Annotated in this window: 55 protein-coding genes and 4 tRNA genes (1 of these 59 running past the window's edge); 22 read left to right on the top strand and 37 right to left on the bottom strand. The window is 50.8% G+C overall.

Annotated elements, in window-relative coordinates:
- The 13 genes from rnr to nnr all read right to left on the bottom strand — a co-directional run.
- Nucleotides 1–1,069, bottom strand: partial view of a ribonuclease R gene (rnr, locus tag MES37_RS03630; RefSeq protein WP_133522963.1) — the 5' end (the start) only. Its footprint begins 1,400 nt before the window's first position; only the first 1,069 of its 2,469 coding nucleotides appear in the window; its start codon is at nucleotides 1,067–1,069; its stop codon lies off the left edge, out of view.
- Nucleotides 1,070–1,108: 39 nt separating this feature from the next.
- On the bottom strand, nucleotides 1,109–1,534 hold the full coding sequence (nsrR, locus tag MES37_RS03625; RefSeq protein ID WP_034492795.1) for a nitric oxide-sensing transcriptional repressor NsrR: 426 nt from the start codon (nucleotides 1,532–1,534) through the stop codon (nucleotides 1,109–1,111).
- A 162-nt stretch (nucleotides 1,535–1,696) separates the two neighbouring features.
- Nucleotides 1,697–2,995 (bottom strand): adenylosuccinate synthase, encoded by a 1,299-nt coding sequence (locus MES37_RS03620; protein WP_064540740.1) that lies wholly within the window; start codon nucleotides 2,993–2,995, stop codon nucleotides 1,697–1,699.
- A 102-nt stretch (nucleotides 2,996–3,097) separates the two neighbouring features.
- Nucleotides 3,098–3,295 (bottom strand): DUF2065 domain-containing protein, encoded by a 198-nt coding sequence (locus MES37_RS03615; protein ID WP_064540742.1) that lies wholly within the window; start codon nucleotides 3,293–3,295, stop codon nucleotides 3,098–3,100.
- Nucleotides 3,296–3,358: 63 nt separating this feature from the next.
- Nucleotides 3,359–4,363 carry a protease modulator HflC gene (gene hflC, locus MES37_RS03610; protein WP_064540746.1) on the bottom strand — a complete coding sequence of 335 codons (1,005 nt, stop codon included), beginning with the start codon at nucleotides 4,361–4,363 and terminating at the stop codon, nucleotides 3,359–3,361.
- Between the two features lie 2 nt (nucleotides 4,364–4,365).
- Entirely contained in the window at nucleotides 4,366–5,631 is a 1,266-nt protein-coding gene (gene hflK, locus MES37_RS03605; RefSeq protein ID WP_064540749.1) for an FtsH protease activity modulator HflK, read from the bottom strand.
- Between the two features lie 74 nt (nucleotides 5,632–5,705).
- On the bottom strand, nucleotides 5,706–6,986 hold the full coding sequence (hflX, locus tag MES37_RS03600) for a ribosome rescue GTPase HflX (RefSeq protein ID WP_064540752.1): 1,281 nt from the start codon (nucleotides 6,984–6,986) through the stop codon (nucleotides 5,706–5,708).
- Nucleotides 6,987–7,062: 76 nt separating this feature from the next.
- The gene (gene hfq / locus MES37_RS03595) at nucleotides 7,063–7,371 is read right to left on the bottom strand and encodes an RNA chaperone Hfq (RefSeq protein WP_034461169.1); all 309 of its coding nucleotides are present in this window, start codon (nucleotides 7,369–7,371) and stop codon (nucleotides 7,063–7,065) included.
- Between the two features lie 102 nt (nucleotides 7,372–7,473).
- Nucleotides 7,474–8,421 (bottom strand): tRNA (adenosine(37)-N6)-dimethylallyltransferase MiaA, encoded by a 948-nt coding sequence (gene miaA, locus MES37_RS03590; RefSeq protein ID WP_064540755.1) that lies wholly within the window; start codon nucleotides 8,419–8,421, stop codon nucleotides 7,474–7,476.
- Complete coding sequence (gene mutL / locus MES37_RS03585; RefSeq protein ID WP_237930081.1) at nucleotides 8,414–10,309, bottom strand: DNA mismatch repair endonuclease MutL; 1,896 nt, start codon at nucleotides 10,307–10,309, stop codon at nucleotides 8,414–8,416. Before mutL ends, miaA begins: the two co-directional genes overlap by 8 nt.
- A gap of 9 nt (nucleotides 10,310–10,318) precedes the next feature.
- Nucleotides 10,319–11,650 carry an N-acetylmuramoyl-L-alanine amidase AmiB gene (amiB, locus tag MES37_RS03580; RefSeq protein WP_232887170.1) on the bottom strand — a complete coding sequence of 444 codons (1,332 nt, stop codon included), beginning with the start codon at nucleotides 11,648–11,650 and terminating at the stop codon, nucleotides 10,319–10,321.
- Between the two features lie 13 nt (nucleotides 11,651–11,663).
- Nucleotides 11,664–12,125 carry a tRNA (adenosine(37)-N6)-threonylcarbamoyltransferase complex ATPase subunit type 1 TsaE gene (gene tsaE / locus MES37_RS03575; RefSeq protein WP_064540762.1) on the bottom strand — a complete coding sequence of 154 codons (462 nt, stop codon included), beginning with the start codon at nucleotides 12,123–12,125 and terminating at the stop codon, nucleotides 11,664–11,666.
- Nucleotides 12,118–13,644 carry a bifunctional ADP-dependent NAD(P)H-hydrate dehydratase/NAD(P)H-hydrate epimerase gene (gene nnr, locus MES37_RS03570; protein ID WP_133522960.1) on the bottom strand — a complete coding sequence of 509 codons (1,527 nt, stop codon included), beginning with the start codon at nucleotides 13,642–13,644 and terminating at the stop codon, nucleotides 12,118–12,120. Before nnr ends, tsaE begins: the two co-directional genes overlap by 8 nt.
- On the opposite strand from nnr, the gene queG reads away from it, so the two are divergent.
- The gene (queG, locus tag MES37_RS03565; protein ID WP_121814470.1) at nucleotides 13,643–14,782 is read left to right on the top strand and encodes a tRNA epoxyqueuosine(34) reductase QueG; all 1,140 of its coding nucleotides are present in this window, start codon (nucleotides 13,643–13,645) and stop codon (nucleotides 14,780–14,782) included. The two genes, nnr and queG, sit on opposite strands and share 2 nt — an antisense overlap.
- Nucleotides 14,783–15,052: 270 nt before the next feature.
- On the opposite strand, the gene MES37_RS03560 is transcribed toward queG, so the two are convergent.
- From MES37_RS03560 to orn, 4 genes are all read right to left on the bottom strand, one after another.
- A tRNA-Gly gene (locus MES37_RS03560) sits at nucleotides 15,053–15,128 on the bottom strand.
- Nucleotides 15,129–15,164: 36 nt separating this feature from the next.
- Nucleotides 15,165–15,240: transfer RNA gene (locus tag MES37_RS03555), tRNA-Gly, on the bottom strand.
- 36 nt (nucleotides 15,241–15,276) lie between these two features.
- Nucleotides 15,277–15,352, bottom strand: a tRNA-Gly gene (locus tag MES37_RS03550).
- Nucleotides 15,353–15,526: 174 nt separating this feature from the next.
- Nucleotides 15,527–16,072: an oligoribonuclease gene (gene orn / locus MES37_RS03545; RefSeq protein ID WP_237930080.1), complete on the bottom strand. Its 546-nt coding sequence runs from the start codon at nucleotides 16,070–16,072 to the stop codon at nucleotides 15,527–15,529.
- Between the two features lie 113 nt (nucleotides 16,073–16,185).
- Here orn and rsgA point away from each other — a divergent pair, with 113 nt between their 5' ends.
- The 3 genes from rsgA (at nucleotide 16,186) to mscM (ending at nucleotide 21,673) form a co-directional block, all read left to right on the top strand.
- The gene (gene rsgA, locus MES37_RS03540) at nucleotides 16,186–17,241 is read left to right on the top strand and encodes a small ribosomal subunit biogenesis GTPase RsgA (RefSeq protein WP_064540777.1); all 1,056 of its coding nucleotides are present in this window, start codon (nucleotides 16,186–16,188) and stop codon (nucleotides 17,239–17,241) included.
- A gap of 79 nt (nucleotides 17,242–17,320) precedes the next feature.
- The gene (asd, locus tag MES37_RS03535; protein WP_121814471.1) at nucleotides 17,321–18,277 is read left to right on the top strand and encodes an archaetidylserine decarboxylase; all 957 of its coding nucleotides are present in this window, start codon (nucleotides 17,321–17,323) and stop codon (nucleotides 18,275–18,277) included.
- A gap of 57 nt (nucleotides 18,278–18,334) precedes the next feature.
- Complete coding sequence (mscM, locus tag MES37_RS03530; protein ID WP_064540784.1) at nucleotides 18,335–21,673, top strand: miniconductance mechanosensitive channel MscM; 3,339 nt, start codon at nucleotides 18,335–18,337, stop codon at nucleotides 21,671–21,673.
- 121 nt (nucleotides 21,674–21,794) lie between these two features.
- Here mscM and epmA read toward each other — a convergent pair whose 3' ends face one another.
- Nucleotides 21,795–22,772, bottom strand: coding sequence for an elongation factor P--(R)-beta-lysine ligase (epmA, locus tag MES37_RS03525; protein ID WP_064540787.1), 978 nt, complete (start codon nucleotides 22,770–22,772; stop codon nucleotides 21,795–21,797).
- Between the two features lie 328 nt (nucleotides 22,773–23,100).
- Between epmA and frdA the strand changes: the two genes are divergently transcribed.
- From frdA to MES37_RS03495, 6 genes are all read left to right on the top strand, one after another.
- Complete coding sequence (frdA, locus tag MES37_RS03520) at nucleotides 23,101–24,894, top strand: fumarate reductase (quinol) flavoprotein subunit (RefSeq protein ID WP_237930079.1); 1,794 nt, start codon at nucleotides 23,101–23,103, stop codon at nucleotides 24,892–24,894.
- Complete coding sequence (locus MES37_RS03515; RefSeq protein ID WP_064540792.1) at nucleotides 24,887–25,624, top strand: succinate dehydrogenase/fumarate reductase iron-sulfur subunit; 738 nt, start codon at nucleotides 24,887–24,889, stop codon at nucleotides 25,622–25,624. The genes frdA and MES37_RS03515 overlap by 8 nt, the downstream gene beginning before the upstream one ends.
- A gap of 10 nt (nucleotides 25,625–25,634) precedes the next feature.
- Nucleotides 25,635–26,030 (top strand): fumarate reductase subunit FrdC, encoded by a 396-nt coding sequence (gene frdC, locus MES37_RS03510; RefSeq protein WP_064540794.1) that lies wholly within the window; start codon nucleotides 25,635–25,637, stop codon nucleotides 26,028–26,030.
- A 9-nt stretch (nucleotides 26,031–26,039) separates the two neighbouring features.
- Nucleotides 26,040–26,399 carry a fumarate reductase subunit FrdD gene (gene frdD, locus MES37_RS03505; protein ID WP_064540797.1) on the top strand — a complete coding sequence of 120 codons (360 nt, stop codon included), beginning with the start codon at nucleotides 26,040–26,042 and terminating at the stop codon, nucleotides 26,397–26,399.
- A 90-nt stretch (nucleotides 26,400–26,489) separates the two neighbouring features.
- Complete coding sequence (gene ampC, locus MES37_RS03500; protein ID WP_237930078.1) at nucleotides 26,490–27,641, top strand: CMY2/MIR/ACT/EC family class C beta-lactamase; 1,152 nt, start codon at nucleotides 26,490–26,492, stop codon at nucleotides 27,639–27,641.
- A 101-nt stretch (nucleotides 27,642–27,742) separates the two neighbouring features.
- A complete protein-coding gene (locus MES37_RS03495; protein WP_064540802.1) occupies nucleotides 27,743–28,276 on the top strand; it encodes a lipocalin family protein in 534 nt (177 codons plus the stop codon).
- Here the strand turns inward: MES37_RS03495 and sugE are convergent.
- Nucleotides 28,273–28,590, bottom strand: a complete 318-nt coding sequence (sugE, locus tag MES37_RS03490) for a quaternary ammonium compound efflux SMR transporter SugE (protein WP_064540805.1) — start codon at nucleotides 28,588–28,590, stop codon at nucleotides 28,273–28,275. The two genes, MES37_RS03495 and sugE, sit on opposite strands and share 4 nt — an antisense overlap.
- A 372-nt stretch (nucleotides 28,591–28,962) precedes the next feature.
- Between sugE and MES37_RS03485 the strand changes: the two genes are divergently transcribed.
- On the top strand, nucleotides 28,963–29,475 hold the full coding sequence (locus MES37_RS03485) for a response regulator transcription factor (protein ID WP_232887174.1): 513 nt from the start codon (nucleotides 28,963–28,965) through the stop codon (nucleotides 29,473–29,475).
- A gap of 49 nt (nucleotides 29,476–29,524) precedes the next feature.
- On the opposite strand, the gene ecnB is transcribed toward MES37_RS03485, so the two are convergent.
- The 3 genes from ecnB to efp all read right to left on the bottom strand — a co-directional run bounded on the left by ecnB (nucleotide 29,525) and on the right by efp (nucleotide 30,536).
- On the bottom strand, nucleotides 29,525–29,671 hold the full coding sequence (gene ecnB, locus MES37_RS03480) for a lipoprotein toxin entericidin B (RefSeq protein ID WP_034492730.1): 147 nt from the start codon (nucleotides 29,669–29,671) through the stop codon (nucleotides 29,525–29,527).
- A gap of 102 nt (nucleotides 29,672–29,773) precedes the next feature.
- On the bottom strand, nucleotides 29,774–29,908 hold the full coding sequence (locus MES37_RS03475; RefSeq protein WP_064540811.1) for an entericidin A/B family lipoprotein: 135 nt from the start codon (nucleotides 29,906–29,908) through the stop codon (nucleotides 29,774–29,776).
- A gap of 61 nt (nucleotides 29,909–29,969) precedes the next feature.
- Complete coding sequence (efp, locus tag MES37_RS03470; protein ID WP_064540813.1) at nucleotides 29,970–30,536, bottom strand: elongation factor P; 567 nt, start codon at nucleotides 30,534–30,536, stop codon at nucleotides 29,970–29,972.
- 40 nt (nucleotides 30,537–30,576) lie between these two features.
- On the opposite strand from efp, the gene epmB reads away from it, so the two are divergent.
- Nucleotides 30,577–31,605 carry an EF-P beta-lysylation protein EpmB gene (epmB, locus tag MES37_RS03465; protein WP_237930077.1) on the top strand — a complete coding sequence of 343 codons (1,029 nt, stop codon included), beginning with the start codon at nucleotides 30,577–30,579 and terminating at the stop codon, nucleotides 31,603–31,605.
- A 116-nt stretch (nucleotides 31,606–31,721) separates the two neighbouring features.
- Here the strand turns inward: epmB and MES37_RS03460 are convergent, their stop codons facing one another.
- The 4 genes from MES37_RS03460 to MES37_RS03445 form a co-directional block, all read right to left on the bottom strand.
- On the bottom strand, nucleotides 31,722–32,093 hold the full coding sequence (locus MES37_RS03460) for a DUF4156 domain-containing protein (RefSeq protein WP_269811616.1): 372 nt from the start codon (nucleotides 32,091–32,093) through the stop codon (nucleotides 31,722–31,724).
- A 139-nt stretch (nucleotides 32,094–32,232) separates the two neighbouring features.
- Nucleotides 32,233–33,876 (bottom strand): chaperonin GroEL, encoded by a 1,644-nt coding sequence (gene groL / locus MES37_RS03455; RefSeq protein ID WP_064540821.1) that lies wholly within the window; start codon nucleotides 33,874–33,876, stop codon nucleotides 32,233–32,235.
- Nucleotides 33,877–33,924: 48 nt separating this feature from the next.
- The gene (locus MES37_RS03450) at nucleotides 33,925–34,218 is read right to left on the bottom strand and encodes a co-chaperone GroES (RefSeq protein ID WP_034461121.1); all 294 of its coding nucleotides are present in this window, start codon (nucleotides 34,216–34,218) and stop codon (nucleotides 33,925–33,927) included.
- Between the two features lie 137 nt (nucleotides 34,219–34,355).
- Entirely contained in the window at nucleotides 34,356–34,841 is a 486-nt protein-coding gene (locus MES37_RS03445) for an FxsA family protein (RefSeq protein ID WP_064540825.1), read from the bottom strand.
- A 352-nt stretch (nucleotides 34,842–35,193) separates the two neighbouring features.
- Between MES37_RS03445 and aspA the strand changes: the two genes are divergently transcribed.
- From aspA to MES37_RS03410, 7 genes are all read left to right on the top strand, one after another.
- A complete protein-coding gene (gene aspA / locus MES37_RS03440; RefSeq protein WP_064540828.1) occupies nucleotides 35,194–36,630 on the top strand; it encodes an aspartate ammonia-lyase in 1,437 nt (478 codons plus the stop codon).
- A gap of 112 nt (nucleotides 36,631–36,742) precedes the next feature.
- Nucleotides 36,743–38,044: an anaerobic C4-dicarboxylate transporter gene (locus MES37_RS03435; protein WP_064540830.1), complete on the top strand. Its 1,302-nt coding sequence runs from the start codon at nucleotides 36,743–36,745 to the stop codon at nucleotides 38,042–38,044.
- 99 nt (nucleotides 38,045–38,143) lie between these two features.
- Nucleotides 38,144–38,467, top strand: a complete 324-nt coding sequence (gene cutA, locus MES37_RS03430) for a divalent cation tolerance protein CutA (RefSeq protein WP_121814475.1) — start codon at nucleotides 38,144–38,146, stop codon at nucleotides 38,465–38,467.
- A complete protein-coding gene (locus MES37_RS03425; protein ID WP_237930076.1) occupies nucleotides 38,443–40,254 on the top strand; it encodes a protein-disulfide reductase DsbD in 1,812 nt (603 codons plus the stop codon). Before cutA ends, MES37_RS03425 begins: the two co-directional genes overlap by 25 nt.
- A 56-nt stretch (nucleotides 40,255–40,310) precedes the next feature.
- Nucleotides 40,311–40,886, top strand: a complete 576-nt coding sequence (locus MES37_RS03420) for a transcriptional regulator (protein ID WP_133522954.1) — start codon at nucleotides 40,311–40,313, stop codon at nucleotides 40,884–40,886.
- A gap of 68 nt (nucleotides 40,887–40,954) precedes the next feature.
- Nucleotides 40,955–42,943 (top strand): DUF1176 domain-containing protein, encoded by a 1,989-nt coding sequence (locus tag MES37_RS03415; RefSeq protein WP_237930075.1) that lies wholly within the window; start codon nucleotides 40,955–40,957, stop codon nucleotides 42,941–42,943.
- A gap of 115 nt (nucleotides 42,944–43,058) precedes the next feature.
- Nucleotides 43,059–43,134 (top strand) — tRNA-Phe (locus MES37_RS03410).
- A gap of 156 nt (nucleotides 43,135–43,290) precedes the next feature.
- Here the strand turns inward: MES37_RS03410 and yahO are convergent.
- The 6 genes from yahO to MES37_RS03380 form a co-directional block, all read right to left on the bottom strand.
- Nucleotides 43,291–43,560 (bottom strand): DUF1471 family periplasmic protein YahO, encoded by a 270-nt coding sequence (yahO, locus tag MES37_RS03405; RefSeq protein WP_064540898.1) that lies wholly within the window; start codon nucleotides 43,558–43,560, stop codon nucleotides 43,291–43,293.
- A 385-nt stretch (nucleotides 43,561–43,945) separates the two neighbouring features.
- Nucleotides 43,946–44,404, bottom strand: coding sequence for a GNAT family N-acetyltransferase (locus MES37_RS03400; RefSeq protein ID WP_232887178.1), 459 nt, complete (start codon nucleotides 44,402–44,404; stop codon nucleotides 43,946–43,948).
- Nucleotides 44,405–44,488: 84 nt separating this feature from the next.
- Nucleotides 44,489–45,610: a DUF4056 domain-containing protein gene (locus MES37_RS03395; RefSeq protein ID WP_237930074.1), complete on the bottom strand. Its 1,122-nt coding sequence runs from the start codon at nucleotides 45,608–45,610 to the stop codon at nucleotides 44,489–44,491.
- Complete coding sequence (locus MES37_RS03390) at nucleotides 45,610–46,743, bottom strand: BamA/TamA family outer membrane protein (RefSeq protein WP_064540916.1); 1,134 nt, start codon at nucleotides 46,741–46,743, stop codon at nucleotides 45,610–45,612. The genes MES37_RS03395 and MES37_RS03390 overlap by 1 nt, the downstream gene beginning before the upstream one ends.
- Nucleotides 46,743–47,720, bottom strand: coding sequence for a hypothetical protein (locus MES37_RS03385; RefSeq protein ID WP_064540919.1), 978 nt, complete (start codon nucleotides 47,718–47,720; stop codon nucleotides 46,743–46,745). The genes MES37_RS03390 and MES37_RS03385 overlap by 1 nt, the downstream gene beginning before the upstream one ends.
- 47 nt (nucleotides 47,721–47,767) lie before the next feature.
- Nucleotides 47,768–48,919 (bottom strand): BamA/TamA family outer membrane protein, encoded by a 1,152-nt coding sequence (locus tag MES37_RS03380; RefSeq protein ID WP_237930073.1) that lies wholly within the window; start codon nucleotides 48,917–48,919, stop codon nucleotides 47,768–47,770.
- A gap of 302 nt (nucleotides 48,920–49,221) precedes the next feature.
- Here MES37_RS03380 and MES37_RS03375 point away from each other — a divergent pair, with 302 nt between their 5' ends.
- Nucleotides 49,222–50,316, top strand: a complete 1,095-nt coding sequence (locus tag MES37_RS03375; protein ID WP_133522948.1) for a GGDEF domain-containing protein — start codon at nucleotides 49,222–49,224, stop codon at nucleotides 50,314–50,316.
- An 86-nt stretch (nucleotides 50,317–50,402) separates the two neighbouring features.
- On the opposite strand, the gene cspE is transcribed toward MES37_RS03375, so the two are convergent.
- The 4 genes from cspE to MES37_RS03355 form a co-directional block, all read right to left on the bottom strand.
- Entirely contained in the window at nucleotides 50,403–50,615 is a 213-nt protein-coding gene (cspE, locus tag MES37_RS03370; RefSeq protein WP_064540929.1) for a transcription antiterminator/RNA stability regulator CspE, read from the bottom strand.
- A gap of 285 nt (nucleotides 50,616–50,900) precedes the next feature.
- Nucleotides 50,901–51,737 (bottom strand): shikimate dehydrogenase family protein, encoded by an 837-nt coding sequence (locus MES37_RS03365; RefSeq protein ID WP_237930072.1) that lies wholly within the window; start codon nucleotides 51,735–51,737, stop codon nucleotides 50,901–50,903.
- Between the two features lie 2 nt (nucleotides 51,738–51,739).
- On the bottom strand, nucleotides 51,740–53,056 hold the full coding sequence (locus MES37_RS03360; protein ID WP_237930071.1) for an MFS transporter: 1,317 nt from the start codon (nucleotides 53,054–53,056) through the stop codon (nucleotides 51,740–51,742).
- 67 nt (nucleotides 53,057–53,123) lie between these two features.
- Complete coding sequence (locus MES37_RS03355) at nucleotides 53,124–54,998, bottom strand: bifunctional sugar phosphate isomerase/epimerase/4-hydroxyphenylpyruvate dioxygenase family protein (RefSeq protein WP_237930070.1); 1,875 nt, start codon at nucleotides 54,996–54,998, stop codon at nucleotides 53,124–53,126.
- A gap of 193 nt (nucleotides 54,999–55,191) precedes the next feature.
- Between MES37_RS03355 and yghU the strand changes: the two genes are divergently transcribed.
- Together yghU and MES37_RS03345 are read left to right on the top strand one after the other, a co-directional pair.
- On the top strand, nucleotides 55,192–56,058 hold the full coding sequence (yghU, locus tag MES37_RS03350) for a glutathione-dependent disulfide-bond oxidoreductase (protein WP_064540941.1): 867 nt from the start codon (nucleotides 55,192–55,194) through the stop codon (nucleotides 56,056–56,058).
- Nucleotides 56,059–56,194: 136 nt separating this feature from the next.
- A complete protein-coding gene (locus MES37_RS03345) occupies nucleotides 56,195–56,590 on the top strand; it encodes a hypothetical protein (RefSeq protein ID WP_064540944.1) in 396 nt (131 codons plus the stop codon).
- Nucleotides 56,591–57,201: 611 nt separating this feature from the next.
- Here the strand turns inward: MES37_RS03345 and MES37_RS03340 are convergent.
- Nucleotides 57,202–57,603: a Spy/CpxP family protein refolding chaperone gene (locus tag MES37_RS03340; RefSeq protein ID WP_064540951.1), complete on the bottom strand. Its 402-nt coding sequence runs from the start codon at nucleotides 57,601–57,603 to the stop codon at nucleotides 57,202–57,204.
- Between the last annotated feature and the right edge of the window lie 68 nt (nucleotides 57,604–57,671).

Raw genomic sequence — 57,671 nt, 5'->3', positions numbered from 1 at the left:
TTTCACAGACCATACACAGACGGTCAACCTGTGGATTGAGCGAGCACAAGCCGTTGGACAGCACTTCCGGCAGCATCGGGATAACCTGCGATGGGAAGTAAACTGACGTGCCACGGTTACGAGCTTCTTTATCCAGCGCGGTTGGCGGGCGAACGTAATAGCTTACGTCGGCAATAGCGACATATAAACGCCAGCCGCCGCCACGTTTCTTCTCACAGAACACGGCATCATCGAAGTCACGCGCATCTTCACCATCGATGGTGACAAGCGGCAGGTCACGCAAATCCACGCGGCCAATTTTGGCTTCTTCCGGCACCTGTTCTTTAAGTGAAGCGACTTGTGCTTCGACTTCTGGCGGCCAGACGTATGGGATTTCATGGGTGCGCAGCGCCATATCGACAGCCATGCCGGTGCCCATGTTGTCGCCAAGAATCTCAACAATTTTACCTACAGCTTTGGTGCGGCGAGTTGGACGCTGAGTCAGTTCAACCACTACCACAAAGCCCATGCGTGCGCCCATTACCCCTTCTGGTGGGATAAGGATATCGAAGCTCAGGCGGCTGTCGTCTGGCACCACAAAACTAATACCGGCATCGGTAAAGTAGCGGCCAACGATTTGCCCGGTTCTTGGCTCAAGTACGCGCACAATACGCGCTTCGCGACGGCCTTTACGGTCGGCACCCAGCGGCTGCGCCAGCACGATGTCGCCATGCATGCACATTTTCATCTGCTCAGATGAAAGGTAGAGATCGTCTTTACGACCTTCTACGCGCAGGAAACCAAAACCATCGCGATGGCCAATGACTTTGCCTTTTAGCAAATCGAGACGTTCTGGCAGGGCGTAACACTGGCGGCGGGTAAAGACCAACTGTCCATCGCGTTCCATGGCTCGCAAACGGCGACGCAGCGCTTCAAGTTGTTCTTCACCGGTAATATTCAGTTCTTCAGCCAGTTCGTCACGATTGGCTGGTTTTTCACGTTTGGAGAGATGAGCGAGAATAAACTCCCGGCTTGGGATCGGGTTTTCGTATTTTTCGGCTTCTCGTTCCTGAAAAGGATCTTTTGACATTGCGGTTCCTCCGTTGTCATTTGCTGAGGAAATCGTGATTTATTCCACCAGCAATAATTTGTAGAGCGGTTGGTTTTGGTCCACCAAATCGGCCAGGGTGTGCTTATCCAGCTCTGTAAGAAAGCTTTGCACCGCCTGGGCCAGTGCCTGTTTCAGGCGACATGCGGGGGTAATATGACAAAACTCACTGCTACAGTTCACCAAAGAAAGCGGTTCCAGCTCGCGCACCACATCACCGACACGGATAGATACCGCCGGCTTGCCGAGGCGAATGCCACCGTTTTTGCCGCGCACTGCCGTCACATAGCCTGCGCGACTGAGTTGATTGATGATTTTCACCATATGATTACGTGATACACCATACACTTCTGTGACTTCAGAAATGCTCGTCATCTTGCCTTCAGGCAAAGACGCCATGTAAATCAAAGCACGTAAACCGTAATCAGTAAAACTCGTTAACTGCACATCAACCTCTAGGGTGGGAGGGGAAACGCTTTTCGCCATCAGGGCGATATATTGATGATAAACCAGCCATATGGTTGCCAGCTAATTTATTTAACGGGGAAGGTAGATAAAACGGCAGGATAAAGCAGTTGGGGCGTGCTATGCGCACACCCCATCACATCATTATGCGTCGAACGGATCGCGCAGAATCATGGTTTCAGAACGGTCCGGACCGGTAGAAATAATATCCACTGGTACTTCGGTCAGCTCTTCAATGCGTTTGATGTAGTTCAGTGCTGCCTGAGGCAAACCGCTACGCTCTTTCACGCCAAAGGTGGTTTCTGACCAGCCTGGCATGGTTTCGTAGATTGGCTCGATACCTTCCCAGTCGTCAGCAGCCATTGGAGTGGTAGTCACTTCACGGCCATCTGGCATACGGTAGCCTACGCACAGTTTAACTTCTTTCAAGCCGTCCAGTACGTCGAGCTTGGTCAGGCAGAAACCTGACAGGGAGTTAATCTGCACTGCGCGACGCACAGCAACGATGTCCAGCCAACCGGTACGACGACGACGGCCAGTGGTAGCACCATACTCGTTACCTTGTTTGCACAGGAACTCGCCGATGTCATCAAACAACTCAGTTGGGAACGGACCTGCGCCAACGCGAGTAGAGTACGCTTTGATAATACCCAGAACGTAATCAACATAACGTGGACCAATGCCGGAACCTGTTGCCACGCCACCCGCGGTGGTGTTGGAAGAGGTCACGTACGGATAGGTACCGTGGTCGATGTCCAGCAGTGTGCCTTGAGCACCTTCGAACATGATGAAGTCGCCGCGTTTACGTGCGCCGTCCAGCAGGTCGGACACATCAACTACCATGCTGGTCAGAATGTCAGCAACTGCCATGACATCGTCCAGAACTTTCTGGTAATCAACCGCTTCAACTTTATAGAAGTTAACCAGCTGGAAGTTATGGTATTCCAGAACTTCTTTCAGTTTGTCTGCAAAGGTGGCTTTGTCGAACAAGTCGCCAACGCGCAGGCCACGACGGGCCACTTTGTCTTCATATGCAGGACCGATACCACGACCGGTAGTACCGATAGCTTTCGCACCACGAGCTTTCTCACGAGCCACATCCAGCGCAACGTGATAATCAAGGATCAGTGGACATGCTTCAGATAACAGCAGGCGCTCACGTACCGGAATCCCACGGTCTTCCAGCTCTTTCATCTCTTTCATCAGTGCAGCAGGAGACAGCACAACGCCATTACCGATGATGCTGGTAACGTTATCACGCAGAATACCTGATGGAATAAGATGAAGAACGGTTTTTTCACCGTTGATTACGAGAGTATGGCCTGCGTTGTGACCGCCCTGGTAGCGCACAACATATTTAGCCCGTTCAGTCAGAAGATCTACGATCTTTCCTTTACCTTCGTCACCCCATTGGGTGCCCAGTACGACGACGTTGTTACCCATTTTTCAAAATCACCGTTTGCTTAAAAAAGGATTCTACCATCGGTTTCTTCGATGATCAGCCCTTTTAGTATGCAAAATGGTAATCATCGCCCTCAATGTGACTCAACCACCGCTTCGACTCAACATGTAGTAGATAACAATACCTGCAACCACTAGACCACCACCAAAACGGCGCAGCGTATTGTCGGGAAGCTGAGTTAAAGCGGCAATCATTCGGCGCCACATACGCGGGTAAAGCATTGGCCCGAGTCCTTCGAGCACTAAAACTAACGCTAATGCCATCCAGATAGTCGAATTCATATTTCCCTCAAACACCAATAAAAAAAGAGCCGGTCAGACCGGCTCTTGTATAACTCGCGAAAATTAACGTGAACTGTTCGCTGGCGTTTTCATGTAGCGGAAGAAATCATTCTCCGGACTTAGCACCATCACGTCCTGACCAGAATTGAAGCTGGCCTCGTAAGCACGCAGGCTACGAATAAAGGCATAGAAGTCTGGATCCTGGCTAAATGCGTCTGCAAACAGTTTGGCAGCTTCAGCATCACCTTCACCACGGCTAATACGGCCCTGACGCTCAGCTTCTGCCAGAGTACGAGTGACTTCGTAGTCGGCGGTAGCACGCAGCTTCTCAGCTTCTTCCTGGCCTTGTGAACGGTGACGACGAGCAACGGCTTCACGCTCTGCACGCATACGGTTGTAGATTGCTTCAGAAACCTCTGCTGGCAGGTTGATCTGCTTGATACGCACATCGACCACTTCAATACCCAGAGCCGCCATACTGTTCGTGTTAACCACAGGCACTTTGCCATTGGTTTCTTGAGTCACACGCGCCGCCGCCGATGCAATCGCATCATCCGCAGCAGGCGTTGACACTTCATCGTCAGCACCCGCAGAACCTGAGTTCAACGCATCACGAACATCCAGAGTCAGGCGACCACGGGAATCGGTCACGATGTCTTTCACATCAAGACGACCAATTTCAGAACGCAGACGGTCACTGAATTTACGTTTTAACAGCACTTCAGCTTGAGAAACATCACCACCACCGGTTGCCAGATAGTAGCGACTGAAATCACTGATACGCCATTTGATATAAGAATCAACGATCAGGTCTTTCTTCTCTTTGGTTACAAAGCGGTCGGCCTGGTTATCCATGGTCTGAATACGCGCATCAAGAGTTTTAACTGACTCGATAAACGGTACTTTGAAATGCAGACCTGGCTCGTAGACCACCGGCTTATTTTCATCATCACGCAACACCTTACCAAAGCGTAACGTAATCCCGCGCTCACCTTCTTGTACCACGAAGACCGAGGTAAACAGCACCACCAGCACGATGATAATTAAAGCAATGACTGACTTACGCATCGTTATTCACTCCCTACGCGCTGGTTATCAGTGCGCTGCGCGTTCACGCGGCGCTGATCCATGATATCGCCCTGACTAGTTGAGGACGGTGTGCTGGCGCTACCGCTGCTAGAGCCGGATGCAGGTGGCAAACGCAACAGATTATTCGCGCCACTGCTGTCACTCTTTGCTGCAGGCTGAGAGCCACCTTTCAGCATCTGATCCAGAGGCAGAACCATCAAGTTGCCGCCTTTGTCGTTAACCAGAACTTTACGAGTATGGCTAAGCACTTTTTCCATGGTTTCGATATACAGACGCTCACGGGTGATTTCCGGTGCGGCTTTGTACTCTGGCAACAGCTTCGCAAAGCGTGCAACTTCACCCTGCGCTTCTAACACTGTCTGTGTTTTATAAGCGCGAGCTTCTTCGAGAATACGCTGCGCCTGGCCGTTAGCACGCGGCTGAACTTCGTTGGTATAAGCTTCAGCTTCACGGATGTATTGCTGTTCGTTTTCACGCGCAGAAATCGCGTCATCAAACGCAGCTTTTACTTCTTCCGGTGGACGAGCTGTCTGGAAGTTAACGTCCAGTAAGGTGATACCCATGTTGTACGGACGAATGGTTTCTTCCAGTTCACGCTGAGTATCATTACGAATAATGGTACGACCCTCGGTGAGGATCTTATCCATGGTGTATTTACCAATAACACCACGCAGTGCGCTGTCGGTTGCCTGACGCAAGCTGTCGTCTGCACTGGTTACGCTATACAGATAGCGACGCGGATCGGTCACGCGATACTGGACGTTCATTTCGACGCGAACCACGTTCTCGTCAGAGGTCAGCATCACACCAGAAGCCGCCAATTCGCGAACTGCTTCAACGTTTACCGCAGTGACTTTATCAATAAATGTTGGTTTCCAGTTCAGACCTGGCTCAACCAAATGGCTGAATTGACCAAAACGAGTCACCACACCACGTTCAGCTTCTTTGATGGTATAGAACCCAGTAGCAGCCCAAATAACCACGGCTACGGCAGCAACAATGCCGACCATACGACCACCGATGTGTGGACGCGGAAGCTGTGAAGAACCGCCGCCGGTACCGCCACCACCACCGCTTTTACCGCCACCAAGGCCGCCGAGTTTTTTGCTTAATTTCCGGAAGATATCATCAAGATCAGGAGGCCCCTGATCCCGCCCTCCTTTATTACCCCCAGAGTCGCCGCCTGGTTTGCTGCTTCCCCACGGGTCGCGGTCCTGTCCGTTATTACCGGGCTGATTCCACGCCATGTTTATGCTCCATATTTGTTGTGCGGTGATATCCCCCTAAGGGGAAAAAGTCTTCAGGACAGTCCCTTGACTTGCTAAACGATGTAGTCAACGAGTGCCGGTTCTTGTTTACAGAGGCGACGCCAGTCAACAATAGGCATACGAATTTGTAAGCCAACACTGCCGTCCTCCTCCATCCACTCTTTTTCGATTGCCTGAAGCTGATAAAAACGGCTTCGCAGTCGCCCAGCCTGGGGGGGCAAGCACAACGTATGCTGTGCAATTTCACCAGATAAACGCTCAGTCAAAGCCTGGAAAAGCAGTGGAACGCCATCACCGGTCTGGGCAGAAAGCCAGACCCGTATCGGCATATTTTCATCATCTCTGTCGATACGAGGAACAAAGTCGTCCAACATATCTATCTTATTCATCACCATTAGCGCAGGAATTTCATTAGCCTCAATCTCTTCGAGAACGGTATCAACCGCGGCAATGTTTTCCTCGATCCTGAGATCACTTGCGTCAATCACATGTAATAACAATGTCGCCTGACGAGTTTCCTGCAGGGTTGCTTTAAATGCTGCCACTAAGTCATGTGGCAGGTGACGAATAAATCCTACTGTATCCGCCAGGATCGTTTCACCCACATCGGCGACGTTAATACGACGCAATGTTGGATCCAGCGTAGCAAACAACTGATCTGCGGCATAAACATCTGCCGCTGTTATTTGGTTAAACAGGGTGGATTTGCCGGCGTTGGTGTAGCCCACCAGAGAAACGGTTGGGACATCAGCCTTGGCACGCGATCTTCGCCCTTGCTCACGCTGTTTTTCGACTCGTTCTAAGCGACCAAGGATCTGCATAATCCGATTGCGCAGTAAACGGCGGTCGGTTTCGAGCTGAGTTTCCCCAGGGCCTCGTGAACCTATCCCCCCTCCCTGACGCTCAAGGTGGGTCCAGCCGCGCACAAGGCGAGTTGCCATGTGACGTAACTGAGCCAGCTCAACCTGCAATTTACCTTCATGGGTACGCGCACGTTGAGCAAAAATATCTAAAATCAGGCCGGTTCTGTCGACGACACGACATTCACACAGCGCTTCGAGGTTACGCTCCTGAGCAGGAGACAACGCATGATCAAATAAAATGACCGATGCCCCAGTGGCTTTCACTGCATCGGCAATTTCAATTGCCTTACCTTCACCAACAAAATACTTCGGGTGAGGAGCTTTACGGCTACCAGTAACCACCTGTAACGCTTCGACACCAGCTGAAGAGACCAGAGATTCAAACTCATCCAGATCTTCTTTGTTTTTGTCTTGCGTAAAATAGATGTGTACCAGCACCGCCTGCTCACCGGCATCATAACGGTCAAACAAGCGTATAACCTCTCAAAAAGACCAGCGGGGAACCCAGCATCCCTGGTTCCCCGGCTTGGAAAAACAACGTTATGCCTTATTCAGCGTCTTCGTTGTCTTGTTGTGGCGCAGAACCTTGCGCACTTCCACCATGGTGGTAGCTGCCAGAACCGCTAGTACCGGTGTTATTGCTGTGATGAGATACCGGACGAGACGGAACAACAGTTGAAATCGCGTGCTTATAGACCATCTGGCTAACCGTGTTTTTCAACAGGATCACAAACTGATCAAAAGACTCAATCTGACCTTGCAGCTTAATACCATTCACCAAATAAATAGAAACTGGAACACGTTCGCGACGCAGTGCGTTCAAGAACGGATCTTGTAATGATTGCCCCTTAGCCATTCTATCTTTTCCTTATATGCTTGTTGTTTGTAACTCAAGAGCCCTGAGGCTCTGAAAAACTGCGTAAGATACTGCGCACCATAACGATTCAATTGTACACATTCATTGATGCTTCGCACTAACTACCTGTACTACATCGTTGTAAGACTGGGACGGATTATCACTGTCTAACCAGTGAACACCTTCCCAACCTCTCAACCAGGTCATTTGACGCTTAGCCAATTGTCTCGTCGCGCAAATACCACGATAAACCATTTCATCATGAGGAATTTCACCCGCCAGATAAGACCACATCTGCCGGTAACCCACACAACGAATGGAAGGCATGTCCGTATGCAAATCACCACGGGCAAAAAGAGCCCGTACTTCAGCTTCAAATCCCGAAGCTAACATCTGATGAAAACGCTGCTCAATTCTTTGATGGAGCAGTTCACGGCTCGCCGGGGCGATGGCGAACTGATGCACCTGGTAAGGCAGAGCTTCTCCTGACGTTTGTGTCAGTTCCGTTAAAGTTTTACCCGAAATGAAAAAAACTTCCAGTGCCCGGGAAAGCCTTTGTGGATCATTTGGATGAATACGAGCAGCGGCAACCGGATCAACCAGTGCTAATTCACGGTGCAACGCATCCCATCCTTGCTCTGCTGCCTGTTTTTCTATCCGTTCCCGAACTTCAGGAGAGGCGGATGGCAACGGCGATAAACCTTCTAACAATGCCTTGAAGTAGAGCATCGTTCCCCCTACTAATAAGGGGATACGTCCTGCAGCGGTAATTTCCGCCATTTCAGCCAGTGCATCACGCCGGAAATCTGCGGCGGAATAAGCCTGTGCCGGGTCGAGAATATCAAGTAACCGATGCGGAGCCTGGGCGAGTTCTTCTGCCGTTGGCTTCGCGGTACCGATGTCCATCCCTTGATAGATAAGGGCCGAATCGACGCTTATCAACTCTACCGGCAACGTTTTACGCAAATTAATGGCTAACGCTGTCTTACCTGAGGCCGTCGGCCCCATCAAAAAAATTGCCTGTGGCAGGTTTTGCTTAACTTCAGTCATGTTTCAGGGCGTTCATCGCCAATTGTAAATCAACAGGTTGTAACAAACCGCCAGGTGGTGATTTCACCAGTTGCGGACAAAGACGCTCTACGTCAGCCAGCAGGGCAATTGCCTGTGACTGGTTCCATTGTTCATGAAAGCCGTCCATTTGACGAGCAAACCATTGAGCAATCTGTGTTGCGCTAACCTCTGTCTGTTGCGCCAGGTATCCTGGCAGTTCGTGAATCAAGATTTGTAAATTTTGTTTACGCAAAGGTAAAGGTACCGTGCGAATTGTTATCTGACGCGACTCCGCAACAAATTCGATGCCCATTTCCAGCAACAGTGATTGATTTTTCAGCAAAACATCCTGTTCTTCTTTGGCCACCTTCAACCGAACGGGTATCAACAACGGTTGGGCTCGAGCGCCTTCACTACCCGGCACGAGCTGCGCCATTCTCAACCAGCGCTCAGCTACGCTTAGTGAAAGCAGCATCAATTTGCCTTCGCGTTCCAGCAACGCCAGGTCCGGAGGAAGAACCGTCAGTACGCGGCCAAAACTTTGCGCATGTGCATCTAACGCCTCGAAAACTTCAGGCTCAGCAACACGATTCTCCACCGCAGATGCGGGTGTATTCAGTAACTCGCGGTACAACGCACCTTCTTTCTTCTGAAAACCGGGTGCAGCATGGGGCCACAATGGTGCGACTTTATTCACGCCCCCACCGCTATGCCCAGGGATATTTTCCCCAGAACTACGTGGTGCAACGTCACGATATGCCGCTTCGCGATGTGTCGTTGCCGGAGCAGGGGTCGCAAACTGATTCCGCCCCGATGCAACGCGGTTTTCAGGCTGCCAGCGCGGTTGTGGATCTTCCGCAGTCTCTTCCAACGGTAGACGATTTTCGCTCTGCTGTTGCAAAACGCTTAACACGCCCTGGTAGATAAAATCATGTACCAGGCGCGACTGATGAAAACGGACTTCATGCTTAGCGGGATGCACATTCACATCCACCTGATGCGGATCAATTTCAAGATATAGCACAAATGCGGGTTGTTGCTCGGCCCCAAGCTTATCTTCACAGGCCTGGCGGATCGCATGGTTGATCAGGCGATCGCGCATCATGCGTCCATTCACATAACAGTATTGAATCTCAGCAAGCGCTGACGTGGTGGCAGACGGTTCAGCCACCCAGCCACGCAACGCCAAATCACCATGTTGCCATTCGATGGCCAACGCTTGTTCGAGGAATGCAGTACCGCAGATTGCCCCAAGGCGGCGTTCACGTGGTGCGCCTTCCGCTACAGCACGGTACTGACGTATCACTTTACCGTTATGGGTGAGATTAATTGACACATCGAAGCGCGCCAGCGCAATACGTCTGACTATTTCATCAATGTGGTTGAATTCAGTTTTTTCGGTGCGCATAAATTTGCGCCGGGCAGGCGTGTTGTAGAACAGATCCAACACCTCGAGCGTGGTTCCAACAGGATGTGCGGCAGGTTTAACCGTCACATCTTGTTCGCGTCCTTCGGCATAAGCCTGCCACGCCTCGCTTTGTTCAGCAGTACGCGACGTTAACGTCAGCCGCGCAACTGAACTAATACTCGCCAGCGCTTCACCACGAAAACCAAGGCTAATAATGGCTTCAAGGTCATCAAGTGTAGCGATTTTACTGGTGGCATGACGAGCCAGCGCCAGCGCCAGCTCATCTTTTTTAATCCCGCAGCCATTGTCGCGAATGCGAATGAGCTTGGCACCACCACGTTCGATATCAATATCAATCCGCGTAGCACCCGCATCAAGGCTGTTCTCAACCAGTTCTTTCACCACCGACGCGGGGCGCTCTACCACTTCGCCAGCCGCAATCTGGTTGGCAAGTTGCGGCGGCAAAACCTGAATCGGCATGAAATATCCTTATTGAGTAATCGCGACCTGATCGACACCTGAGCCTGAGCGTGCGGTCTGAGAAGAGTCAGGTGCTGATTGTAGCGGATGCGTCAGGAAATAATCCTTTAACCCTTGATAAATAGCCTGGGCAATTTTTTGCTGATAATCATCGCTATCCAGCAGACGCTCTTCCGAATGGTTACTGATAAACCCGGTTTCCACCAACACAGAAGGAATATCCGGGGAACGTAACACCCCAAGGCTCGCATGCTCCGGACGGCGTTTATGTAACGCGCCTACCCGCTGCATCTGCGCCAGAACTTTGGTTGCCACATCATACCCGACGCGCTGAGAATGGCCGAATTGCAAATCCAGCACCGCCTGGCTGAGATAAGGATCCGCCTGGCTGTTGGCCAGCACATCGCCCGCGCCGCCAAGTAACTCGGATTGTTTTTCGTGTTGCTCAAGCCAGCCTGCCATTTCGCTATTCGCCCGGCGATTTGACAACACCCAGACAGAAGCCCCTGTGGCATCGCGATTTGGTGCGGCATCAGCATGAATCGACACCAGAATATTGGCGTTCTGCTTACGGGCGACATCTGAACGCCCCATCACTGAAATAAAATAGTCGCCATCGCGAGTGAGCACACCTTTAAACATGGAGTCGTCATTAAGCAACTCACGAAGTTTACGGGCGATAGAAATAGTGACGTTTTTCTCTTTGGTACCACCGGGGCCAATCGCGCCAGGATCTTGCCCACCGTGACCGGCATCAATGGCGACGACGATAGTATCGGATTGAGTGGTGGTGCGTTTCGCTCGTGCCGGATGCGTGACGGTATTCGAACTCATGGCACCGGTTACGGTTTGAGAACTAAAAGGATTTTTTGCCGGTTCAGCGGGACGTGTTACTGGCAACACTTCAACACGTTTCGCCACTACTGGTGGCGGTGGAGGTGGCGGCGGCGGTGCATCGGCATTAATGGTAAATACCACCGTATAATTAGCGCCGTGCTGCTGTTTCACCGCTCGTGTTTTACCTGGCTGGGTGAGGTCCACCACCAGACGTAAAGAACCGCTATCTTTAGGTTGCCCGGATCGAATGCTTTTCACCAGATTATTGCCACTGAATAGCAGCGGCAAACCTCTAATAACACCGGTTTGCTTGATATCCAGAGCAACGCTTTTTTTATCATCCTGAGAAAAAGCATATTCAGGGTCGCCAATAAAACTGAAGGTGATCCGCGCCTGCGAATCACCATTTGATACCTGAATATCTGCTAAATTTGCGGCGTTGACCTGTACAGTCAGTACCAGTAAACACACCGCCATCAACCAACTTTTTACGCGAGAGATCATCCCGTCATCCTTGTTATTTGGCCAACCGCGCCAGTAACGACTCACCAGATGAGGAAACTGCTTTCAGACACGCTTCGCGCCCGCAAGCCTGGTAACTTAGGTGGATTTCGACATCCGGTTCTGGAAGCACACCCTGACCTTGTTGCGGCCACTCCACCAGACTGATTGCATCATTGGTGAAATAGTCACGGATTCCCATAAACTCGAGTTCTTCTGGATCGGCAAGACGGTAAAGATCGAAGTGATACACCATCAAATCGCCGAGGGTGTACGGCTCCACCAACGTATAGGTTGGGCTTTTAACGTTCCCTTTATGGCCTAGCGCCTGTATAAAACCACGGCTAAATGTCGTTTTCCCTGCGCCCAGGTCACCATACAGATGAATAACGGTGGCACCTTCGCAGGCTTTAGCCAAACGGGCCCCCAACTCTAATGTCGCAGCTTCATCAGGTAATGCGATTACTCGATTAATCATTTTCTTTGCTATTCAAATCCGGGTTAACAAAAGGGTACAACGTCGTTAATAAGTCGCTCGCTAACATGCCACGCGTGCCGTAGCGATGGGCTAACATGTCAGCAGCAGCACCATGAGCAACACAACCAGCGCAAGCAGCATCATACGGGGTTAACTTCTGTGCCAGCAACGCTCCGATAATTCCGGACAGCACATCCCCCATTCCACCACTGCCCATGCCAGCATTACCCACATCAATCATTGCGCACTCACCACTTTGGCTGGCCACAATCGTACCGGCACCTTTTAAGACCACAATTCCACCATAACGTTTTACCAGGCGGTCCGCGGAAAGTAAGCGGTCACTCTCAATTTGAGATACGGTACAATTTAATAGCCTGGCAGCCTCTCCAGGATGCGGCGTAATCACGCGATTCTGACGTTTATCGGGATTGATTGCCAGAAGGTTAAGCGCATCGGCATCCCACAACATCGGTTTCTGACTGTTCTCTGCTTTTTGTAAGGCGCTTTTGCCCCACTCCTGCTGCCCTAAACCTGGGCCAATGACCACCACATCAGCCCACTCAAGAGATTCATCAAGCGTTTGTGCAGTCAGTTCCTGAACCATTAATTCCGGACGAGCAGTGAGCAATGGTACAACGTTCTCGATACGTGTCAGCACTCTGACTAAACCCGCCCCCGCCCGTAATGCGGCTTCACCCGCCATTCTAATCGCTCCGGCAGTACCGTAATCACCACCAATAACCACCAGCCGCCCGTTAGTGCCTTTGTGCGAAGTAGGTTTCCGTGGCGGTAGCCAGCCGGATAATTGTGCGCTATCCACGCGAGAAATTGGCGCTGTCTGGCCTTGCAACCACTCTTCAAGACCAAGCGCATGAAAATGCAGTTTACCGACCACATCCCGAGCCTTTCCCGTTAGTAAGCCAGGTTTGAGAGCAATAAACGTCAGGGTATGGGAGGCATGTATCACTGCACCTGGTGTCGCCCCAGTTTCTGCAAGCAAGCCTGAAGGAATATCCAGCGCAATGACCGGTGCCGAATACTGATTACATTGTTCGATAAGCTGTACTGCAGCCTCACGCGGCACGCTATTCAGACCGGTTCCCAACACACCATCAATCACAAGGTCGATATCATCGGGCCAGACAGTATCCGCTGCATGAATCACACCCGCGGCATTTAGCCAGGCATCGCGCGCTGTAGCAGCTTCTTCCGGTAAGGCTTTATCGCTTTCTAATGCCAGCAATGTCACGCGGATGCCAGCAGCCTGAGCAAGCCGAGCCACCACGTAACCATCACCGCCGTTATTGCCATGCCCGCATGCAATCAACCAGTGGTGAGTTTGCGGGTACAGTTCACGGGCTAAATTAAACGCCGCCGCTCCCGCTCGTTGCATCAATTCATACAGCGTTAACCCTAAGTCATCCGCCGCCTGCTTTTCAGCGGTGCGCAGCCAGTCTGCTGACCAGACTGAATGTGGTATACTTTTAGCGGTTATTTTTAGGCTCAGGTCCGTCATGTCACAGCCCCTCGATCTCAATCAATTAGCGCAAAATATTAAACAGTGGGGGATCGAACTCGGCTTCCAGCAAGTTGGAATTTCCGATACCGATCTCACCGCCAGCGAGCCTGCGCTCCAGATGTGGCTGGATAAACAATACCACGGTGAGATGGACTGGATGGCTCGTCACGGCATGATGCGTGCCCGGCCTCACGAACTGCTCCCCGGCACTTTGCGTGTGATTAGCGTGCGCATGAACTATCTTCCGGCAAACGCAGCCTTCGCTTCAACGCTCAAAAATCCCAAAATTGGTTATATCAGCCGCTACGCGCTTGGACGTGACTACCACAAACTGCTGCGTAATCGGCTCAAAAAACTGGGTGAAATGATCCAGTCCCACTGTTCCACGCTGAATTTTAGACCTTTTGTGGATTCTGCGCCGATTCTTGAACGCCCGTTGGCAGAAAAAGCCGGTCTGGGTTGGACAGGTAAGCACTCACTTATCCTTAATCAGGAAGCCGGTTCATTCTTTTTCCTCGGCGAGCTGTTGGTCGATATCCCTCTTCCTGTTGATAAAGCTATCGAGGAACAATGTGGGCGCTGTGTGGCTTGCATGACTATTTGTCCAACCGGCGCGATTGTGGAGCCATACACCGTGGATGCCAGGCGCTGCATCTCCTACCTCACCATTGAGCTTGAAGGCGCCATTCCCGAAGAGTTCAGACCATTAATCGGTAACCGCATCTATGGATGTGACGACTGCCAACTGATTTGCCCGTGGAATCGTTTTTCGCAACTCACCACAGAAGACGACTTTAGCCCGCGCCGTGCGTTACATGCACCACCGCTGGTTGAGTTATTCGCCTGGAGTGAAGAGTATTTCCTGCGGGTAACCGAAGGTTCGGCAATTCGGCGCATTGGACATTTGCGCTGGCTGCGAAATATTGCGGTAGCGATGGGTAATGCGCCATGGGATGAAGCGATTCTGGAAGCACTACAACAACGAAAAGGTGAGCACCCACTTCTTGACGAACACATCGACTGGGCGATTGCGCAACAATTAACCAGACGAAGCGCGAATGCAACGGAAGTCCAGTTACCGCAAAAACAGCGTCTGGTTCGAGTCATTGAAAAGGGGTTAAAACGTGATGCGTGAAATGTCCACAGGATGTGAATAAAAATTTGAAAGCCTTGCCCCACAAGCGATGTAAAATCTGCAAGCGATCGAGTTAACATTTTTAAACATTATAAAAATGAATTAAATCAATTAGTTAAACTAAAGATGTAAAAATTAATAAATAATTAGCGATCGAAGGGAATAAAACTAAGCTGTGGATAAGTCTGTTCACAATAGTTTTTGAGGAACGTAAAAACCACCACCGACGCGACTTAGCGTTGTGGATAATTTGTACTGGATATTAGAATTTGGAGCGGGAAACGAGACTCGAACTCGCGACCCCGACCTTGGCAAGGTCGTGCTCTACCAACTGAGCTATTCCCGCTTGGGTGGTGCTGGCTGTAAAAGCCAAATCAAATTTTGGAGCGGGAAACGAGACTCGAACTCGCGACCCCGACCTTGGCAAGGTCGTGCTCTACCAACTGAGCTATTCCCGCTTGGGTGGTGCTGGCTGTAAAAAGCCTAATCAAATTTGGAGCGGGAAACGAGACTCGAACTCGCGACCCCGACCTTGGCAAGGTCGTGCTCTACCAACTGAGCTATTCCCGCTCTGTGTAACGCTGCAAATTCTGCATCGGTACGGGAGGCGCATTATACGAGAAATCGTTTTAGTCGCAAGCCCCTCAAAAGGTTTTTTTCACAAAATTAGTTTGAATGGCGATTTAAACGCCAAAATGATTAATATCTCAGCGATGGAGGAGTTTAGCTCCTCCCACACGCCTGTCAAAGCTTAATAAAATTCTCGCGATAGAATGCTAACTCAGCCACTGACTCACGAATATCGTCCATTGCCTGATGAGTGCCCTGCTTTTTGAAATCAGCCAGAATCTCAGGTTTCCAACGGCGCGCCAGCTCTTTGAGCGTACTGACATCCAGATAACGGTAGTGGAAGTAAGCTTCCAGCTCAGGCATATACTTAAACAGGAAACGACGATCCTGGCCGATACTGTTACCACAGATTGGCGAGCTATTCGCTGGCACCCAAAGCTTTAGGAACTCAAGTGTTGCCAGTTCAGCTGCGCGGTCATCCTGGGTACTCGCTTTGACACGCTCAACCAGGCCACTTCCAGTATGAGTACGCACATTCCAGTCATCCATCAGCGCCAGTTGCTCATCAGACTGATGAACAGCAATGGTTGGTCCTTCAGCGAGGATATTCAAATTGGCATCAGTAACCAGAGTGGCGATTTCAATTATGCGATCCCGCTCGGGGTCCAGGCCGGTCATTTCTAAATCAATCCAAATGAGATTGTTTTCAGTTCCACTCATGCTATTTTCCACCCTTCTTGTGCGTAGCCCACCCTTGTCGATGGGTTAACTCGTATAAAATAGTGTGTATCATAGAGGTTTTGCCCACTACGGGCGACCAGGAGCCAGTAAGATTGAGCAAAAATAAACTCTCCAAAGGACAGCAGCGCCGGGTTTCAGCAAACCACCAGCGTCGGCTTAAACAGACTGTGGAGAAAGCCGATCCCGACGACTCTCAGTTTGGTGAACCGCGCGATGGCCGCGTGATAAGCCGTTTCGGCCAACATGCCGATGTTGAATCTCTCGGTGGTGAAATTCACCGCTGCAATATTCGTCGCACCATCCGTTCGCTGGTGACTGGCGACAACGTGGTCTGGCGTCCAGCTAAAGAAGCGGCTGCCGGTGTCACGATTAAAGGCATTGTAGATGCAGTACATGAGCGCACTACCGTCCTGACGCGCCCTGATTTCTACGACGGCGTAAAACCTATTGCCGCTAATATCGACCAAATCATCGTGGTTTCCGCGATCTTGCCGGAGCTGTCACTGAATATTATTGACCGTTATCTGGTGGCGTGCGAAACGCTCGATGTCGAACCATTGCTGGTACTGAACAAAACCGACCTGCTGGACGAAGCAGGCCTGAAGTTCGTCAATGAACAAATGGATATCTACCGCAAGATTGGTTATCGCGTTCTGTTCGTTTCCAGCCACAAAGTTGAAGGTCTGAAAGAGCTTGAAGAAGCGTTGATTGGCCGCGTCAGTATTTTTGCCGGGCAATCAGGTGTGGGCAAATCCAGCCTGCTGAACAACCTTCTCGGCTTTAAAGAAGTCCAGATTTTGGTTAATGACGTTTCGGACAACTCCGGTTTAGGTCAACACACCACCACCGCTTCACGTCTGTATCACTTCCCGGGCGGCGGTGATGTTATCGACTCCCCAGGCGTGCGTGAGTTTGGTTTGTGGCACTTAGAGCCGGATCAGGTCACTCATGGGTTTACTGAATTCCACGACTATTTAGGTCGTTGCAAATACCGTGACTGCAGCCACACCAACGATCCAGGCTGCGCACTGCGCGAAGCTGTTGAACGTGGGGAAATAGCAGAAACGCGTTTCGATAACTACCACCGCATACTGGAAAGTATGTCCGAGGTAAAATCGCGTAAAACCTTTTCCGATACTGACCGCTGACAATTAAGCTGGGCATCGCTAAAATCGCGCTCCTTTTTGTGTATGCCCGCTTACATGTGTACTTAGCCAGGAGGCTATCTTGTTAGACAATTTTAAACTTTCACTCCAGTACATCCTGCCTAAACTTTGGCTGACACGCCTGGCAGGCTGGGGTGCAAGCAAACGAGCAGGCTGGTTAACCAAACTGGTTATCGATCTGTTCGTCAAATACTACAAAGTCGACATGAAGGAAGCACAGAAGCCGGACACCGCCAGCTACCGCACCTTCAACGAATTCTTCGTTCGCCCACTGCGTGACGATGTTCGCCCAGTGAACACCGACCCTAATGTGCTGGTGATGCCAGCAGATGGCGTAGTCAGCCAGTTAGGCCCAATTGAAGAAGACAAAATCTTGCAGGCAAAAGGCCATAATTACAGCCTCGAAGCCCTGCTCGCCGGTAACTACTTAATGGCAGATTTGTTCCGTAACGGCAGCTTCGTTACGACTTATCTGTCACCACGTGACTACCACCGCGTTCACATGCCTTGTAACGGTATTTTGCGTGAGATGATTTACGTGCCGGGCGACTTGTTCTCTGTGAACCATTTAACCGCGCAAAACGTGCCGAATCTGTTTGCCCGTAACGAACGCGTTATCTGCCTGTTTGATACCGAATTTGGCCCGATGGCCCAAATTCTGGTGGGTGCCACCATTGTTGGCAGCATCGAAACAGTCTGGGCTGGCACCATCACACCACCGCGTGAAGGCGTTATCAAACGCTGGACATGGCCTGCGGGCGAAAGCGAAGGTTCTGTGGCGCTGTTAAAAGGCCAGGAAATGGGTCGCTTTAAACTAGGTTCAACGGTTATTAACTTGTTCGCACCGGGTAAAGTGAACCTGGTTGAACAGCTGCAAAGCCTGTCTGCGACCAAAATTGGTGAGCCGCTGGCAATCTCGACTGAACCGATGAGTGAACCAGAAATTCCGGTAAGCGAAATTCCCGAACCAGAAGTGGCAGCTGAAGCGGACACACCAGAGAACAAACCAGACATCTAATAACGCTATTATCTCCAGCCCTCACCATGAGGGCTGGTTCATAAATAAGGGACTGACGTGCGCCTGATAATCACATTACTGATCGGTTGCTGCCTCAGCCTCGGTGCCTACGCCGCAACGGCCCCCGACGCCAAACAAATCACCCAAGAACTCGAACAAGCCAAATCAGCGAAGGATAAACCAGGCAGTGCTGAAACTGTGGAAGCTCTACAGGCGGCCCTTAATGCGCTTGATGAACGCAAAGTCTCCCTGGAACGAGCCACACAATATCAACAAGTTATAGATAACTTCCCCAAGCTTTCAGACACCTTGCGTCGACAAATCAATAATCAGCACGATGAACCACAAAAAGTGCCTGATGGCCTGTCGACCGATGCGTTAAATCAGGAAATCCTGCAAGTCAGTAGTCAGTTGCTGGATAAAAGCCGTCTTGCGCAGCAAGAGCAGGAACGCACCCGAGAAATCACCGACTCACTCAGCCAGCTCCCGCAGCAGCAAACTGATGCTCGCCGCCAGTTAAACGACGTTGAGCGTCGGATGGGAACCTTGCCAGCTACCAGCACACCATTAACTCAGGCGCAAAACATCGCTTTGCAGGCTGAAGCTTCACGTCTGAAAGCGTTAGTCGATGAACTGGAACTGGCACAATTGTCAGCCAGTAATCGCCAGGAACTCGCTCGCCTGCGGGCCGAGCTGGCCCAAAAACAGAGCGCACAGCTGGATGCTTATCTTCAGGCATTGCGTAACCAACTGAATAACCAGCGCCAGCGTGAAGCAGAACAAGCGCTGGAAAGCACCGAACTGTTGGCCGAAAGCAGCGCCAACCTGCCGCCAGAGATCGTTGCCCAGTTTAATAATAACCGCCAACTATCTCAGGCATTGAACCAACAAGCTCAGCGTATGGATTTAGTGGCCTCGCAGCAACGCCAGGCCTCCAGCCAGACGGTGCAAGTGCGCCAGGCACTCAATACGCTGCGCGAGCAATCACAATGGCTGGGTGTTTCAAACGTCCTCGGCGAAGCGCTGCGTGCTCAAGTAGCCCGTTTGCCTGAAATGCCAAAACCTCAGCAAGTGGATACCGAACTCGGCCAGTTGCGTGTCCAGCGTTTGCATTACGAAGACCTGCTGAGTAAACAACAACAGCTTATGCAAACTCGCCAAACCAATGGTCAGCCGCTCACCAGCGAGCAAAATCGTATTCTTGAAGCGCAACTACGTACCCAGCGCGAACTGCTCAATTCTTTGCTGCAAGGTGGCGATAACCTCATCCTTGAACTGACCAAGCTGAAAGTGGCGAACAGCCAACTGGAAGATGCGCTCAAAGAGGTCAACGTAGCCACACACCGTTACCTGTTCTGGACCTCGGACGTTAGTCCAATAGGATTCGCCTGGCCGGTTGAGTTAGTGCAGGATTTACGCCGTCTGGTTTCGATGGATACCTTCAGCCAACTCGGCAGCGCTACCATGATGATGCTGACCAGCAAGGAAACGCTGTTGCCGCTGTTTGGTGCCTTGATCCTCGTCGGTTTCAGTATTAGTTCGCGCCGCCATTTCACCGCCTTCCTGGACCGCTCAAGCGCCAAAGTCGGTAAAGTGACGCAGGATCATTTCAGCTTAACCTTGCGCACCGTGTTCTGGTCGATTCTGGTGGCGCTCCCGCTGCCGGTGCTATGGGCAACGCTCGGTTTCGGGCTTCAGGCTGCGTGGCCGTATCCCCTCGCAGTGGCAATTGGTGATGGTGTAACCGCCACCGTTCCCTTGCTGTGGGCCGTGATGATTTGTGCCACGTTTGCGCGCCCTAACGGTTTGTTCATCGTGCATTTTGGCTGGCCGCAACAACGTGTGGCCCGCGCGATGCGTTACTACCTGATGAGTATCGGCCTGATCGTGCCACTGATTATGGCATTGATTATGTTTGATAATCTTAGCGATCGTGAATTCTCAGGCTCACTTGGGCGGCTGTGCTTTATTTTGATTTGTGGTGCGTTAGCGCTGGTGACCTTAAGCCTGAAACGTGCGGGTATACCGCTGTATCTGGATAAACAAGGCAATAGCGAAAACATCGCGAACACCGTGCTGTGGAACCTGCTGCTTGCCGCTCCATTAGTGGCAATTCTGGCGGCCGTGGTCGGTTACCTCGCGACCGCACAGGCCTTGCTTGCCAGGCTGGAAACCTCAGTCGCTATCTGGTTCCTGCTGCTGGTGGTCTACCATATCATCCGCCGCTGGATGCTGATTCAGCGTCGCCGCCTGGCGTTTGATCGTGCAAAACATCGCCGTGCTGAAATCCTCGCCCAGCGTGCGCGTGGCGAAGAAGAAACCACTCATAGCCTCAGCGCAGAAAGTTCTGCTGAAACCATCGAAGAACAGGAAATCGATCTGGATACCATCAGTGTGCAGTCACTGCGCCTGGTGCGGTCGATTCTGATGCTGATTGCACTGTTGTCGGTCATTGTATTGTGGTCAGAAATCCATTCCGCCTTTGGCTTCCTTGAGAACATCACCTTGTGGGATGTGACCTCAACCGTACAAGGCGTGGAAAGCCTTGAGCCGATAACGCTTGGTGCGGTGTTGATTGCGATTCTGGTGCTGATTATTACCATGCAGTTGGTGCGTAATTTTCCCGCACTGCTTGAACTCGCGCTGCTACAGCATCTGGATTTAGCCCCTGGTACTGGTTATGCGATTACCACCGTCACCAAATATCTGCTGTTACTGGTGGGGACGTTGGTCGGTTTCTCGATGATTGGTATCGAATGGTCGAAATTGCAGTGGCTGGTCGCCGCCCTCGGTGTGGGTTTAGGTTTTGGTTTACAGGAAATTTTTGCCAACTTTATCTCTGGCCTGATTATCTTGTTCGAAAAGCCGATTCGTATTGGCGATACCGTGACGATCCGCGATCTCACCGGTAGCGTCACCAAGATCAATACCCGTGCCACAACGATCAGCGACTGGGATCGTAAAGAGATCATCGTACCGAACAAGGCGTTTATCACCGAGCAGTTCATCAACTGGTCGCTGTCGGATTCGGTAACGCGTGTGGTGTTAACCGTTCCAGCCCCGTCGGATGCGAACAGCGAAGAAGTGACGAGGGTGCTGTTACAGGCAGCTGAGCGTTGTTCACTGGTGATTGATAACCCAGCGCCAGAAGCATTCCTGGTGGATTTACAGGCGGGTATTCAGATTTTTGAGCTGCGTATTTATGCCGCTGAGATGAACCACCGTATGCCACTACGTCACGAGATTCATCAGTTGATTCTGCAAGGGTTCCGCGAACACGGAATCGAGCTACCGTTCCCACCATTCCAGATGCGTCTGGATACTTTAGGCGGGCAACGTAGCAGTAAAACGCTGACATCTTCGGGGAAAGCAGGCAGGACGCCGGGGAGTTTGTAAGCAAGGTCGCCCTCATCCGAGCCTTCTCCCCCAGGAGAAGGAGAAAACCGGTACCGCCCTGAGGGGGGAGAACACCAGACTATCCCCTCTCCCTCAGGGAGAGGGCCAGGGTGAGGGTGGTTTAAGCGCGATCTACCGGAAACGCCAGCACATCGGCCAGGCTTTCAGCCTTCAGAGCCAACATAATCAAACGATCCACACCTAACGCCACGCCTGAGCAATCTGGCAAACCTGCCTTCAACGCTTCCAACAAATTCACATCAATTGGTTGCTGCGGCAAACCACGAGCGGCACGTTTACGGTTATCCTGTTCGAAGCGCTGTTGCTGTTCGCGCGCATCGGTCAATTCGTGGAAACCATTCGCCAGCTCAATACCTCGGAAGTAAACCTCAAAGCGCTCAGCTACTCGATGGTCTTCGGTGCTGATCTGTGCAAGAGCGGCCTGGCTTGCCGGGAAGTGGTACACAAACGTCGGTTTATCTTTACCAATATGCGGCTCTACACCCATGCTAAAAAGCAGTTGCAGTAAGGTGTCGCGGTCTTCTTCCTGGTCGGCAATGTTGCTTAAATCGAGTTTTCTCGCCACTTCGCGCAGCTGGGTTTTGTCCGCAGAAAGCGGGTCAATTTCCAGGTGGCGTTGGAAAGCCTGCTGATAAGAGAGCGTTTCTGCCGCATCAGTTTCCAGAACCTGTTGCAGTAAATCATCCACTTCATTCATCAGACGATACATATCGTAGCAAGGGCGGTACCACTCCAGCATGGTGAATTCTGGATTATGGTGGCGACCCATTTCTTCGTTACGGAAACTGCGGCACAACTGGAATACCGGGCCAATGCCCGCCGCCAGCAGGCGTTTCATGTGATATTCCGGGCTGGTCATCAGGTACAAATTGACGCCCTGAGCGTGGCCTGGGCCAACAAAACGGGTTTCAAACGGGAACAGGTTAATATCTGTAACCGTTGCCTGGCTCATGCAGGGTGTTTCCACCTCCAGTACACCGCGATCGGCAAAAAAACGCCGAATAACCGCCATGATCGCGGCGCGTTTCAACAGGTTGGGGATGGATGCGCTCGGCTGCCAAGTGGCCGTTTCGCTCATGGTGGAATCTCCGTATACAAACAAGGCGGAGAAGTCTACTCGCAACACTCCAGGGAGACAAATTTTGCCTGGTAAATTTTCATCAGCCTACGAACCGATTTGGCAGTAAAAATTTGAATTTCGTGACCTGACTCATCATCAAAATTAATTAATTACCGATCTGAACAGCAAAAAAATCGAACACGTCAAATTTCCTTAATATGCCTACGGCTATAATCCGCTACCTACAAAGGAGCAGGGATAACCCTTTCGCGTAGCTAGCGCCGTATTGGTGAACTACCTTTGGTTACATTAGCTATACGAAATCACTAAAATCTGGAGGAATGTCGTGCAAACCTTTCAAGCCGATCTCGCCATAATAGGCGCTGGCGGAGCGGGCTTACGAGCAGCCATTGCGGCAGCACAAGCCAATCCACAAGCCAAAATCGCTCTGATCTCCAAAGTCTACCCAATGCGTAGCCACACCGTGGCCGCTGAAGGGGGTTCTGCCGCCGTTGCGCAGGATCACGACAGTTTCGAATACCATTTTAATGACACCGTAGCCGGTGGTGACTGGTTGTGCGAGCAAGATGTGGTCGACTACTTCGTCCATCAATGCCCAACCGAAATGACACAGCTGGAGCAATGGGGTTGCCCATGGAGCCGCCGTCCGGACGGTTCCGTAAACGTGCGTCGCTTCGGTGGCATGAAGATTGAGCGTACCTGGTTTGCCGCGGATAAAACCGGCTTCCATATGCTCCACACCCTGTTCCAGACCTCATTACAGTTCCCGCAGATCCAGCGTTTTGACGAGCATTTCGTGCTCGATATTCTGGTGGACGACGGCGCAGCACGTGGCCTGGTCGCCATGAATATGATGGAAGGCACGCTGGTGCAAATCCGCGCGAATGCCGTGGTAATGGCAACCGGCGGTGCAGGTCGTGTTTACCGCTACAACACCAACGGCGGCATCGTGACCGGTGATGGTATGGGCATGGCGTTAAGCCACGGTGTACCGCTACGCGATATGGAATTCGTGCAATATCACCCAACTGGTCTGCCAGGCTCCGGCATTCTGATGACAGAAGGCTGCCGTGGTGAAGGCGGTATTCTGGTCAACAAAGATGGCTATCGCTATCTGCAAGATTACGGCATGGGACCAGAAACTCCGCTTGGCGAACCACGTAACAAGTACATGGAACTTGGCCCACGCGACAAAGTTTCTCAAGCCTTCTGGCACGAATGGCGCGCAGGCCGCACCGTTCCGACGCCACGTGGCGATGTGGTCTATCTCGACCTGCGTCATCTGGGCGAGAAAAAACTCCTCGAACGCCTGCCGTTTATCTGCGAATTGTCCAAAGCGTATGTTGGCGTCGATCCGGTGAAAGAGCCGATTCCAGTTCGCCCTACCGCGCACTACACCATGGGCGGTATCGAAACGGATAGCCAATGCGAAAGCCGTATCAAAGGGCTGTTTGCCGTCGGCGAATGTTCTTCCGTTGGTCTACATGGTGCAAACCGTCTGGGTTCTAACTCTCTTGCTGAGCTGGTGGTGTTTGGCCGTATGGCGGGCGAAAGTGCCATGAAGCGCGCGAACGAAGCGCAGCCTGCGAATGATGCCGCGCTGAATGCGCAAGCCGCTGATGTCGAAACGCGTCTGAAGAAACTGGTTAATCAGGAAGGCAATGAAAACTGGTCGAAAATCCGCGATGAAATGGGCCTGTCGATGGAAGAAGGCTGCGGTATTTATCGCACCCCAGAGCTGATGCAGAAAACCATCGATAAACTGTCTGAGCTGCAAAAACGCTTCAAACGCGTACGCATCACCGATACCTCCAGCGTGTTTAATACCGATTTGCTCTACACCATCGAGCTGGGCCACGGCCTGAACGTTGCGGAATGTATGGCGCACTCGGCGATGGCGCGTAAAGAGTCTCGCGGTGCACACCAGCGTTTAGACGAAGGTTGTACCGAGCGTGATGACGTTAACTTCCTGAAGCACACTCTCGCTTTCCGTGACGCAGATGGAACCACTCGTCTGGAATACAGTGATGTGAAAATCACCACTTTGCCACCGGCTAAACGCGTCTACGGTGCGGAATCCGAAGCAGCCGACAAGAAGAAGGAGACGTCGAATGGCTGATGTGATGAAGACTCTGAAGATTGAAGTGATGCGCTACAACCCGGAAACGGACAGCGAGCCACACAGTGCTATCTACGAAGTGCCTTATGATGAACAAACCTCGCTGCTTGATGCGCTGGGTTACATCAAAGACAATTTGGCACCAGACCTGACCTACCGCTGGTCGTGCCGTATGGCTATCTGCGGCTCTTGCGGCATGATGGTCAACCGTGTACCGAAACTGGCTTGTAAAACCTTCCTGCGTGAATACACGCAAGGTATGAAGGTTGAAGCGCTGGGGAACTTCCCTATCGAGCGCGATTTAGTCGTCGACATGACTCACTTTATCGAAAGCCTGGAAGCGATTAAGCCTTACATCATCGGCAACACGCGTACGCCAGATCAGGGGCCAAACACCCAAACCCCGGCACAGATGGCGAAATACCATCAGTTCTCCGGCTGCATCAACTGTGGGCTGTGCTATGCAGCTTGCCCACAGTTTGGTTTGAATCCTGAGTTCATTGGCCCGGCGGCCATTACACTTGCTCATCGTTACAACCTGGATAACCGCGACCATGGCAAGAAAGAGCGTATGGCGCAGCTCAACGGCCAGAACGGCGTCTGGAGTTGCACTTTCGTGGGCTACTGCTCCGAAGTGTGCCCGAAACACGTCGATCCGGCAGCTGCCATCCAGCAGGGTAAAGTCGAAAGCTCGAAAGACTTTTTGATTGCCACCCTGAAACCACGCTAAGGAGTGCAAAATGACTACGAAACGTAAGCCATATGTACGGACGATGACTCCGACCTGGTGGCAAAAACTGGGCTTCTACCGTTTCTATATGATTCGCGAAGGAACATCGGTGCCAACCGTGTGGTTCAGTATTCTGCTGATCTGCGGTCTGTTTTCGCTGAAAAGTGGCCCGGAAAGTTGGGCGGGATTTGTCAGTTTTCTGCAAAACCCGATTGTGGTTATCCTCAATCTGATCACCTTAGCGGCGGCTTTACTGCATACCAAAACCTGGTTTGAACTGGCACCGAAGGCCGCCAATATCATCATTAAAGATGAGAAAATGGGGCCAGAGCCGGTGATTAAAGGATTGTGGGCGGTGACCATTGTCGCCACTGTCGTCATTCTGTTTGTTGCACTGTTCTGGTAAGGGGACGTCATGATTAATCCAAATCCAAAACGCTCCGACGAGCCGGTATTCTGGGGTCTGTTTGGCGCAGGCGGCATGTGGGGGGCGATCATCGCTCCGGTAATCGTGTTGCTGGTTGGTATTATGCTGCCGCTGGGTCTGTTCCCGGGCGATGCTTTGGGCTATGAGCGTGTGCTGGCATTTTCGCAAAGCCTGATTGGCCGCCTGTTCATCTTCCTGATGATTGTGCTGCCGTTATGGTGTGGGCTTCACCGTATCCACCACGCGATGCACGACCTGAAAATTCACGTGCCGTCTGGCAAGTGGGTGTTCTACGGTCTTGCTGCCATTCTGACCGTCGTAACCTTTATCGGTGTGATCACTCTCTAATCACATTGATTGTCAACAAGGCCTGCCATTGCGCAGGCCTTTTTATTTGTACCGGCCAGAACTAAAGTGTCGTTTTATGGAGGAATACCAATGATGAACAAAACTCTCAGCTGTGCGCTGCTACTCACGGCCTCTTGCTCGACGTTTGCCGCCCCGAATACGCTGACTGAAAAACAGATTGCCCAGACAGTCGACCGTGTCATCGCACCGCTACTCAAACAGCAGAGTATTCCAGGCATGGCGGTCGCCGTGATTTATCAGGGAAAACCGTATTACTTCACTTATGGCAAAGCTGATATCAGCCAAAATTTACCGGTGACGAAAGAGACATTATTTGAGCTCGGCTCAGTCAGTAAGACCTTTACTGGCGTGCTGGGCGGCGATATCGTCGCGCGCGGTGAAATTAAACTGAGCGATCCGGCAATCAAGTACTGGCCTGAATTAACCGGTAAACAATGGAAAGATATAAACCTGCTGCATCTTGCCACCTATACCGCAGGAGGCTTGCCGTTGCAGGTGCCTGATGACGTCACCAGCCCGGCTTCCCTCCTCCACTTTTACCAGACCTGGCAGCCGCAATGGGCACCGGGGACGACTCGTCTGTATGCCAATTCCAGCATCGGCCTTTTCGGTGCGCTGGCAGTGAAACCGTCAGGATTGAGCTTTGAAGAGGCGATGACCGAACGTGTTTTCCAGCCGTTGAACCTGTCACATACCTGGATAAAAGTGCCCGCCTCTGAAGAAAGAAATTACGCCTGGGGTTACCGTGACGGTAAGGCTGTGCACGTTTCACCAGGCATGCTGGATTCTGAAGCCTATGGTGTGAAATCGACGATTACAGACATGGCGAGCTGGATGCAGGCCAATATGCAGCCTGACCAGGTCGGTGATAAAACACTGCGCCAGGGAATTGAACTCGCGCAATCGCGCTACTGGCGAGTGGGCAACATGTATCAGGGCTTAGGTTGGGAAATGCTCAACTGGCCGGTTGAGGCCAAAACCATCGTTGATGGCAGCGATAACAAAGTGGCGCTCGCCCCACAAAAAGCCGTAGCCATCGACCCGCCAGCACCTGTTGTTAAGGCATCCTGGGTCCACAAAACTGGCTCAACCGGGGGATTTGGTACTTATGTGGCATTTATCCCTGAGCAACAGCTAGGCATTGTGATGCTGGCAAATAAAAGTTATCCCAACCCCGAGCGCGTAAAAGCCGGGTATACCATCCTCGAAGCATTGCAGTAATATATTCAGGCCTGCACCGCAGGCCGATTTATTTCCGTCCACACGCCGCAATTTTTCCCGCCGCAATCTACACTTAGCAAAAAACAAACAAGGATTTTGCTATGCGCATCTGGCCGATTATCACCACCCTTGCAGTTGCGTTTCTTGTTGTCTCCTGTAGTTCCCCTACTCCACCACCAGGCACCACGGTAGTTAATAACTTTGACGCTAAACGGTATCTCGGTAAGTGGTATGAAATTGCCCGCTTCGACCATAAGTTTGAAAGTGGATTGAATCAAGTGACCGCCACTTACAGCACCATGGATGACGGCGGTATTCGGGTGATAAACAGAGGTTTTAACCCAGACAGGCAAATGTGGCAGCAAAGTGTTGGCAAAGCGTATTTTACGGGTGACCCGAGCCGTGCGGCACTGAAAGTCTCGTTCTTTGGGCCGTTTTACGGTGGCTATAACGTGATTGCGATAGATAAAGATTACCGACACGCACTGGTGTGTGGGCCGGATAAAGACTATCTGTGGATATTGTCACGCACGCCAACCATCAGCCCTGAAGTGAAACAGCAAATGCTGAAAATCGCCGCACAACAGGGCTTCCAGGTTGAAAAATTACTGTGGATTAAACAACCCAGTAGTTAATGGGTGCTGAGTTTCAGGCCAATAATCCCGAGAACAATCAACGCCAGGCTCGCGATGCGGGCCAGGCTTGCTGATTCGCCTAACAGTAAAATACCTGTAGTGGCTGCACCCACGGCACCAATTCCCGTCCAGACCGCGTAAGCCGTACCGGTCGGCAGCGTTTTCATTGACCATGACAGCAACGCGACACTTACAACCATTGCCACCACTGTGATAACGCTAGGCCATAAGCGAGTGAACCCGTGGGTATATTTGAGGCCGACAGCCCAGACAACTTCTAATAAACCAGCAATAACAAGAATCAACCAGGCCATAAACAGCTCCAGCAATGGGGCCGTCCCCGGAATCAAGAAGCGCTTATGGGTCGTCCCATAAGGCTGGTGAGGGCGTTATTTTAACAACCCAGCGAGCTTAGAACAGCCAAAAAAACACTTTGTTATCACAAAACCAGTAACGTTTAGTTGCCATGCTGAGTGAGTGCTTGACGCTAAGCCGAGAATTGACTGCTAATTAACCCGCAAATCCGCAATTCATTTCCGATGTTTTCTTCATATTATAATGTTTTCTCGCACATTCAGAAAAGGCTGTAATAGTGAGTCACGCGAACGGTAAGTATGAATAAGATATTGTTAGTGGACCGTTGTCATTATAGTCGACAAGGTTTTAAAAGCTGGCAGAGTCACAATATGGCCTTTTCCATTGCTGAAACGGACAATTTACTTTTAGCTCGTGAAAAAATAATACAGTGGCGACCAAACCTTGTTATTGCTGACTTCACCAGTTTTGCCAGCTCATTACATAATGTCCAGCAACTCTCCTCTATTTATTCAGCTTGCGGCAAGTCAATACGTTTAATGTTGCTGAATAGTATGCGTCACGTGAAAATTGAAGAATATTGCCTGTCGCAAGGCTCACATTCGATATATAGCAAATCTACACCATTACCTGAGCTTTATGCGGCCATTCAAACGCAACTCAGTACCCGGCCACCGTTTCACACTGGGCAGCAGTACACTTCGCCCTTGCTGACACTACGTGAGGAGAGGATATTAAAACTGTGGACCGATGAAGCCAATAATGATTTTATTGCCAGAATGATGGGGATAAGTACCAAGACAGTTTATACCTATAAGCGAAATATCCGCATGAAACTTGGTATTAATAATCGCTTTTCATTGTTTATAGAACAACACCAATAATAAAAATTAACAGCGGTACGGGCTTGATACCGTACCGCCAGCTAATATATTAATTTTGTGCTTTTGTTGCTGCACCAGAAATCGCCTGACCACCATCCTGAATATCTTCACCCATACCTTTAGTCGTATTACACGCAGTCAGTAACGATGAAAGCACTATGAGAGAAAAAAACGCTGCAATAGTTTTCTTAATCATAACCGTATCCTTTTTTGACGATATTGTTTGTGTATAGCAGTTAAAGCATAGTCAAAAAATGGCAGTCTGAGGGAAAAAGCAGGTTTTTAGGAGTGTTGGAAATTACTTGTTTGCTGCACGTTCAATTGAGCCGCCAAGGTGCTTAAGATCTTCACCAAAGCCGCGAGTGGTGTTACAACCGGCGAGAAATGAGGCTAACAACGTGATGAAAAGTAAATGTTTAATCAAACGGTTCATCTTCCCTGCCTTTTGCAAGCAGCGGTGAAGCATGCAATGCCTCACCGCCAACCTTCACGTATTACTTAACGCGAGAAACATATTCGCCAGAGCGAGTGTCAACTTTGATGACTTCGCCAATCTGAACGAACAAAGGTACTTTAACGACAGCACCAGTAGACAGTGTTGCAGGTTTACCGCCGGTACCAGCAGTATCACCTTTCAGACCTGGATCAGTTTCAACGATTTCCAGCTCTACGAAGTTTGGTGGCTGAACAGCGATAGGACGGCCGTTCCACAGGGTCACGATACACTCGGCCTGGTCAAGCATCCATTTAGCGTTATCACCGATAGCCTTCTCATCTGCAGCCAGCTGCTCAAAGGTTTCGTTGTTCATGAAGTGGTAGAACTCACCGTCGTTGTACAGGTAAGTCAGGTTCATATCTACAACGTCTGCGCCTTCAGCGGAGTCGGTAGATTTGAAGGTTTTCTCAACGCGGGTGCCTGTCAGCAGGCGGCGCATTTTAACGCGAGCAAAGGCCTGGCCTTTACCTGGTTTCACGAATTCACTGGATTCGACTGCGTAAGGTTCGCCTTCGAACATGATTTTAAGACCGGCACGAAAATCGTTGCTAGAATAAGTCGCCATAAGGCCCTCTGAAATTGTTAATTGGTAGCTTAGCCAAAAAATGGCACACATTGTAACCCTAAATCCCCCCCGCAGAGAAGATTGGTTAACGCAACTTGCCGATGTTATAACCGATCCTGACGAACTGCTGCATATTTTAGAGCTAGACGCTGACAAAGAGTTGCTGGCGGGACGTGATGCACGTCGACTTTTTGCCTTGCGTGTCCCACGAGCATTTGTCGCTCGCATGGGAAAAGGCAACCCGAACGACCCACTCTTACGCCAGGTGTTAACCGCCAAAGAGGAGTTTATTGCCGCTCCGGGCTTTAGCACCGATCCGCTGGAGGAACAACACAGCGTAGTACCGGGCCTGCTGCACAAATACCGCAACCGTGCGTTGTTGCTGGTAAAAGGCGGTTGTGCGGTCAATTGCCGTTATTGCTTCCGTCGCCATTTCCCCTATTCCGATAACCAGGGAAACAAACGCAACTGGCAGGCGGCTATCGCTTATATCAGCGAGCATCCGGAACTGGACGAGATTATTTTCTCCGGCGGCGACCCGTTGATGGCAAAAGATCACGAGCTGGATTGGTTATTCAGTGAACTGGAAGCAATCCCGCATATTAAGCGCTTACGCATCCACAGCCGCTTGCCGATTGTTATCCCGGCGCGCATCACTGACACGCTGGTCGAACGCATCGCTGGTTCCCGGTTGCAGGTTATTTTGGTTAACCATATCAATCATGCCAATGAGATTGGGGATGAATTTACCGCATCCATGAAGCACCTGTGCCAGGCGGGCGTAACACTGCTTAACCAAAGCGTGCTGTTGCGCGATGTGAACGACAATGCGCAGACACTCGCAGATTTGAGTAATGCGTTGTTCGATTCCGGAGTGATGCCTTATTACCTGCACGTATTGGATAAAGTACAGGGTGCGGCACATTTTATGGTCAGTGACGACCAGGCAAGATTGATTATGCGTGAACTGCTGACGTTGATTTCAGGCTATATGGTGCCGAAACTGGCACGTGAGATTGGCGGTGAGCCGAGCAAAACACCGATAGATTTGCAGTTGCGCCAGAGCTGATCGTTTTCGAGAATTTCGCCCTCACCCTAACCCTCTCCCCGAGGAGAGGGAAATGTACGATTTCTCCCTCGCCCTTTTAGGGAGAGGGTCGGGGTGAGGGTGGTTTCACCCAAAAATCAATTCGGGCACTTATAAACCTGGCCAGTCATGGTGCTGGCAGTCGGAGCGAAGCTCGACAGCAAGTTTTGAGTCGGGCTGCTCACGCCATACAGCACGTTACCGCCCATCGCCGCTGCGTTATTACGCAGAGCATTTGCTGCGCCACGCATAGAACCGCCTTCACCGCCATGCTGCCCGGAAAACCAGTTACTTTGCTCACCGGTTGCGTTTCCTAATAACTGGCATTCGGTGCCTGGCTTATCCTCAACAAAACGGACGCCTTGCCCACCAGCAGAAAGATCGTTGCTAGTGCTACAGCCTGCCAGCAGCAGCGCTGCTACAGCCATTCCTGCTGAAACTTTAATGCGCATGTTGTTCCCCGTTATCAATGCTGTCTTGAAAAGTAGCGGGCCACCATCGCCCGGTGAGATCTTATACCAGACTGTGACCAAAAAGAAAAAACCCTCAGACATTTCTGACTGAGGGTTTTCTTAACACGGTGTTACAAACACATCAGTGTTTGGGCAATTACATCATGCCGCCCATGCCACCCATACCGCCCATACCTGCGCCACCTAAATCAGGGCCGTCAGATTTTGGCATATCGGTAATCATGCACTCAGTGGTAATCATCAGGCCAGCTACAGAGGCTGCGTACTGCAGAGCAGAACGAGTCACTTTAGTTGGATCCAGAATACCCATGTCGATCATGTTGCCGTATTCTTCAGTTGCTGCGTTGTAACCGTAGTTACCGTCACCCGCTTTCACATTGTTAGCAACAACAGATGGCTCTTCGCCGCAGTTCAGAACGATTTGACGCAGTGGGGATTCCATTGCGCGCAGCGCAACTTTGATACCCACGTTCTGGTCTTCGTTCTGGCCACGCAGTTCAGACAGTTTAGACGCTACGCGAATCAGCGCAACACCACCACCGGCAACCACGCCTTCTTCAACCGCAGCACGGGTCGCGTGCAGGGCATCTTCAACGCGTGCTTTCTTCTCTTTCATTTCAACTTCGGTAGCAGCACCGACTTTGATGACTGCAACGCCGCCAGCCAGTTTAGCTACGCGCTCTTGCAGTTTTTCACGGTCGTAATCAGAAGTTGCTTCTTCGATCTGCTGACGAATCTGAGACACACGGCCCTGGATTGCAGCTTCTTCGCCATTACCATCGATGATGGTCGTGGTGTCTTTGTTGATAACGATACGCTTAGCAGTACCCAGATCTTCCAGGGTCGCTTTTTCCAGCTCCATACCGATCTCTTCAGAGATGACGGTACCGCCAGTCAGAGTAGCGATATCTTGCAGCATGGCTTTACGACGGTCGCCGAAACCAGGTGCTTTAACCGCAGCAACTTTCACGATGCCACGCATGGTGTTAACCACCAGAGTCGCCAGCGCTTCGCCTTCAACATCTTCAGCGATGATCAGCAGTGGTTTGCCAGCTTTCGCAACGGCTTCCAGAACTGGCAGCATTTCACGGATGTTGGAGATTTTTTTGTCAGCCAGCAGAATGAACGGGCTTTCCAGTTCGATAGAACCAGTTTCTGGCTTGTTGATGAAGTACGGAGACAGGTAGCCACGGTCGAACTGCATACCTTCTACAACGTCCAGCTCGTCTTGCAGGCCGGTGCCTTCTTCAACGGTGATAACGCCTTCTTTGCCTACTTTCTCCATCGCTTCAGCGATAAGTTGACCCACGGTTTCGTCGGAGTTAGCAGAGATAGTACCAACCTGAGCGATTGCTTTAGAGTCAGAGCAAGGAACAGACAGAGCTTTCAGCTCTTCAACAGCAGCGATAACAGCTTTATCGATACCGCGCTTCAGGTCCATTGGGTTCATGCCTGCAGCAACAGCTTTCAGGCCTTCAGTGATGATGGACTGAGCCAGCACGGTTGCAGTGGTAGTACCGTCGCCTGCCGCGTCGTTCGCTTTAGAGGCAACTTCTTTAACCATCTGTGCACCCATGTTCTCGAACTTGTCTTCCAGTTCGATTTCACGCGCTACAGAAACACCATCTTTAGTGATAGTCGGTGCACCGAAAGATTTATCCAGAACCACGTTACGACCTTTAGGGCCGAGGGTAACTTTCACTGCATCTGCCAGTACGTTAACGCCACGCAGCATTTTCACACGAGCGTCATTACCGAATTTTACGTCTTTAGCTGCCATTCTTAACTTTCCTTAAATTCGTTTATGTTCGTTCAGTTTTTGCGCGGATTACGCTTCAACAATTGCCAGGATGTCGCTTTCTGCCATGATCAACACTTCTTCATTGTCGATCTTCTCAGACTTAACACCGTAGCCATCGTTGAAAATCACGATGTCGCCGACTTTTACGTCCAGCGGTTGCACGTTACCGTTTTCCAGAATGCGGCCTTTACCGACAGCGATGATTTCGCCACGAGTTGATTTACCAGCTGCACTGCCAGTCAGAACGATGCCGCCTGCAGATTTAGATTCAACTTCTTTACGCTTGACGATGACACGGTCATGTAATGGACGAATACTCATGTGATAGCTCTCCTTTGAGAAAGTCTGTATCAGTGTTTGGGTAACGCCGGCCCAAAATGGGTTATCGGCTGGTGACCTGAGAGATGGGGATGCGCCTTCCCCCCTTCAAGGGGGGAAAACAAAAAAATTTTCGATTTTTAACGATTGTGACGATCGTCGTTGTCATGATCGTCGAGCTGTTTTGGTGCATCATCTTTACGTTGATACTCACCATCGAACGTTGAACCACCACCAGCGCCCGCACTAAAACCACCACCTGGAGTGCGTGAGAAACGCAAATGAGGCATCAGCTTCAGCGTGAGGTGTTTCTGTACTGGTGGCAGTAACAGCAATAAACCGAGGAAGTCCGTAAAGAAGCCAGGCAACAGTAACAGCAAACCGGCGATGATCAACGAAACACTTTTAATCATCTCTGCCGCCGGGCTTTCACCCACCGCCATTTTCTGCTGCATCAGCATGAAATTCTTAAAGCCCTGGTTGCGAACCAGTGACATACCTATAACTGAGGTGAATATCACCAGCACCAGTGTCAGGAAAACTCCCATCACATGGGCGACTTGAATAAACAACGAGATCTCTATGTAAACATAGAGGAAAACGGCAATTAACGGTATCCAGCGCACCGTGCACTCCTGTCATTGGGAAAGTCTGTAGCAAGCGCCATCAAGCACTTGCGGGAAATTAGTTGGCTATTTAGCCAGATAAAAGAGATGGCGGCGTCTTAGTCAAAAATCAATCTATCTGCCGTATTATTTTTCTGGAAATTTTCAACAATTGATCGGCATCACATATTAATAATTGTTATGTGAGCTGGTGTTTATTAAGTGATCCAGATTACTGCATTTCTCTATCATCAGCATATCATCACTGCGTGGTGACCGAATATGGACATAATCGTCGGTCTATTCATCGCACGACCAAAGATCCTGTTCGTGCAATGATCAATCAATGGCAGCTTTAATTAAGAAGGTTCACATGTTAAATAACATTCGTATCGAAGAAGATTTGTTGGGTACCAGGGAAGTGCCAGCGGATGCCTATTATGGTGTTCATACTCTGAGAGCGATTGAAAACTTCTACATAAGCAACAGCAAAATCAGTGACATACCTGAATTTGTACGTGGTATGGTAATGGTTAAGAAAGCAGCGGCAATGGCGAACAAGGAGTTGCAAACCATTCCGAAAAGCATCGCGAACACCATTATCCAGGCTTGCGATGAAGTTCTGAATAACGGCAAATGTATGGACCAATTCCCGGTGGACGTTTACCAGGGCGGTGCCGGTACTTCCGTTAACATGAATACCAACGAAGTGCTCGCCAACATTGGGCTTGAGCTGATGGGCCACCAGAAAGGTGAGTACCAGTACCTGAACCCGAACGACCATGTCAACAAATGCCAGTCCACCAACGATGCTTACCCAACCGGTTTCCGCATCGCGGTGTACGCCTCTATTGTGAAACTGATTGATGCAATCAATCAATTAGGCGACGGCTTCCAGAACAAAGCGGTTGAGTTCGAAAACGTCCTGAAAATGGGTCGTACCCAGTTGCAGGATGCCGTGCCGATGACGCTGGGCCAGGAATTCCATGCGTTCAACGTCCTGTTGACTGAAGAAACCCGCAATCTGCTGCGTACTGCAGAATTACTGCTGGAAGTTAACCTTGGTGCGACCGCCATCGGGACTCGTCTGAACACCCCCGAAGGTTACCAGCAACTGGCTGTGCAGAAACTGGCTGAAGTCAGCAACCTGGCCTGTGTTCCGGCTGAAGACTTGATTGAAGCGACGTCTGACTGTGGCGCATACGTGATGGTTCACAGCTCGCTGAAACGCCTGGCAGTGAAATTGTCGAAGATCTGTAATGACCTTCGCCTGCTCTCTTCCGGCCCGCGCTCTGGTCTGAACGAAATCAACCTGCCAGAACTGCAAGCCGGCTCTTCTATTATGCCTGCGAAAGTAAACCCGGTAATTCCAGAAGTGGTTAACCAGGTTTGCTTCAAAGTCATTGGCAACGACATCACCGTCACCATGGCTTCCGAAGCAGGTCAGTTGCAGTTGAACGTGATGGAGCCAGTGATTGGCCAGGCAATGTTCGAATCTATCCACATTCTGACTAACGCTTGCTACAATCTGCTGGAAAAATGCATCAACGGCATTACCGCGAACAAAGAAGTCTGCGAAAGCTACGTCTACAACTCGATTGGTATCGTGACTTATCTGAACCCGTTCATTGGCCACCATAATGGCGATATCGTAGGGAAGATTTGTGCTGAAACTGGCAAGAGCGTGCGTGAAGTCGTGCTGGAGCGCGGGTTACTCACCGAAGCCGAGCTGGATGATATTTTCTCTATTAACAACCTGATGCACCCAGTTTATAAAGCGAAACGTTATACCGATGAAAATGAACAGTAGTCTTAACAGGTGTTAATAAAAGGCACGTCCATTGGACGTGCCTTTTTCATTTGTACGTTCAACAAAAACACAACATATAATTATCAAATAATCAAACACAAGGAAGGCAGTTATGTTTGGAGCAGAACTCGTTATCGTGCTGTTAGCGATATATCTCGGAGCCAGACTCGGCGGCATAGGCATTGGCTTTGCTGGCGGTTTTGGCGTACTGATTTTAACTCTTGTTTTTCAAGTTAAACCTGGTGCGATTCCGTTCGATGTTATCGAAATTATCATGGCAGTTATTGCCGCAATTGCCGCCATGCAGGTGGCCGGGGGAATGGACTATCTGGTCAGCCTTGCAGAAAAACTACTGCGTCGCCATCCTAAATACATCACCTTCCTCGCCCCGTTGGTCACCTGGTTTATGACCATTCTTGCGGGAACAGGCCACACCGCGTTCTCCACGCTGCCGGTGATTACTGAAGTCGCGAAAGAGCAAGGGATTCGCCCATCGCGTCCACTGTCTATCGCGGTTGTCGCTTCGCAAATTGCCATTACCGCCTCGCCGATTTCTGCAGCGGTGGTGTTCTTCTCGGGCATCCTTGAGCCAATGGGCATCAGCTATCTGACACTGCTCGGCATCTGTATTCCTGTGACGCTGGTTGCTGTCATGCTGACAGCGATTGTTTGTAACTTCCTCGGTTGCGAACTGAAAGACGATCCGGTTTACCAGGAACGCCTCGCCAAAGGTGAAGTGAAACTGCGTGGAAGCAGCGTGTTTGTGCTGAAGCCACATGCTAAACGCTCTGTGCTGCTGTTCCTGATCGGCATTGTCGCCGTGATGTTCTACGCCACTGCCATCAGCGATACCGTTGGCCTGATTCAAAACCCAATCCTGCCGCGTAACGAAGCGATTGTGGTGTTCATGCTGACCATCGCCACGCTTATCTGCGTCACCTGTAAAATTGATACTGGCGAAATCCTTAATGCCAGCACCTTCAAATCGGGTATGAGTGCCTGTATCTGTGTGCTGGGTGTGGCATGGCTGGGTGATACCTTCGTCAAAAACCATATTCAGGATATTCAGGCCGTTGCAGGCGACTTACTACAAAGCTATCCGTGGTTGTTAGCGGTAGTGCTGTTCTTCGCCGCCACATTGCTCTACTCCCAGGCGGCGACCACCAAAGCATTGATGCCAGCGGCGCTGATGCTCGGCGTGAGCCCACTGACCGCTATCGCTTCGTTCGCTGCGGTATCTGCGTTGTTCGTCTTGCCGACCTACCCAACCTTGTTGGCGGCGGTGGAAATGGACGACACCGGCTCAACACGAATTGGTAAGTACGTGTTTAACCACGCGTTCCTGGTTCCTGGCGTTATCGCCATTACGTTGTGCGTCATCCTCGGCTTTATCGTCGGTGGTTTGGTTCTGTAAATCTTTCAAAACACGGGTCGTACAGCGGCCCGTTTAACACCTCCCCCCGCTTCACCGTGCTATAGTCAACCGCTGTTTCCCCCGGATACGAGGTTAGCTATGCCGAACACTCAGGCTGTTGTCATCCTTTGTACTGCCCCAGACGAAGCCACCGCTCAGGAACTCGCAGCCCTAATGCTGGCTGAAAAACTAGCGGCCTGCGTCACAATATTGCCCGGTGCCACTTCGTTGTATTACTGGGAGGGAAAAATGGAACAGGAGTATGAGGTGCAGATGTTGCTCAAAAGCGATATCGACCATCAAGAAGCCTTGATCGCGTGTCTCAAATCGCATCACCCATACCAAACCCCTGAATTACTGGTTCTGCCAGTTACCCACGGAGATAGTGATTACCTCTCATGGCTCTACGCATCTTTGCGCTAATCTTTGCGCTATTCAGCACTCACGCTTTTGCAGGTCTGTTCGATAACCAGAGCAAATCCCAATTTGTTCCTGTCGATCAGGCTTTTGCGTTCGATTTTCAGCAGTCTGGAAACCAGCTCAACCTCAACTGGCAGATAAAACCGGGCTACTACCTTTATCGCCAGCAAATTAAACTCAATCCGGCGCAGGCCGAACTCGCCCCGCTGGAGCTGCCAAAAGGCAGCTGGCATGAGGACGAGTTCTACGGTAAGACCGAGATTTACACCCAACAGCTCAATCTGCCCGTTACCGTTCAATCTGCGGCCAAAGGCGCGACTATCAGCGTGACTTATCAGGGCTGTGCCGAAGCGGGCTTTTGTTACCCGCCGGAGACACGTGTGGTGCCGCTGAGTGAAGTGGTTGTATCGGCTGAGGGACGCCCTCACCCTAACCCTCTCCCCCAGGAGAGGGGACAAACCAGTGCCGATTCAGAACCGTCTTCCTCCCTCTCCCCTGCGCCTACCGCGGAACCGCCTTCCTCCCTCTCCCCTGGGGAGAGGGCCGGGGTGAGGGGTACAGACAACACGGACCCCTCCCAACTGCCCTTCTCCGCACTGTGGGCATTCTTAATCGGCATCGGCATCGCCTTCACGCCTTGCGTGCTGCCGATGTACCCGCTGATTTCCGGCATCGTGCTCGGCGGTAAACAGCGTTTATCCACCACCCGCGCGCTGCTGTTGACCTTTGTCTATGTACAAGGAATGGCGCTGACCTACACCGCATTGGGTCTGGTGGTCGCCGCTGCCGGGCTGCAATTCCAGGCCGCACTTCAACATCCTTATGTGCTGATCGGCCTGTCTGCACTGTTTGTGTTGCTCGCCGCGTCGATGTTCGGGTTATTCACCCTGCAACTGCCGTCCTCGCTGCAAACCCGCCTGACGCTAATGAGTAATCGCCAACAAGGGGGTTCCGCAGGTGGCGTATTTGCGATGGGCGCATTAGCCGGATTAATTTGCTCTCCCTGCACCACCGCGCCGCTGAGCGCCATTCTGCTGTACATCGCCCAAAGCGGGAACCTGTGGCTGGGCGGCGGCACGCTGTATCTCTATGCGCTGGGCATGGGCCTGCCGCTGATGCTGATCACTGTTTTTGGCAACCGCCTGCTGCCAAAAAGCGGCCCGTGGATGGAAACAGTCAAAACGGCTTTTGGTTTTGTGATCCTCGCACTACCAGTATTCCTGCTGGAACGCATACTGGGAGAGACATGGGGGATTCGTTTGTGGGGATTACTCGGCGTAGCGTTCTTTAGCTGGGCGTTTATCACCAGCCTGCAAGCCAGCAAATCATGGATGCGTATCGTGCAGATAATCCTGCTCGGTGCGGCGCTGGTCTGTGCTCGCCCGCTGCAAGACTGGGCATTTGGCACCTCCGTCGCAGCAAACCAGGCACATATCAATTTCACAAAGATTACCAACGTTGAACAGCTCGACGCAGCACTCGCCAATGCCAAAGGCCAACCGGTGATGCTCGATTTGTACGCCGACTGGTGTGTGGCCTGCAAAGAATTTGAGAAATACACTTTTAGCGATCCGAAAGTGCAAAAACACCTGGCAAATACTGTTTTATTGCAGGCTGATGTCACTGCCAATAACGCGCAAGATGTCGCCCTGTTAAAGCATTTACAGGTTTTAGGACTGCCAACGATTTTGTTCTTTGATGGACAAGGCCATGAGCAGACTGGCGCACGCGTTACCGGTTTTATGGATGCAGACACCTTTAGTACGCATTTGCAGAATCTGGCGCCGTAAATAACACTACTTATGGGACAAACCGTTGAATGAACGACGGAGGGGAGGAAAATACCGTGCAACGCGAAACAGTATTAGAGCATGCCCTGGGCGTTCTTGAACGTGAGGGGATTGCCAGCACCACACTTGAGATGGTCGCCAATGAAGCAGACTATCCGATAAAAGAAATCAGTAAATTCTGGCCTGACAGTGAAGCGTTGCTCTATGACGCGCTGCGTTATTTGAGCCAGCAAGTTGATGTCTGGCGACGCCAGCTCACGCTTAACGATGAGCTGTCGCTTGAACAAAAATTGCTGAAGCGCTACGAAGCGTTGACTGAATGTGTCAACAAACAGCGCTATCCAGGCTGCCTGTTTATCGCGGCCTGCACCTTCTATCCAGACGCCTCACACCCGATTCACCAGTTAGCGGATCAGCAGAAAAAAGCGGCCTGGGAATTCAGCCATCAACTGCTTACGCAGCTGGAAGTGGATGACCCAACGATGGTAGCTCATCAAATGGAGCTGGTGCTGGAAGGTTGCCTGAGCCGTTTACTGGTGAAACGCAGCCAGGCAGACATCGAAACCGCTCGCCGTCTTGCTGAAGATATTCTGCGCTTTGCGCAATGCCGACAAGGTGGAGCGTTGACCTGATTTAGATATCCTAATCGTCCACTAAACGCATATAATTTCGGCAACATTCACATGTTAAAGGGAATTATATGCGTCATCTGATCTGGCTGGCCTGCGCTGGCCTGTTTTCAACTCAGCTTTTTGCCGCACCGTTAACCGGATTATCTTTCGAACATAAAGACTGGCAAGTTTCCTGCGACAATACCGGCACCTGTCGGGCGGCAGGATACAGCCGCGATTTGGTAAGCGTCTTATTAACGCGGGTTGCCGGTCGCGAAACCAGCGCAAAAGTTGAAGTCACCTTCGCACAACCCACGGCATCATCCGCCACGCTTTTTAAAGATGGTGAACAGAAAGGCGAGTTAACCCCTCTTTCAGACGGAAGTTTTTCCATCCAATTTACCGCCCGGGACGCGTTTTTGACCGCGTTGAGCCAGGACAACACCATAGAATTCGAATCTGGCGGAAAGCGCATCCCGCTCTCATCAGCAGGTTCCAATGCCGTGTTGTTGAAAATGGATGAATTCCAAAAAACCACCAATACTTCCAATGCCATGCTTCATCCCGGCAATGAAAATACCGACAATGTATTACTGGCTAAACCTGCCCCGCTTATCATCAGCCAACCCGTTATCCCGGCTCCAGACGCAGTACCTTTGACTACCACGCAATTACAAAAAATAGCGCCTCAGCTAAAACTCACCCCTGAGATGCAATGCCGTGAAATTGCGGATGAACAAACGCGAACGTATTACCGCATTCCTGTCGATAAGAATCATGCACTGATTAAAACCGAATGCTTTGATAGTTCCCGCTTTGCCTTGTGGCTGACCGACAATACCCTTACCGCTCGCCCAGAATTGATCACCCACGATGCCAGTAAATATGAAAATGGCGAAATAGCCCGGCTCAGTGGTCCAATACAAATATGGGTCTGGAACGGTAAGCAGTTTCTTCTGCGGGATCAATACCGTAGCAGTGGCCACAACGGCGCCTGGACTCTACCTACGTTCGTCAGCAGAGTACGTACCCAACACGACGTAGATACCGACAAAGCCGCGTTACAGCAGCTTTACCAGGCGGTGACCGACCTGAAAAAAACCGATCCTGAATTAACCCTCACTAAACTTGCCAATCAATTCACATTAACCGGCGAAGTCACCAAATTTGAACTTTCCACTGTTGAAGATGCTACACCGTCAAAAACCAAACCCTCAGCAGAGATAAGTGACGACGAATGGCAGGCATTTTTACGCAGCCCCGTCATGGTGGAGTCGGAAGATGGCAGTATTAGCTTCACGCTGCTTGATATGGATGGCGATGGCAAACGAGATCTCATTATCAACAGCTACGTGGGCGGTACGGGATTATATAGTTACACCGGAGTTTTAAAGCGCGGTGAGAATTCGTTCTACAACCCTCGAGCTGACCGTTCAAGTCACGACGGTTTTGGACCCTTTTTCTCAGAAAACGGGCGCGGAGCGAACCAGTGGAGCGAATGGGTGCGCATCAACGGCCAGGTTTACGCTCTCTGGTTCAACGGGCAGTTTGGTGAAGACAATCTTTACTTGTTGCGCCCGTTTAGCGTTGATGACAAAACCCCTGCTGTCACCATCCGCTATCGCTACACACTGGATACCATCAGCTCATCCGAAGAAAATCAACCGAAGACACCTGCGCTAAGTGACAAAGACAAGGCCAGATTATTAAAGTCGCTTGATACCATGCAGGACCATCTTCTGAAGGATATGGCTGCTGACCAGAAAGTCCCACCAATTTGCCCTATTCCACCCGGCACATCAGCTAAAGAAGCGGAAAGTTACCACCGGGGAGTCCCCCTGCACTACGCTTTTGAGAGCGTCGCCTACATCCCAGTCTGGCTGAATGAAAAATGCTATATCGGCACCGTAGCCAGCCATCACGGTAGCTACAATAAAGGCGTCGATGCTGAGATCGCGATCAGTTCCCCAAGAGAAGGTGAAGAGAGCGTTAACGGATATTATATTTCAGGTTTACGCCATGTCACTTCAGTGAAAAGCGGCTGGAAGGCACGAGCAGGCGACAACGGCGTGCTGTGATTTTAAGCAAAAAAATGCCCAAAAAGCAGAGTTTGCCGCAAAGTTAAGCAACCGAACGGTAAAATGTGAAATTTGGTTGACGGGGTATGCAGATTACGGTTTAATGCGCCCCGTTGCCCGGATAGCTCAGTCGGTAGAGCAGGGGATTGAAAATCCCCGTGTCCTTGGTTCGATTCCGAGTCCGGGCACCACTATTCAGAAGAACCCGCCTATGGCGGGTTTTTTGCTTTCTGTGGATTAACCACTGCAAGCGCTGTTCAAAAACCTTGCCAACGTTTTTATCCGATCCCATGACACTACAAAAAAAAACAGCATCAACCATAAACGGCTGATGCTGTGCTGAAACGTTATTTCTTCTTATAGACCACTGCATTTCCATGTATTTTATTATTGGTATTCCCTGATGTCAGCACATAAATATCACCGCCTTTCTCATCAGCCTTTTTTGACAACTCAGCTTTCGCATCAGCAGTACTGGTTTCACCCGAAGTAGAGATATTTCCAACTTCGACATACTGATCTTTCACCTTCTCAAAATCTTTTTGCGACATCATTTCTGCAGCAAATGAACTGAACGTGAATGTACAAGCAACCATGCCTAAAATGATTCTTTTCATCTTTATTTCCTTTGAGTATGTCACTGATAGTCATGAGTAAAAATAATAAAAACAACCAAATTTCTATAAACACATATAGTTTGCATGGATAACTTTATCATGATTCATCACTCACAAGATTGATACATCATTATCGTTTAATGATTATGGGATCTCCGTCATAGCCAGTGAAGATTAGGAAGTTTCATGATTATTTGCCTATTTAAAGAATAGCGATGCCACACCCCCGCTAATCAGGCGCCAATACGTAATATGTACGGTGGATATAAAAGAGGAATTGATTAACAGATGAATTATTTTATAAGGAGTAAATAACTGAGGGTAAATGCTATGTGGAATTATCCTGCCAGTCTTTCCATCACCGGCAGGCTCAGGGTGCATCCACTCACAACACCAATGTCATAAAGCGGCTATTCGGGTCGAGCTGGTAATCGGCAAAGGGTTGGCAATCGACAAAGCCATGCTTGAGATAGAGTTGGTAGCAGGCGGCAAATCCTGGCTGGGTGCCCGTTTCTAAGCTGATACGTTGCAAGCCCCTTTCGCGCGCGACTTGCAAAATATGTACTAAAAACTGATTCGCCACGCCACGCCGCAAAAACTCAGTCGCAGTGCGCATTGATTTCAGCTCACCGTGGCTGCCATCGAGCATTTTCAACGCGCCAATGCCGGCTAGTTGCTCCCCTTCCCACGCCGACCAGAATGTCACGGCGGGGTCACGGAGTTTTTGCACATCCAGCGCATGGCTGCTTTCCGGTGGCGATTGTTCCAGCATGCCGGAAATATGGTAAGCCACTAATGTCTGTACCGCGTGATGGGACAAATCGTCGATTTTAATGGTGAACATGTTTAACCTTCAAAATGTTACTAACATATTTGCAACATCAAAGCGGACTCGCTGACGTTCGTCCAATAACGATTACTTATGACCTCATTTCTTCATCTGCTGGAGCTGTATCTGGTCAGCGAATTTAGCCTGTTCAGCCAGCTCCGGGAATTGCGAGGGGACATAAAAGGTTTCCGGCGCTTTCAGGCCACGCATATCGCTCCCGGTATGAATTTGCAGTTCCCCAAGCTCGCTCAGCGTAGCGCCCGCGACGGTGACAGGCATCACCAGGCGATAAGGTTCCGCCCTTTCAAACGGGACTGGAGTTGGATAGCGGTTCTCACTCAAATCGTAATTACGGTTAAGCACCAAAAACTTATCCGGCACCCGGCGTTTGCTGTTCCACCAACTGCCGTCCACTTCACGAAACTCTCTTTCTGTCTCTGCTTTGGAGACGGCTCCCAACTGCACCAGCGCCTTGTGCAACGCTTTGTCTATTGCGGAGTCGTAGGGGTCAATCGACCCCGCCTGGCCATGCAGAATCACATTAATCGCAAGCCTTGCCCCCAATAGATTGGAGTAGAGATCTTCGGGTGAGAACGCAGATATCTCCTCAGGAAACCCCGGCACAGACTCGAAGCCGTACCACTGGGCAATCTCATGCCATTGCGCGAGCTGAAATGCGAGATGCCCCGCAAGCCACGCAGCAATCGTGTAGCGTTCCGACATCGAGGCCGGTGGAGTAAACGCATGCAGTTGAATGCGCCTGACCCCCAACTCTTCACTGTAGAACAGCCGCCAGTCCTGGCCGAGACGCGAATAAATCTGCGTGAAAAGATAGAAGGTGTTATCGGCGGTATCACGGACGTGGGCGATATCGATAAAACCGCCGTGACGGGTATAAATCAGGCCGCTTTTCTCCTCGCTCAGACCGACGATATTTTTGACTGCCCCTAGTGCACTGTCGTTATAACGATGATTGCCAAGCGTCGCGAGCGTCAGAATATTACCAATCTGGTAGACCGGAATTGGCACACCCACGGCGCGCACTTGCAGGTCATAACCAAACGCACAGCAAGGCCGCAAAGATTCTGGGGCGGTAAGCTCCTGAGCAACAGGCCACACGCGCCGCGCCTGTTCGATGGGTAGAAAATCCGTTGATGCTGCGGCAGCACCTGCACTCACGCAGGCGGCACCGAGCAACAGAGTAAAAATCCAGGCGCGCATTAAAATGCCTCCGCAACTTGAAAATAAAAACCGGTACTTTCTTTGCCAAATCCCAGATCGAGACGGATATTCATGTCTGGCTTAACTTCAAAGCGATAACCCGCGCCAATAGTGGGCAACAGCGGGTTATCTGACAAATTATGCGGGCTATCGCCCAACGCCCCTGCGCCGACCCATAAAACATAGCCGTGTCGCCAGTTGAGTTTTTTGCGGTATTCCACTTGTGTGCTGACCACGTCTTTATCGCGATAACGCCCCTGATAGTAACCGCGCATCCGGTTGTCGTCCCCCGCCTGAGATAAACGATCCCACGGCACATCACCACGGGTGAAGCGTCCCCAAAGATCGAACGCCAGAACATCCTGATCGCTAAGCGGAAGATAATAATTGTATTGCAGTTGCAGAGCGGTGAAGTGCGTGTCCGAGCCGAATGCTGGATCAAAAACGCTGTATTCGGCACTGAAAAACTGACCATGTTGTGGACGAGTGATCACATCGCGCGAATCGTAATTAATGGTCGCCGTCACGCCGGAACTCAGCGTGCTGCCACCCGCGTTGTAACTCGAAAAGTTATCGCCTGGATGCGGATCATCAATGTTGTCGGCTTTGTAGTTCGAAAAATCCCAACCCACGCCGGCATACAAGTTATCCACCACCTGACGCATGATCTGGGGATGGAGGCTGAACGACTGCTGGGTGTATTTCTGCTCGTTACCTTGCGCCGCATCGTAGCCAATCCCCCAAAATCCAGTGGGAATTTTTGCCAGCGATCCGTCGATAAACAACCGCCACTCGTCACCGGTGAAAAACGTGTAGTTTTTCATGCCCAACCCCAGCGCCCCGCTGGTGCTGACAAACCCGGTTAACGATAGCGACGAGTTTTGCGTCACACGGTCATGAGGATCAACTCGGTAAACACCCGCCACCGCCGTCCCGAGGCCAAGCTTCAACTCCGGGGTATAAAACGGCCCTGGCAGCACGCTCCAGTTAATGCCCTTGCTTGGGTCGTATTGATTATCCGCCCCCAACTTACCCAGAAAACCGTCAATCTCTTCGCGCGTCATGGCTTCAGTGGCGGTCGGTATCAACATCAGGCTTAACAACCCCAAAAATAGCGCGCTGCTTGTGTTCATCAGAATCGGTATTCACCTGCCAGGAAGAAGCTATTACGCTCATTAAAACCAATTTCTGTCAGCACATTAAAGTTTTGCGTGATTTCATATTGCGCACCGATCAGCGTGTTCCACGGTGAGGTGAGATGCTGCTTAACATCGAAACGCCCCTGGTTATCCTGGTTCACCGCGCTTATCAGCGGCTGAAGCGAAGCTGGCATATGCAGGTCAGAGAGATTCCCCTTAAACTCTTGCTGCACGTCCTGGTACATCGCCCCAACCCAGATGCTCAAGTGCGACGGCCCGGAAATTTGTGGCATATCAAAACGATAACCAACACGTGGTGAAACCGTCAGCGCCGAAATTTTACCATCCAGAATATCGAAATCGGTACGCGTGTAGTTGGTGTCCACCAGCGTAAACCAGTTTTTATAGCCACCCGCCAGCGTAAAACCCGTTCCGTAAGTCATGCCTTCGAAATCGAGCGTGAAATCAATATTCTGCAAGTCACCGCTTTGATTCAGGCGATGAACCGAAGCAGCGATAAGGCGATCAATCCCGGTATACAGCGACGGATCCGCATCAACCGAAACGTTGGAAACCGATGAACCTTTGGTGTACCCCACCAGCCCGTAAATATTCAGAAACGGGAATACCCACATATCCATGCGCAGGTTTTCACTGTTACTGCGCTCGCGCGTGTGGCCGACATCGATATTAAACATGTCGCTGGGAATAGCATGCTGGCCCAGTTTAAGGCCGGAGAAAGTAATGCTGTCTACATCCACATTCTGGCGGATGTTCATATAACTGAGATTCACGCCAAACGGCAGCGGGATGGAATATCCGCGCGCTCGGGCTTCATCTCCCCAGATAGGAAATGTGCTGCTATCACTGGTCGTGGTGTCCGTGGATGCGCCAAAGGCTGCACCTGATAAAAACAGCAGCGGAAGCGCAAATACCCGGCACTGCTGTATACCTTTTAATTTTGTTTTCATTGCGTTCTCTTTAAATTTTACTTGGTCAGTCAGGCGGCAAAATCCTTCTACAGCCCCGCCCCCACATTGAAATAGACCGCTTGTTCGTTGTCGCTAAACGCCACATCAATCCCAGTATGCAGACCAAATTCGCGGGCGATGAGATAACGGAACCCACCGCCCCAGGCCACTTCCGCGGTATGGAAAAGATCGCCAGCATCGTTGCTGGCACTGCCTGCACCGACAAAACCCTGCAATACCCAGCGCGGCGTCATCTGCCATTCGAGTTGCGTTTGCACGGTCCCGACATAATCCCCTTGATAGCGATATTGCGAGATGCCTCGCAATTTGATGTATGGCCGCGCCATAGGTGGCAAATGGCTGTCATGGTTCGAAAGCGATTGATAATTACCCGCCAGCGCGAGGGTAAAATCACGGCTTAGCGGTTGGAAATATTTGCCATCAAGCGTCAGCATGTCGTATCGGTAATCGCCACCGAGAAAGCTGGAGTAAAACTGGTATTCGCCGGTAACCGACAAGCCATTGCGTGGATAAAAGAAGTTATCCGTCGTGTCATATTCCATCAGCAAGCCAACACCGGAAGTGGTGCTTTGCTCGCCAAGAACACGTTGAAAGGTACGGTCAATAAGCTTGTTATCGGCCGATATTTCCATATTTGCATAGAATTGCGAACCACCAACGAAAAACGGAGTATCTGCAACGCGGAACAGTAATTTTTGCATACCTCCGTACCCTCTTGTTTGGGTACTAATGCCTTTTCCGTTGTCAAAACCTGCGATATCGCCTGAATAAATATCAATATTTACATTGGCATAGCCGAGGGCAACCAGATAACGAATGCCGTCATTGTTCCAGGTGTGGCGATGCCCACCGCCGACAAACCAGGTGCCGTTTTGTGTCGCTCCACCACCGAATGCTGACATCGCTGGCGGGATGGATCGCCCGTCCGGACGGGTATGCCCAGGCTGACCGTCAGCAGAGTCGTGCAGGAAAAGGCCAAATAACCCACCGCCATAACCGACTGCCGGTTCGGTGATCACCACCGGAATCGGCAGAAACCCGTAGCGGTTATCACGCAGGTACTCGCTCATATCGAGCATACCGTCGGTTGGGTCAATTAACCCTGCGGCGTGGGCGTCCGTGGGCTGCCACAACCCGAGCGAGAGCACCGCCGCCAGCGAATACGTGGATTTATTCATAGCAGTTTATCCGGCTGCACGGCGGGTGCCGCAAGCAGGAGGTATACAACGTTGTCCATGCCAGAAGAAACAGCAGCGCCCTGGTCATAACCATCACCTGGTAAAGAGAGAAATTTGTTTTATTTTTCAATTACACGAGAAACCGCACTCTCGCCTAATAACTGATTTGAGCATAGACCAGCATCAAGCATATTCAAGATAAGTGGTGCGAAGTTAAGGGCCTGGAAGCCGCGGATTTCAAGGGTGGCACCGCACTGGAGAGCACGGTATCATTTATTAAACTTATGAAATAAGGCTTATCAATGGATATTAACCACAGCACGGGCGAAAGTGTCATCACCAGCACCAAAGGCTACATGTGGTTTTTATCACTGAATATTATCTTCTGCGCCTGGTTGCTGTTACGTGGTATTCATCGCAGCGATCTCGATACCCTGCCGCTTCCGTTGCAAATACTTTGCGGTTGTATCATCGCGTTAGCCGCAATAAACCTGATGATTACGCTAAAAATAAAGAAGAATATTAACGACGGTTTTTACCACTACGCCCTGCCCTTTGTGGTGCTGACCTTTGGTTTATTGTGGTCCGTTTTGTTGTATAACTTCACCCAGTTTTACCAAAACCCGCTTGTCACACTGATGATGGCCGTATCATTGTTATTACCCGCAACCATCACCTTCTTTATTTCTGGCCGCTTATTGTTACTGTTCTCCGCCCCGTTAGTTTTGTGTTTGCTGTATGTCGAATTCTTCTTTCAGCGTAAATTCAGCATCGCACAATTCGTCGGTGCGTTGATCATGCTGCTAGTTATCTATTCTGCACGCTACATTTTGCTGGAGTGGTATCAGCGCGTGCAGCGCAGCGAATATGAAAAAAATATCCTGATCAAAAAACTGGTTCAGCAAGCGCACTACGATGCCTTAACCGGTTTGTATAACCGTCTGAGCCTGGCGCGTTACTTTGAAGAGCACGTCAGCACGCTCGCGCAGAGCAAGAAAAAGCTGTTTATGATAGTGCTGGATATTGATTTCTTTAAACAATACAACGATATATATGGGCATGTGGCTGGCGATAAATGCCTGATCAATGTGTCACGCTGCATCGAACAATCCCTGCGCAAAGAGACCGACAGCGCCTTTCGTTTTGGCGGCGAGGAGTTTGTGGTGTTAACTGTCTGCAACGATATTTCCCAGGCGAAAAACATCAGCCAGCGAATCCAGCAGAATATTGCCCATGCCCATATACTGCATAAAGGTTCTGGGGTTTCGGCGGTACTGACTGTCAGCCAGGGAATTGCGCAATGGCGCGAAGGAATGGCACTGGAAATGTTAGTTGAACAAGCCGACCAGCAGCTTTACAAGGCGAAGAAAAACGGCAGGAATCGTGTCTGTTACTAGAAATGAGTTAACGAATAAAACGCCAGAAACGAAAAAACCCGCCGAAGCGGGTTTTTAAATTCTTTAGAGCTTAGTTAACGCTAACCTTACAGGCTAGTTACGTTACCAGCTGCTGGGCCTTTAGCGCCGTTCTCGATGGTGAAGGAAACTTTCTGGCCTTCATCAAGAGATTTGTAACCTTCGTTCTGGATTGCAGAGAAGTGAACGAACAGGTCTTTAGAACCGTCGTCTGGAGTGATGAAGCCGAAACCTTTATCAGCGTTGAACCATTTTACCAGACCAGTCATTTTGTTAGACATGTGTATTACCTTTTGGATTAAGTGTGCCTTACGGCGATTTGGTATGCTTTACAGATTTTATGAAGCGGTAGAAGAGCACACGACAAAGGGTATCCAGGGATGACTCTTGAAGGACTGCTTTACTAAGTTGCTTTAAAGGTCTGTACGTCAAACCGATGGGGCGTATTAACTCATGCTTAGGCGATGAATGACAAGGATTATTTTAGCCGTCCACAGCTCTGGAGCTAAAACACCCCTGTTTTAGCGCTTCGCTTAACAGGGGCACAATGCGAAGCTAATCCATTGTTAATAATCTATTTTCGCCACTCTGCGCAGCGCTTGAGGCGTGACTTCTGGCAGGCCAAAAAATTCCATATAAGCCGGAATCATCTCAAACAACATATCGGTACCAGGTTGAATCTGGCAGTCTCTTTGCATTGCGGCACTCAAAAATGGGGTGATTTCACTTTTCATCACCACTTCGCCAACAAAACTCCCCGGTGTTATCGCGTCCAGGTCGATGGGCAATTCATCACCTGGATTCATGCCCAGCGGTGTTGCGTTGACGACGATGGAAAACGCCTGCGGGTTGCGCAACCCCGTTAGTACCGTGAGCGCCGGATAATGCCGACGCAGACGAGACGCCAGTTCTTCACTGCTTGCCTGGCGGGTATCAAACAACGCCAGCTTATCAACGCCCGCCGCCGCCAGCGACGCCGCGATAGCCGAACCGACGCCACCACTGCCCACCACCAACGCGCTGGCGCCTTTAACCTGAATCCCTTTGCGCAACACACCGCGCACAAAACCGTCGCCATCAAACATATCGCCGCGCAGGCTGCCATCTGGTTCGCGACGAATAGCATTACAGGCTCCGGCGATTTGTGCCGTCGGACTCAGGCTGTGGACTAACTCGCAGGTCGAGACTTTGTGCGGCATCGTCACCAGCGCCCCAACAATATTGGTCAGGCTGAATAAAGAAGGAATCAGTTGCGCATAATCACCAGGCTTTACCCCCATCGGCACCACTTTGATATCAATGCCTTGTTCTTCAAACCACGGGTTGTAAATCATCGGCGCTTTGAAGGTGGTAGTTGGGTAGCCCAAATGGGCGATTAAACGGGTGTTGCCACTAATTTCCATGATTAATCCGCCAGCTCAATACGTTTGATATCGCCAAGAATAAAGACATAGGCAAACACGCCCAGCAGTGCCGCCCCGCCGATATACACCAGCGCGTAGAAGAAGTTACCGGTAGCTGCAACGATAAAACCAACGATTAACGGCGTGATAATCGACGCAAGGTTTGAGCAAAAGTTAAATAAGCCACCCGTCAGCCCCGCAAGGTTCTTCGGTGCCATATCGGAAATCAGCGTCCAGCCAAGTCCCACCATGCCTTGCCCGAAGAACGCCACCGACATCACCGTAATCACCAGCGCGTCAGTCGGCATCCAGTTCGCCGAAATAATCAGGCTCGCCATCAGCAGGCCAGCAATAATCGGCAGTTTGCGGGCAATGTTCACCGAACCGGTGCGTTTCAGAATTTGGTCAGAAACCCAGCCACCAAACATCACGCCTACTGCCGCAGCGAGGAACGGCATAATCGCGAAGAAGCCCACTTTCAGCCACGGCATATGACGCTCGGTAGCAAGATAAGTCGGGAACCAGGTCAGGAAGAACACTAAGGTGGTATTCCCGGCAAACTGGCCAATCCCCGCGCCAAGGATCTGGCGGCATTTCACCAGCCTTGCGACGTCCGCCCAGCTAAAATTCATCTTCGGCTCAGGTTCAGCCTCTTTGTCATCATGGCCGATGTATTCCAGTTCAAGCGAGTTAGCGGTTTTTGACTCATGCGGCTCGTGATAAAAACGCCACCACACCAGCACAAACAAAATCCCGACCACGCCCACCGTAATAAACAGCGCACGCCAGCCGAAGGTTTCCATAATAAAGAACAACAGCGGAGCAAACGCGGCCAGACCGATATATTCACCAACGGTATACACCGCCGTAGCGCGGGCGCGTTCATGCTGCGGGAACCATTTGCCGACCACCCGGCTGTTGACCGGGAAACACGGCGCTTCACTGATCCCAAGGCCTAAGCGGCAGAGCAACAGCGTTTTCAGCCCGACCGTCAAACCGTGGAATAAAGTAAATGCCGACCAGAAGAACAGTGCCAGCGCGTAAGTGACTTTGTTGCCGAAGCGATCAAGGAAGATGCCGCCGGGGATCTGCATGGCCGCATAAGTCCAGGCAAACGCCGAGAAGACAATCCCCATGGTGGCCGCACCGATGCCGAGATCGGCACTCAGTTGCGGTGCCGCAATACCCAGAACGGTGCGGTCCAGGTAGTTAATCATGGTTCCAATAGCCAAAAGGGTCAGAATCACCATTCGGGTACGGGTTCGTTTTACAACACCAGTTTTCTGGGCGGCGATGTCGCCCTGGCCATAACTCGCCATGGTTGCTTCCTCTATTATTTTATAGGTTACAGGTGTTTTATTGAACCTTAAGGTTCATTTATTGTTATCAATCGAATGACTGCATCTGCATTGCCGCCAGGCGAACAGCCGCGTTAGTGGCACCATATTGTTGATAATCCCCGCGCCGCTCAACCAATTCAAAGAAGAAACGATCCGGGCGGAACGGTGGCGTATAGGCGTGCAAAAATTCCTGCTGGCGTGTATCACGCTCGTAAAGAATATCGAGGCGCTCAAGTCCTTGTAATAACGCGTTGTTTGCGCCGTAACGCGCCAGTAAATCGTCATAATAGTTGGCCGGGATCGTCAGCAATTTCAGCCCTTGCGATTGCAGGCTTTCCACTGTCGCCGGTAAATCATCGCAGGAAAATGCCGCATGTTGCAGGCCGGCTCCCTGATAACTCGCCACTGAACGGGCGATTTGCGTATCGAGGCTGTGCGACATATTCAGCGGCAGGCGAATCGAATGACACGGGCTGTGCATCACCTGGCTTCTGACCAGGCCATACGGGTCCGGTACGCTAAGCTCGTTATCCAGCTCGAAACCAAATACCGCACGGAAGAACATAATCCAGTTATCGCGGCTACCTTCCACCAGGCCTAATGCCAGATGATCAATGCCGCGCAATACGCCAGTATTCACTGAATCAGACAGCGTGAAATCGGTCTGATAAATATCGTTTTCGCCCTGCTCTGGCGCTTCTATTAAATAAATCAGGCTACCGTCTGGCGCGCAAATCGCTGCCAGTGCACGCTCGTCCGGGCCGTGTTCTTCGTGCCAGATCGGGTAACCATAATCTTGTGCGCGTTGCAGCACATTCGCCGCCCCTTTCACCCGCCACGCCATGGCACACAACGACACGCCGTGGCGACGATGAAACTCGTCCGCCCAACTGTGCGCCTGATGGTTGATAATCACGTTCACCCCACCGTTGCGCCACAGCGAAACATCTTTTGAACGATGGGTCCCGGTCTGCGCGAAACCTAGCGGTTGCAGAGCTTCGCCAAGTGCTGTGGCATCTTGCGCGTCAGTGGCGAACTCTAAAAATTCAATCCCCTGGTAGCTGGCTTGCGGCGCGCTATGGAACAGTGGTGCATCACTTTGCGGGTTGCCATTCCAGGTTTGTTCTTCCAGCCATAGCAGCGAACGATAGCCATCCTTCGCCGTTGGCGCGTTCGGCGTGGCGCGGAAGTTGTCATTGAAAATCTCCAGCGACCACGGGCCGCGGTAGCCTTTTTCGGTCAGCAAACGGGTAAATTCCACCACCGGCAATTCACCCTGCCCTGGGAAGCAGCGGAAATGACGGCTCCACTCCAGCACATCCATTTTCATCAGCGGGGCGTCGGCCAGTTGCAGGAAGGTGATTTTATCAAGCGGAATATCGTCGAGATTAATCAACTGGTCGCCGAGCGACAGCACATGGAAACTGTCCAGTACCAGCCCCAACGCTGGGCTGTTGACCTGTTTTACCCGCTCCCACGCCTGGCGGTAACGGTTTACATGGGTGCCCCACGCCAATGCTTCGTAGCCGACGATAATTTCATTTTGTTGTGCAAGTTCAGCAAGATGCGCTAAATCGCTGACTTGTAAATCAAGGCTCGGCGAGCAATCTGGAGCCACATTGCTGCACAGCAACATGGTGTTGCAGCCCAGCTCGTGCATCAGAGCAAATTTACGCCGCGCACGTTCCAGGTTGCTGGCAAACTGTGGGCGAGAGGCTCCTTCAAAATCGCGGAACGGCTGAAACAGCGTGATAGTCAGCCCCAAATCTGCGGCCATTTTGCGCACATCCGCAGGTGAACCGGGGTAGTAAAGCAGGTCATTTTCAAAGATTTCGACGCCGTCAAAACCAGCAGCCGATATTGCGGCCAGTTTTTCAGGCAACGTGCCAGAGATAGATACGGTTGCAATTGAACGCTGCATGATGGCTCCTGGTCGCTCGGGGTAATTGGGCTAATGTTGTATCATTTGGTTCATATTGCAAATTTATAGTTAATTTATTGTTACCCCAGATCACACCTACGGAAGTAAAAAAAAATAGCGGGCGATTACCGAACAAAACAAAGTGGAGTTACACTTTTCAGTCACTCCCTGGCAACCCAAAGGCAGACACAACATGTCAGATAATCAATATCAGCCACCGAAAGTATGGACGTGGAATAAAAGCGACAGCGGCACCTTTGCAAACATCAATCGCCCGATTGCCGGCCCAACACACGAACGCACTCTGCCCATCGGCAAGCATCCATTGCAGCTCTATTCTCTTGGCACACCGAACGGGCAGAAGATCACTATTCTGCTGGAAGAACTGCTGGCGGCAGGTGTCAGCGCGGCCGAATACGACGCACATTTGATTCGCATCGGTGAAGGGGATCAGTTCTCCAGCGGCTTTGTGGATGTGAACCCGAACTCGAAAATCCCGGCGCTAATGGACCATTCGGTCACCCCGCCGATTCGCGTGTTTGAGTCCGGCTCAATCTTGCTGTATCTGGCGGAGAAGTTCGGTCTTTTCCTGCCAAAAGAGCTGGCGGCACGCACCGAAACCCTGAACTGGCTGTTCTGGCTGCAAGGTTCCGCTCCGTATCTTGGCGGTGGATTCGGCCACTTCTATCATTACGCGCCAGTGAAAATTGAGTACGCCATCAACCGCTTTGCCATGGAAACCAAGCGCCAGTTAGATGTGTTGGACCGCCAACTGGCGACACATCGTTTCATTGCGGGCGATGAGTATACGATTGCGGATATTGCGATATGGCCGTGGTACGGTAGCCTGGCAAAAGGTGGGTTATATGAGTCTGCTGAATTCCTCGACATCAGCTCATACAAAAACTTTGTCCGTTGGGCCGATGAAGTGGCGAATCGCCCGGCAGTGAAACGTGGGCGTATTGTGAACCGCACGTTCGGAGAGCCGTCGCAGCAGCTGCATGAACGCCACGACGCCTCTGACTTTGATTTGCGTACTGAAGACAAACTGGTTAAATAACATCCAGATGGCAGGTTGCAACGGTGGCCTGCCTTTTTTATCGTTCAAATTTAAACAAACTTAATATAGTTTCCGGATAACCGTGCAGGTAAGTTGCCGTCTGAGTTAAATAGTAAGCAACCTGCAAGGAAATATCGTGTTCAAGAAATCCCTGTTTTTATTCGCTTTCGTTTTAGCCGGTTGTGCTCAACCAGGCGATGATAAGGTTGAAGCGTTAAATACTCTCGACTTCCACGCCACCCCGTCACCTTCCGCCCCGGCGAATAGTAACCCTGCGGAATTAGAAAGCCTGCACAAAACCAATCAGCAAGCTATCGCTAGCCTGACGGCTGAAATTAAATCGGCACGAGTGGATGAGCTGAAAAGTGGTGATGTATTTGATAATCGGGATGGTATTGATAACGTGTTTCAGGCGCTGACACGGCTCGAGGAGTTTGGTGAGCTGAACAATATCTATCTGAAAGATAATAATAAGAATGGCTTAGTACAAATTGGTAAGGTATTAAAACCGCTTACCGAGAAAGACTCCTGAGAACATACCTGGTCTGACATTTCTGTCATTAATGGTGGATGACGCTTACGCTTATCCACCCTACAAAATCCAAGTCTGGCATTTCTGCATTAATGGTGGATGACGCTAACGCTTATCCACCCTACAAAATCCCAATCTGGCATTTCTGCATTATGGTGGATGACGCTTACGCTTATCCACCCTACAAAATCCCAATCTGGCATTTCTGCATTAATGGTGGATGACGCTTACGCTTATCCACCCTACAAAATCCTAATCTGGCAGTTCTGCATTATGGTGGATGACGCTTACGCTTATCCACCCTACAAAATCCCAATCTGACATTTCTGCGTTAATGGTGGATGACGCTTACGCTTATCCACCCTACAAAATCCCAATCTGGCATTTCTGCGTTAATGGTGGATGACGCTTACACTTATCCACCCTACAAAATCCCAATCTGGCATTTCTGCATTAATGGTGGATGACGCTTACGCCTATCCACCCTACAAAAGCCAAGTCTGGCATTTCTGCATTAATGGTGGATAACGCTTACGCTTATCCACCCTACAAAATCCCAATCTGGCGTAGGTCGGATAAGCGCTAGCGTCATCCGACATATTCAACGTCAATCAGTAGAGTTGTTTCTCAATCAGCATCTGCTGCAACTGCTGCTTTTGTTCAGTGGTCAGCACGCGGCTAACATTAAACAGATATTTCGCACGCTGGTAACGTACCTGGCCTTGAATATCGCCAATCGCGGTCAGCTGTTTCTTCGCCGCAGTGTCATCCCACACGCCGGTATGGAACATATCAACAATCGCATCCTGAGTTAAAGCATCAGTATTAATCTTACTGATCTCTTTTTGTGCATCTTCGCGCAGTGCCTTCACCGTCTTCATTTGTTCTGGTGTCAGCTTTAATTGCTGTGCCAGGTTATCCTGCGGCAGTGTTTCGGTTGAGTTGGATGCAGAAGCCACACCAGAAAAAGCCAGAACGGTTGCCATCATGGCAATTTTAAACATATTCTTCATTCGATACCCTTAAGAACAATAAGCATTAATACAAATAGTACAGTTCTATTATTAACGCAGCTCGAAGG

Origin of the sequence: Buttiauxella sp. S19-1 (genome assembly GCF_022134725.1) — a bacterium.
GTDB classification, from domain to species: Bacteria; Pseudomonadota; Gammaproteobacteria; order Enterobacterales; family Enterobacteriaceae; genus Buttiauxella; species Buttiauxella ferragutiae.
The sequence above is the reverse complement of the archived record's forward strand: the minus strand, read 5'-3'. Positions and strand labels throughout refer to the sequence as shown.

Bases quoted from the DNA above. Each gene is read 5' to 3' on its own strand.
- tsaE (WP_064540762.1), bottom strand. From the start codon at position 12,125: ATGATTAATCGAGTAATCGCATTACCTGATGAAGCTGCGACATTAGAG.
- hfq (WP_034461169.1), bottom strand. From the start codon at position 7,371: ATGGCTAAGGGGCAATCATTACAAGATCCGTTCTTGAACGCACTGCGT.
- sugE (WP_064540805.1), bottom strand. From the start codon at position 28,590: ATGGCCTGGTTGATTCTTGTTATTGCTGGTTTATTAGAAGTTGTCTGG.
- frdD (WP_064540797.1), top strand. From the start codon at position 26,040: ATGATTAATCCAAATCCAAAACGCTCCGACGAGCCGGTATTCTGGGGT.
- MES37_RS03340 (WP_064540951.1), bottom strand. From the start codon at position 57,603: ATGAAGAATATGTTTAAAATTGCCATGATGGCAACCGTTCTGGCTTTT.
- MES37_RS03615 (WP_064540742.1), bottom strand. From the start codon at position 3,295: ATGAATTCGACTATCTGGATGGCATTAGCGTTAGTTTTAGTGCTCGAA.
- MES37_RS03380 (WP_237930073.1), bottom strand. From the start codon at position 48,919: ATGAATAAATCCACGTATTCGCTGGCGGCGGTGCTCTCGCTCGGGTTG.
- MES37_RS03495 (WP_064540802.1), top strand. From the start codon at position 27,743: ATGCGCATCTGGCCGATTATCACCACCCTTGCAGTTGCGTTTCTTGTT.
- MES37_RS03475 (WP_064540811.1), bottom strand. From the start codon at position 29,908: ATGAACCGTTTGATTAAACATTTACTTTTCATCACGTTGTTAGCCTCA.
- hflC (WP_064540746.1), bottom strand. From the start codon at position 4,363: ATGCGTAAGTCAGTCATTGCTTTAATTATCATCGTGCTGGTGGTGCTG.
- MES37_RS03385 (WP_064540919.1), bottom strand. From the start codon at position 47,720: ATGAAAACAAAATTAAAAGGTATACAGCAGTGCCGGGTATTTGCGCTT.
- hflK (WP_064540749.1), bottom strand. From the start codon at position 5,631: ATGGCGTGGAATCAGCCCGGTAATAACGGACAGGACCGCGACCCGTGG.
- groL (WP_064540821.1), bottom strand. From the start codon at position 33,876: ATGGCAGCTAAAGACGTAAAATTCGGTAATGACGCTCGTGTGAAAATG.
- MES37_RS03450 (WP_034461121.1), bottom strand. From the start codon at position 34,218: ATGAGTATTCGTCCATTACATGACCGTGTCATCGTCAAGCGTAAAGAA.
- queG (WP_121814470.1), top strand. From the start codon at position 13,643: ATGTCACAGCCCCTCGATCTCAATCAATTAGCGCAAAATATTAAACAG.
- cutA (WP_121814475.1), top strand. From the start codon at position 38,144: ATGCCGAACACTCAGGCTGTTGTCATCCTTTGTACTGCCCCAGACGAA.
- MES37_RS03365 (WP_237930072.1), bottom strand. From the start codon at position 51,737: ATGGAAATTAGTGGCAACACCCGTTTAATCGCCCATTTGGGCTACCCA.
- MES37_RS03390 (WP_064540916.1), bottom strand. From the start codon at position 46,743: ATGAACACAAGCAGCGCGCTATTTTTGGGGTTGTTAAGCCTGATGTTG.
- cspE (WP_064540929.1), bottom strand. From the start codon at position 50,615: ATGTCTAACAAAATGACTGGTCTGGTAAAATGGTTCAACGCTGATAAA.
- MES37_RS03415 (WP_237930075.1), top strand. From the start codon at position 40,955: ATGCGTCATCTGATCTGGCTGGCCTGCGCTGGCCTGTTTTCAACTCAG.
- MES37_RS03400 (WP_232887178.1), bottom strand. From the start codon at position 44,404: ATGTTCACCATTAAAATCGACGATTTGTCCCATCACGCGGTACAGACA.
- frdC (WP_064540794.1), top strand. From the start codon at position 25,635: ATGACTACGAAACGTAAGCCATATGTACGGACGATGACTCCGACCTGG.
- MES37_RS03360 (WP_237930071.1), bottom strand. From the start codon at position 53,056: ATGGCGAGTTATGGCCAGGGCGACATCGCCGCCCAGAAAACTGGTGTT.
- MES37_RS03395 (WP_237930074.1), bottom strand. From the start codon at position 45,610: ATGCGCGCCTGGATTTTTACTCTGTTGCTCGGTGCCGCCTGCGTGAGT.
- MES37_RS03435 (WP_064540830.1), top strand. From the start codon at position 36,743: ATGTTTGGAGCAGAACTCGTTATCGTGCTGTTAGCGATATATCTCGGA.
- mutL (WP_237930081.1), bottom strand. From the start codon at position 10,309: ATGCCGATTCAGGTTTTGCCGCCGCAACTTGCCAACCAGATTGCGGCT.
- ampC (WP_237930078.1), top strand. From the start codon at position 26,490: ATGATGAACAAAACTCTCAGCTGTGCGCTGCTACTCACGGCCTCTTGC.
- MES37_RS03355 (WP_237930070.1), bottom strand. From the start codon at position 54,998: ATGCAGCGTTCAATTGCAACCGTATCTATCTCTGGCACGTTGCCTGAA.
- yahO (WP_064540898.1), bottom strand. From the start codon at position 43,560: ATGAAAAGAATCATTTTAGGCATGGTTGCTTGTACATTCACGTTCAGT.
- MES37_RS03620 (WP_064540740.1), bottom strand. From the start codon at position 2,995: ATGGGTAACAACGTCGTCGTACTGGGCACCCAATGGGGTGACGAAGGT.
- MES37_RS03375 (WP_133522948.1), top strand. From the start codon at position 49,222: ATGGATATTAACCACAGCACGGGCGAAAGTGTCATCACCAGCACCAAA.
- aspA (WP_064540828.1), top strand. From the start codon at position 35,194: ATGTTAAATAACATTCGTATCGAAGAAGATTTGTTGGGTACCAGGGAA.
- miaA (WP_064540755.1), bottom strand. From the start codon at position 8,421: ATGACTGAAGTTAAGCAAAACCTGCCACAGGCAATTTTTTTGATGGGG.
- yghU (WP_064540941.1), top strand. From the start codon at position 55,192: ATGTCAGATAATCAATATCAGCCACCGAAAGTATGGACGTGGAATAAA.
- nnr (WP_133522960.1), bottom strand. From the start codon at position 13,644: ATGACGGACCTGAGCCTAAAAATAACCGCTAAAAGTATACCACATTCA.
- orn (WP_237930080.1), bottom strand. From the start codon at position 16,072: ATGAGTGGAACTGAAAACAATCTCATTTGGATTGATTTAGAAATGACC.
- MES37_RS03515 (WP_064540792.1), top strand. From the start codon at position 24,887: ATGGCTGATGTGATGAAGACTCTGAAGATTGAAGTGATGCGCTACAAC.
- MES37_RS03485 (WP_232887174.1), top strand. From the start codon at position 28,963: ATGGCCTTTTCCATTGCTGAAACGGACAATTTACTTTTAGCTCGTGAA.
- ecnB (WP_034492730.1), bottom strand. From the start codon at position 29,671: ATGATTAAGAAAACTATTGCAGCGTTTTTTTCTCTCATAGTGCTTTCA.
- efp (WP_064540813.1), bottom strand. From the start codon at position 30,536: ATGGCGACTTATTCTAGCAACGATTTTCGTGCCGGTCTTAAAATCATG.
- amiB (WP_232887170.1), bottom strand. From the start codon at position 11,650: ATGATCTCTCGCGTAAAAAGTTGGTTGATGGCGGTGTGTTTACTGGTA.
- epmB (WP_237930077.1), top strand. From the start codon at position 30,577: ATGGCACACATTGTAACCCTAAATCCCCCCCGCAGAGAAGATTGGTTA.
- MES37_RS03425 (WP_237930076.1), top strand. From the start codon at position 38,443: ATGGCTCTACGCATCTTTGCGCTAATCTTTGCGCTATTCAGCACTCAC.
- epmA (WP_064540787.1), bottom strand. From the start codon at position 22,772: ATGAGCGAAACGGCCACTTGGCAGCCGAGCGCATCCATCCCCAACCTG.